This window comes from Streptomyces sp. NPDC058697, from assembly GCF_042715345.1.
In the GTDB taxonomy this organism is placed as follows: Bacteria; Actinomycetota; Actinomycetes; order Streptomycetales; family Streptomycetaceae; genus Streptomyces; species Streptomyces liliifuscus.
Map to the genome: position 1 here is coordinate 1 of NZ_JBHXSU010000038.1, position 56,405 is coordinate 56,405.

The following is a 56,405-nucleotide window of genomic DNA, read 5'->3' on the forward strand; positions in this document are numbered from 1 at the left end:
CGACCGCGTCCTGGAGCGTATCGGGCTCGCACTGGCCGGACGGGCCGGCGCGAGGATGGCGGCCCAACTGGGCCTTGGTGCCGGGCGGATGACGCCCGGGCACACCCGTTGCCGACGGCACCTGGCGTGGGGCCCGTCAGGTGCGGTCAGGGCGCCGTCGGGCGAGAGCCCCCATGACCGGGTTGTAGCTGATCTGACCGCACCATAGGACGGAGGGGTGGGGTTCGCTGTGGCGCCGGACCGCCTCCGCCAGGGTGCGCCATCCGACCTGGGGCAGGGGGATGCGGTAGCGGACTCGGGGCAGTTGTGGTGCCACAGGTTCGTCATCGCGGATCAGGGCACGCAGGACGGGGTCGCGGTCATCGGCCGGGCCGCGGGGGACCACTTCCAGTGATACGGCCTGTGCGGTGTAGTACACGCCGATGCCGGCCACTGATTCCCACGGGATGACCTGCATGGCACGGCCGTTGTGCACCCACAGTCCCATGTGGTCCGCGGCGATCTTCTGATGCCGCTGCCGCCACGCCACCACCAGCATCAGCACGCCGAGCGCGCCAACCCCCACCATGACCACTACCGCTGCGGAGACCCGGCCCGTCACCAGTCCGGCCACCCCCGCGACCCCCAGGAGAAGCGGGATGGCAGCCGCAATCAAGAGGCCCAGCACGGTTCGGCGGCCGGCATTGAGCACAGTGGCATGAGGGGATGGAGAAGGCATGACACGAAAGTTTAGAAGGCGTCGCACCGCGTACGAACGCCAGTCGTGCCGGTCCTGGTGCGCACGGCAGGCGGACAGGAGCCGAAGGAAGCGACCTCTAGCCGAGGAGAGCCGCGATCCTGCGCGCACCGTCCGACGAATTCGTCGTCAGCCGGGCCCACGACCCATCCCGGAAGGAGATCTTGAAGTCGGACTCGGCCATGCTGAACCGCTTGGTCTCCACGCCGACGATTTCCTTCCGGGGCAGCGTCCAGAGGACGGCCTCGGATCCCGGAACCTTCTCGCCACCGCGCCGTGGCGGTCGCGATAGATAGCGCCATTTGGGCATCGTTGTTGACACTCGCTCGCGTTGGCCGGCCCATCTGTCACCGGGACCAATGTGCCCTGCTGGTCAACGGCCCCGCGCCTCCTGACGGCCGAGCCGCCGAGGCACCAGTGTCATCCACCTCGACCGGTGCCATCTATCGCAACCCCAGCACCTCAAGCAGCCAGCCCTGCGTTGTCAGTGGGGCCGATACGGTTGATCCTTCACACTGGTGGGGGGATCACGATGACGACCGCGCTCGACCCGCAGACTGCAAAGCGGCTGGCTTTCCTGCGAATGGTCTACGAGCAGGGCGTGCAACAGTCGCGGCTGCCTGCTCCGCTGAACGCGCCCGCGCTGCTGTTCTTCCACGACTCGGTGGAGCTGTTCCTTGTCCTCGTCGGCGACCACCTGCGCGCCCAGCTCGACAAGAAGACCAACTTCCTCGACTACTGGGATCGGCTGAAGAAAGCGCCCAACGGCGTCCACTTGAGCGGTCTCGCTGGAATGCGGCGCTTGAACGACCACCGGAACGGACTGAAGCACGCCGGGAACATGCCCACGCCCGATGTTCTGGATCAGGCCCGGGCCGACGTCGCTGCGTTCTTCGACGACAACGTGCCGCGCGTCTTCGACGGCCTGCCCTTCGACTCCATCGACATGTCCGATGTAATCCCGCAGGACGAGGTACGCGCCGAGGCCAAGGAGGCGAGCAGGCGAGCCTCGGACGGGTCTCTGGCCCTCGCCATGATGTCGCTGTCATACGCCTACGCGGTGCTCATGCAGAGCCGAGCCGTGCGCGACTTCGGACCGCCGCTGAGCAAAGAATCGTTCTTCTCCAGGAGCCTGGAGAGTGCCTTTCGCAGGTTCGGTGACCACCGAACGGCACGACTTGGTGCTCGCCTCGGACAGGTGAGCGAAGCCGTCGTTGAGATGCAGGACGCGATGCGGATCATGGCTCTGGGCCTGGACGTGAACCAGTACAGGCGCTTCTGGGACCTACTGCCCAGCATCCGGTACCACGACAAGGACAAGGACGCCGAGGCGGCGCTGCGTGACGAGGAACGAGGGCAGGTCGCGGATCGCGAAGAGTTCGAGTTCTGCCGACAGTTCCTCGTCACTGCGGCTCTGCGCGTCGCTGACGTCGAGGCCCATCGGCAGATGCCGTCTTGGCAACGCCGGAGGACGCAGGCCAGTGAGCGATAAGCTCAGATCTCTGCCGGGAGGCGGGGACGGGGGTGGCCGTGTACGCGAGTCCCGACGACGAAGCTACCGCGCGCCTGCTCGTCGTTGCTGCCTTCCACGGCACCGCTGCCAAGGCTGACGAGCACGACGACGTCTCCATCGGTGAGTTCTCCCGCGCCGTCCTGCGCCGTTTCGACGAGTACGGGGAGCTCCAGGGCCGCCTCTACGACGTCGTCCGCGGCTACGCCCGCAGGCACGCCTCGACCGATGAACAGGCAGCGCTGGAGCGCTGGATCGCGGAGAAGACTGACTCCTGACGCGTCGGCGCCCAAGTCAACATACGCAACCGCCCCGCCTGGCCTGTGAGAATTCCGTCGGCTCTGCGCAGAAGCCGCTGCTCCAGGTGCTGCTGGCCGAAACACCCCGCAGGGACGGCGTCCGCGGCCGGGGGAACGCTCTGAGACTGCGCGCGTGGGGCATCGGCACGCTGCGGGACGGCAGTACGGGTGGGGGCTCATCACCCACTCGTTCTACACGGACGTGGCAGGGAGGCCACGGATTGCGTCAACGCGGTACTGAGGGAGGGCAGTTGGACCGGGCATGGTGCCGTGTGGTGAGCGGGCGTGTCGTGGGCCGTGGAAGTGGAATTTGCTGTGCGTTTGCCATGCTGATGATCTAAGGTCTCGCTGTTCTCTGGGGAGGGATTGCGCATGGTGTGTAGGGGGCGGTGGGCTGTGCTGTGCGCGGCCGCGGTGCTGATGGTGGCGGGGTGCGGGCAGCGGGCGGCGGAGGCCAAGCCCAGGTTCGAGAGCGCGGAGAAGCTGCCGGAGACGCTCCACAGGGACGGCACCACCATTCTGGTGGGTGACCCGGACGCGAAGATGACCGTGCGCCTGTATGAGGATCCGCGCTGCCCGTACTGCGAGGAGTTCGAGACCACCGGCGGCTCTCCGAAGCTGCGGGAAGCGATGCTCGACCGCAGGGTGAGAACCGAGTACACCCTGGCCTCCTTCCTGGACGACCGGGTCGGCGGCAGCGGGTCGAAGAAGGCGGTCAATGCTTTGCGCGCCGCGCTGGAGGAGGGCAAGTTCGTTGAGTACCACGAGGTGCTCTACGCCAACCAGCCCGAGGAGAGCGTCGACGGCTACACCGACGCCTATCTGCTGGAACTGGCCGGCGAGGTGGAGGGTTTGCGCGGCCCGGAGTTCAACGCGGCCGTGAAGAGCATGAAGTACCGCTCCTTCGTGGCCGCCTCCGAAAAAGCGTACGAACGGGCCGGGGGCGCCGAGGATCCAGAAGGCCCCGGGACGCCCACCGCTGTGATCAACGGCAAGCGGATCCCGCTGGAGTACAACGGCCTGCTCTTCGACGGCGATGCCTTCGCCGGACTGCTGCAGAAGATTCACGCCAAGCCCTGGGAGTGGGAACAGACCTCCTTGTGACCCAGAGCGCCACCCCACAGCCGTCCGAAGGACGCCGTTGGGTTCGTCATCCTGCCCCGCCGCTGGGTTGTCGAACGCTCGCTCGCCTGGATCATGCACGCCCGCCGTCATGCCCGGGACTATGAACGGCTCATCCAGCACTCGGAATCATTGATCACCTGGGCCGCGATCACGCTGATGACCAGGCGCATCACCCGCCGGTCCTCCCGCAGGAGCGGACAGCCCGCCTCCGGCGAGGCCAACCGGGACTGATCATTCTCAAGTTCACGGTCGGCAACTCCACCCAGACCTGCCCGGGGCCCCGGGCAGGGTCCGGGAGCCCACTTTCCCACGAACTCCCGTGATCCCGTGGTCAGTTCATCAGTCGGCATGCTTGGCCAGGCGCTGGTGCGCTGCCTGACGGGAGACTCCGAGGGCACGGCCGACAGCATCCCAACTCACACCAGCACTGCGGGCGAACCGCGCTGCGGGAGGCATCTGGTCGGCGACCTGCCGTTCTAGGGTCGCGAGCGCGGCCAGCGCGGCCAGTGGGTTATCCAGACCGACGGCCGCGACCTGCTGCCGGACGGCAGCCAGTGCCTCACTCAACTCGATCGGCATTGCCGGTGGTCCGGTCTCCGGCGACGCCACACCGTCGCTGTCCGGCTGTCCCTGCATAAGGTCCGTCACCCCTCCCATGTCAAGACTCCTTGACAAGCCTCAGCTTGACGGCTCACCCAAGCCGCTGTCAAGGATCCTTGACAGCGGGCAGGTGGCGGGGTCGTCTGTCATGGCGGCTTCAGGAACAGGTACTCATGTTTCTTCGATGAGGTCGTGCTGCCGCGCCCAGACCGTGAGGGCGCCTCGGTTGCGATCGGTGAAGCCGTCGGTGTGGAGTTCTCCGTCAGGGGTGATCAGCCCCGTCTCTGGGATGCCGTAGGCGTGAAGGAGTTCGTCGGCCAGGACAGCGGTGGCCTGGAGCAGGCCCCTGCCGTGATCTGCCACATCATCGATCAGCACGGTGGCTTCGGAGTAGGCGTACTCGCATGGTTGCGTGCTGGTCGGCAGGCGTCGCCCAGTGTCGCGATGCAGGCGATCGACGGTCATGGGCACCGGATCGCGGTACTCCGCGAGCGTATGCATGGTGGCGTCGGGATGGGAACCGATGTCGTTCACCAGTACGGCCTTGACCGCGGCTGTCCCGCTGGCCGCAGTCCGGTCGCGGGCATGGCCGGCCAGGAACGGCAGCGCGCACAGCAGCTGGTAGACGACTTCTCCCGGTTCGACGAACTGCAGATCGACTTCATCGCCCCTGATTGCCGACTGGTGTCTGTGGAGCGGAAGAACGGTGGCTGCGCTGCCGTCACGATGCAGTTCCGCCCGTGCTCCCTGGTTGCCCCTGTCCTCCTGGGCAATCAGCCGGCGCGCTCCAACGGTGACGTGGTTGAACAGCGGGTGGTCCTGCCCGAGGTGGAACTCCGTGCCCAGAAGCTCGACCCGGTTCCGTTCGAAGGTGCCGGCGTTGATGACCATGTCGCCCGGGACCTCCGGGACCAGGGCCACGATGAGCTGCGGAGTGTCACGCTCCACGACGGACAGGACGATGTCGCTCTCCACATCGGTCAGCCGCTCGTCGCGGGCGGCTGCTGCTGTGTACCGGGCGCGGTAGGCAGTGGCCACCACCGTTTCGGTGAGCCAGTCGGTCTGGCTCCCACCGCGCCTGGGGTAGCGAAGGACGTCCTTCGACGCTTTCGTCGGAGGGGCGGTCACGGCGTGAGGAGCCTGCGGGCTGCGAGGAACGGCCAGGAGCAGGAAGCCAGTGCCAGGAGCGTCGGGGTTCGGGACGGGGATCGTCTCGTAGGGGACCGGCGGGGCCGTGTTGTTCGCGATCACCTGACGCATACGCCTCAGATGGTGGTCATCGAGGTCGACGTCGAAGACCTGGCTCGGCACGCCCCTGGCCTCCGCCACGCCGAGAACGAGGACACCGCCTTGGTGGTTGGCAAGAGCGGCAACGTCCTTGGCCAGCTCCTCTTTGCCCTTGTCGTCGGATCCGTAGTGGGACTTCTTGTAGTCGAGATCCTCCGCTTCGGCTGCCTCAGGGTTTCCCACCAGGCCCTTGACGTCTTGGTAGCTCAAGTCATCCAGCCGCGCTCCGAACAGATCTTCCAAGCGCCGTGATCGCATCAACATGCATGAGAACTATCCCCAGGGCCCGACCCGCCGCAACGTCTTTGACGATGCGGGCCTCCCGCGCCTGACAAGCTGGTGCGCGGACGGGCCGCCATGCTTCCTCGGACGGTTCCGCAGCCGCCTGGCCAGGCCTACGCTGCTTCCATGCCGAAGGAATCTCGCGAGGCCAGGCGGGCACGGAAGGCTGCGGCCAAAGCAGCTGCGAAGGCTCGTGCCGCTCGTATCCGGGCCGGTGAAGTCCCCGACTACCTACTTCAGCCGGACCGGGCTGTCCGACGGCCCCAGCCGCCCCAGCACAAGGTGGTCAAGGCTCCGATCGAACGGCCCGCCAGGGCGATCATTCCCGCGAGGGACACCCCGCTTCAACCACGGGACCGGGAGCAGTACGCGGACAACGCCCCGCCGGTATGGGTGAGAGGTGACCCCCGTGCCAAAGATGACTAGCGGGCCGGCCCGGTCATGGCATCCAGGGATGACCACGGCCTCGAAAGAAGACATCCAGCACATGCGGCCGAAGCAGCGGAACAAGTACCGCCGTCTCGGGTTCACCTGGGCAGAGATCAAGAAGATCGACCGCGCGATCGGCCGCGGGCAGAGCACCCTCACCCTCAAGACCACGGCCGGCGAGATCACACTCGTCCTCCCGCCCAAGTGGCGGTGACCACAACACAAAGGGGCCGCGCCGACTACTCTCGGCATGGCTCCTTGCGGTGTCTGCGACGCCGTTACGCGGCTGCCCACTCCAGCCCGAGGTCCGCCAGCTGCCGGAGCCTGTCCGCGGTGAGCTTCCCGCGCCTGCTCCTGCTGTTGCTCAGGAACACCCCGAGCTTGACCTCCGTGCCGTCCTCCAGCCGCTCTACGTGCGCCCTGGGGACGATCACGGAGCCCTCCCGGGCCTTGTACTGTGCCAGGGCCGCAACACCCCGCTCGAAAGCCCCCACGGATGTCGTGGACGGCTTCGGGGGCTCTTCCGGTCCCGGGGCCAGCGGCGTGATGCCGAGTTGCTCCAGGCGCTCGCGCTGCCCGTCCATCAGCTCCTGCCACACCGTGTGCCGGCGCTGCTTGTGGAGCCAGCGGCCGACGTCCAATCCGTGCACCGTGACGCCCGGCTCCACGTACGCGAGCGCGCTCTCCTCCACGAGCATCTCGCGCACCGCTGCGAAATGCCGCTGCCAGACCGTCGGCCAGTCCGGGTTCCAGTCCGGGTCGATCGCCTTCAACGCGGCATCCCACTCGGGGTGTTCGTCCAGCACACCGGGTCGTCGGAGGTTGGACAGCCACTGGCCCACCTGGCGGTCCAGCGTCGTCGCGTCCCGGGGCGCGCACAGCGTCCAGTGGTCCTCGAAGTAGGCGCGGGCCGCCGCCAGGTTCTCCTGGAAGCGTTCGTCGGCGACGGACCACACCATGCCCAGCTTCTCCAGCCGTCGGGCGCGCAGGCCGTTCATCTGCCCGGCCCCGTACGCCCGCCGCTGCTCGGCGATCCACTGCCCGAGCGGGTAGGCGCCTTCCTTGTGGCCGTAGGGCACCCTGGCGTGGGCCTCGCGGTCGGTGAACCTTTTGAGCGCTGCCCAGCCGCGGGCCCAGTCCTGGCGTTCGGTGTCGATGACGTTGAAGGACACCCAGTCGGCGATCATGTTCGGGTCACGCGGGGCGGCAAAGCGCAGCAGCAGACGGGATTCGTCCTCGTCTTCCTCCGGTGGCGTGCCGATGTAGGTGGACGGCTGCACGTCGGCCTTCTGCGGCTCCTGCGGGATGGCGAGCAGTTCCACGGCCTCTTCGTCGTGCGCCCGCAGTCCCTGAAGAACTTGCACCAGGGGCCGGTAGGAGGCGGAGGTGAACATGTCCTCCGGCTCCTCTCCCGGCTGGAGGAACACGGGCACGATCAGCGAGGCCAGCTTCCTCTGTCCGGGCTTTTGCCGCAGAGCGCGGCCGATGGCCTGGACGATGTCGTGGGGTGCCCCTTTGGGGTCCAGCAGAGCGACACTGTCCACGGCCCGGATGTCGACGCCCTCACCCAGGACCCGGCAGTTGGAGAGCACCGCCCGCAGGGCGGTGATGCCGAACTCGCCCAGCACCGAGCGCCGGTGCTCCGCTTCGTGCTCGCCGCACAGCCAGTCGGCCCAGATCCTCGCCGGATACCTCTCCGGCTGGTCGGCGTGCAGTTTCGCCGCGACGCGCTCAAGGCCCTCCGCGTAGGCCTGTGCCTCGATCGTCCGGTGGTGGAAGGTGATGCACGTGCTGAGGCTGTGTTCGGCCATGGTCCGCAGCAGCGCGGCGTGGAGCGCTCCGAGCCGCTGTCCGCGCACCTCTTCGCTGCGCCGTTCCTCGCCCATCAGCCGCTCCGGCGTGACGACCGGGTCCCTCAGTTCCATGACGATGATCTGGTACCGGGCGAGCAGCCCGCGGGACACCGCCGATGCCAGGGAGAGCTTGTAGAGCACGGGCCCGAAGACGTCTTCGTCGTCCATGGAGGCCGCCATCTCCTGCGGCAGCGCGTCACGGACGCCTTCGGCGACCTCCCAGTGCGGGGGGCGCTCCTGCCAGATCCTGGGGGTCGCCGTCAGATACAGCCGCCGCGCCGCCGGGATGATCTCCTGGTCGTGGACGGCGGCCCATGCTTTCCCCATCGAGCCGCTGGTCCGGTGCGCTTCATCCACACACACCAGGTCCATCGGGTCCAGTTGCTGGCCGTAGGCGCCTGCGAAGGCTTCCGCCAGGACGCCGAGCGAGGCGTACGTCGCGTAGATGGTGACGGGCCCGTCGCCGTGCCACAGCGACAGCTGGATCGGGTTGGTGGTGCACCGGACCTTCAGTGTCCACAGTTCGGGGTCGTCGTGGAGCGAACACACCGCCACGGCCGTGCCCTTGTGGCCGGCCGCGCGCCACGCCCGCACGGTCTGGGTCAGCAGGTCCAGCGTCGGCACCAGAACTAGGACCCGTCCCTTGGGCGCGATCCGCTTGGCCGCCGCGGCGGAGATGATGGTCTTTCCCGTCCCGCATGCGGCGTTCACCTGCCCCCGCAGGCCGTTCGGGGGGATCCCGCCGGGCGAGATGTCGAGCCCTCGCACGATCGCGGCCACGGCCTCGACCTGGTGGTCACGCAGCTTAATCCCGGTCACCGGCCGTCCCCTTCTCGGTCTCGTGTGTCGTACAACCAGGCGTCGTGGAGCCGCTCCAGCGTGGTCTCCTCATGGCCCTCTTGATCCCACATGCCGTCCAGCCACATCGGAGCGCTGTCGATCCTCTCGCACAGTGCGAAGCACGCGGGCAGGTTGATGAGAACGAGCTCTTGCGCGAACGTGCCGCTGGGCCCGTATCGGTGCCACAGCCGCTGGAGTCGCTCGCGGTTCTCCCGCAGGTACTTCTCCAGCGCCTGCGGATAGTCGGCCCGCTCCGCCAGGCGCACGGTCCGCAGCGCGATCCCCACGAGCTCTCGAGACAGCTCTGTGTCCCATTGCTGGGAGCTGGTGGCGGTCACCGCCGCGTAGTGCTGCTCGCAGGCGGCGAGCGCCTGTTCGACCAGTTCCGGGGGAGTCTCGCCTTCCTCACCTGTCCGTGTGCTGGCGGGGGTTGGCTGTGCGGCTGCCTGCCGTCGCAACTGGTGTGTGAGGAACTGCCGGGTGGAGGCTGCGATCCCGTGCTGCTGGCAGAGGAAGTCGGCGGCGTCCACCAAGTCGTCGCACTCGCGCCGCTCGGAGGGAGCCGACCCGGCCCGCTCGACTAACTGGCGCTGGGCCCCGGCTACCGCGCCGGCCTCGATGGCACACATGAGTTCGTCGGCTGCCTCGGCGCTCAGGCCCGCGGCTGCCAGGACCGCGTGGACCTGGGCCCGGGCGTTCACACCGGCCATCTGGTACTCGGAGATCCGGTGGAAAGGATCGCTGTTGAACTGGCGCGCGCCCATCGTCACCCCATCCCGCCGTCCGCGCCGGGGCCGTCACTGCCCGGCGGTAGTGACGCGGTGCTGTGGGCGGTGGCCGCCGAACGGATCGGCTCGTCCTGAGTCGGCATGTCGCTACCTCCATCCTGGACACTAGCAGAAGTTATCCCAATATTTAACCGACACATTAACCCTTACGAGTGACCATTCCGGGAGGGGTCGCCTCGTAGTGCCTGGTGGAGGGGCATCTCCTTGCCGTCTGGACGTCGTCAGGTTCCTGCCGCACCCATCACCTGAACGAGTAAAGGAAGAGGTTAAACGGGAGGCTAAATTCTGCTAGTGTTCGAGGTGGAGGTAGAGACAAATGGCATCTGAGGAAGAGCTGTTCGCGTCGGTGGACGCACTGCTGGAGGAAGAGCCACAGCTCCCGCCACCAGCGGAGCGTGCCCGGCTGCGTGAGGCGGCCGGCGTCACCCAGGCTCGCCTCGCGGCCGCATTGAAGACGTCGACGCAGTCCGTGAAGAACTACGAGAACGGCCGCTCCGAGCCGAAGTCGCCGCGGCTGGAGGCGTACCAGCGGCTGCTGAGCGGCTGGGCAGCAAAGTACCCCGCGTCCGGCGCCACCCCGGCTCCCGCCCCGGCCGTCCCACAGCCGGTGCCGGAGACGTTCACCGGCCCCGCCGTGCCCGAACCGGAAGCGGAGACTGCCCCGGTACTCGCCGCCGAGACTGCGCCGGAGCCACAGCGCCCCGCTGTCCGCCCGGCGACGTCACGCCGCCCGGGGCGGAAGCGCGCCGCGCAGGTGGCTACCGACGCGCGTTTCCCGCACGGCCCGCTCGCGGTCCTGGACAGTGACGGCTGCGCATACGGCGTCAACGGCCTCGTGCTCGACTGCCCCGCGACCACCATCCCGCAGCTGGTGGAGTGGACACTCACGGAGTCCCGACTCGGTGCGCCGCGCCTGAACCGCAACGGCAAGGACTCCGACCCGCTCATCGTCCTCACCGCGGCCGCCGCGGTGAAGTTCGGCCTGCCGGAGCGTCTGGAGGACCGCCGCGGCCTGCGCCTGGAGGAGGACCACCCGGTCGTCAAGCAGATCGTCAAAGCGAAGTGGCAGCTCACCCGGCGCGGGTTCGGCCCGTGGGCCCGGATCTACCGCAAGGCCCAGGGGAGCCAGCGGCAGTGCGTGCAGCTCGCGATCCTGCCGTGGGACGCACTCGACGGGCGGTCCTGGCCCGGCGTCGCGGACATGGAGCCGGCCGACATTGCACGCGTCCTAAGTGTGTACGCCCAGCGCGTCATCACACCCCGCGGCGGCACGGCGGTCAACGGGCTGGAGCTGATGACCGCGCTGCGCCCGCCGACCCGCGCCGTGCAGGACAAGGACACCGGCAACTGGACCTCCGGCCACAACCCGGGCTCGCTCGGGACGGAGCCGGTGGACCCGGCGCCGCCGGAGGCCCGGCCCGAACACCCTGTCGCGCAGGGCTGGACGGGCGGGTTCCTGAAGGAGGAGGCGTACGAGTGGGTGCGGGAGGTGGACCTGCTCACCCATGAGGAGTGCGCGCGGCCGTATGCGGTCGGCCTGGACCTGAACACGGCGTTCCTCGCCGCCGCGGCCCGGCTCACCGTGGGCCTGTCCGCCCCGGACCACTTCCATGCTCCGGCGTTCAACCCGAAGATCCCCGGCTCCTGGCTGGTCGACCTGTCCCACATCGAGCTGGACCCTCGCCTGCCCAGCCCGTTCACGCCGACCGGGCAGCGCCCGGAGGAACCGGCCTGGTACCAGACACACACCGTCGCCTACGCCCAGGAGCTCGGCTACAACGTCCAGCCCATCGAGGCGTATTTGCGCCGGGAGACCGGCGCGTACCTGGATCCGTGGCACGACCGGCTCAAGGCCGCCTACCTCGACACCCTCGCCGACCTCGGTGTCACCAAGGACTTGTCCGACACCGAGTTCCTCGCGGCGATGGAGCGGCACAAGCAGATCGACCCCGCCCTGACGGCGGTCCTGGCCGCGATCAAGGGGACGGTGAAGGGCGGGATCGGCAAGCTGTTCGAGGGGCCGCAGGGCAAGGGCCACCGCGACGGTGAGCCGTGGCCGGCCATGCAGCGCCCCACGTGGGCGCCGTGGATCCGCGCCGCCGTCATCTCCAAGGCGCGGGTCAACATGCACCGCAAGTTGCTGAACATGGCCAAGATGACCGGGTTCTATCCGCTCGCCGTACTGTCCGACTGCGTCGTCTACCCGAGCCCCGGCAGCAGCCCGCTGGACTTCCTGCCGTACGCGGCCTCCGGCAAGCCGCAGCCGGGCGCCTTCCGCCTCGGGCCGACACCCGGCCTGGCCAAGCTGGAGGGCGTGCAGGAGATGGCGTGGGCAGTCGACTTGATGGAGCAGGGCTACAATCCGGCCCGGCACATCAAGGGCGATGGTCACGACGCCGTTCTAGACGGGGGCGAATAGAGCCGTGGCCGACGTCGGCACCGGCACCTCGCGCCTCGAAGCCGAGGCCGAACGGGAGCGGACGCTGGACCGGCTGGAGGCCCGCATGGAGGCCCTGCAGTACTCCATGCGCACCCGCCGCAACTCCCCGCGGTTCGCGCTGTGGCGGCACGACCTGCACGAGACGCGTGAGACCTGGTTCCAGCTCGTCGACCCCGACGGCCAGGACCCGACCCCCGAAGGGAGCTGAACTGTGGGAGACATCGACGACGCCATCGCGCGTGCCGAACAAGAGACCTTCACCCAGGCAACGCCCAAGACGCTCAAGGGCCAGATCAACTTTCTGGTACGGCAGTTGGGCAGCGCGAAGGCCGTAGCGGAGGAGATCGGCGTCACCGCCGACTCGGTCAACCGCTACCGGCGCGGCGCCCGCAAGCACCCGCCGAAGGACATCACGGCGAAGATCGACGGCGCGGTGCGCGCCCGCTGGCAGCCCGGAGTGCGCAAGCGCCGCCGCCAGCATGCCGCCGCCACCGGCGGCGTCACGGTGGAGACCCGGGCCCGATTCGGGTACACCGCGCCGGTGGGCACCACCGACGACGGCCGCTTCCGACGCCTCACCGTCCACCTCCCCCCGGCGTACGCGCAGCGCCTCTTCGAGGCTCGCGACACGGGCGCCAGCGACCAGCAGATGCGTGAAATCATCGCCGAAGGCTTTAAGGACGTCTATTTCCAGGACGGCGGAAGCCGCGCTATGGGACTCTCAGATGTCTCCCTCAACGACATTGATTACATCGACATCGACCTCAAATAAGCAAAAAACATGCACCCCACCGAATTAGCGAAAATCGACCGGGCCAAGAGCCCGCTGCTCGCCGCCGACCACGGCCCCGAACTCATCGCCGAAGCGCTGCGCCGCAGCCCGCACATCCTGAAAGTCGACGACGTCGAGCCCGGCGACAAGGCCGTCTGGTTCAGGGACGCGGGCGGTGTCGGCCACACGCTGTCCCTGACCAGCGTGGAGCCGGTCCCCGACGACGGCCCCCAGGGCGAGGCCTACGCCTGGGACGCTGTCGCCGCAGCGATCGGCAACCACCCGGACTTCGTCGACGCAAAGCTCGCCCGGGAGGGCTTCGGCCCGGACAGCCTCGAGACCATCACCGCGATCACCCGCACCGACGACGAGTACACCCTGAAGCTGACCGTGACCCCCCGCCCTCTCGCCGACAGCGTCGAGGAACCTACTGGCCCGGTCGCCGACATCCTCCGGGCTGTCGGCCAGCTCCGCTCCCGCAACGCCAACGATCCGGACCGTGTGGTGTTCGACACGTCGGCCGACCTCCTTGAGCACCTCGCCGGGACCTGGGACCAGCAGGATGACCAGACCCGTCTGCGCGCGGTGGGCCTCGCCCTGGCCCTGATCCTGTAGGAAGGAGACGAGATGCTCGCAACGGTCCCCGCGCCCGCCGGTTTCGGAGTCGCAGAGCTACAGCTCGACATCGATGACGCGGAGCACGAACGGCGTCGCGCCGCCGGCCTGGGGGTCGCCACCGGTCACGGTTTCGGCGGCCTGGATGTACTGATGGCGCTCCCGCACGGCCTTCCTGTCCCGCTCCCGGCGCTCACCGATCACCAGCGCGCCTACGTCTTGCGGGTTCCGGCCGGAATCTGCACGGTCACCGGCGGCCAGGTCGTCCGGCACGTCACACGGCCCTGCCGGGTACGGCTGGCCACGGTGCGGGCGGCGAGCGCCTCTCAACTGGCCCTGGACGCGGTGGACAAGTTCACGACCATCTGCGCACGCCGGGTGATCGTCACCAGGGCCCCCAGCGTGCACTTCCCCGAGAAACTGCTGGAGTTCGGCTCCTACGGCATCGGCGTCTGCCTCCAGCACCCCGACGGGGCTCTGGAGACGTTGGCGGAGCCGCGGCCGTGGAGGGTGAAGCGGCATTCAGCCGAAGCCTGGTGGTTCGCCGAAACCGCGTACGGCCACTTCCTCGCTCAGCAGTCGCCCCCGGCCCCCGCACTGTCGCCAATGCCCTGATCCGGTAGCAAGGAGTTGCACGAGCACGCCCGCGACCGCGAGGACGTCCGCTCCGCCGCTGTCGGAAGGCTCGCCGCGGTTTCTGGATCAACCGCCCGGCCGGACGCCTGTGCGTCGTGGGCATCGTCTGGTTGGGGTGACCCGCGTACGACGCCCCCGCCACGGAGGGGAGCGGAATGAGTCCCTGGGGGCCGGTGCCAGGGGAGCGCGACTTGGACCAGTAAATGCAGCGGCGGCGGCCGCGTCTGTGACGGAGCCGCCGCCGGCAAGAGCAGGCTGACGGTGTCGATGACCCCTGCTTCCACTGGACGACCTGGTCAGCTCTGCTGCTACAGAGCCGGGCACACCTCTGAGCCAAGGGGTCCACCGGAAGTGGAGTCAAACTTCCGCCATCCCGACGGAGTTGGAAACCAACTCTGACCTTGTTATCCCCAGTTGGAACCGATTTAAAAACAACTTCCAAACAACTCCCCATAGATGGATCGAATTTGTAGCGTTTGACTTGGCGCCTCTGCAGGTCACAGCCATGCGAGCTGTCCAGATCAGGCTTGGATTCAGCTGATCCAATGAGGCTGACGCTGCTGATCGGCCCTCTGTGGGCTCGCATGCAAGCAATTGCAAGCAGTTGCTTGCAGAAGGACCCACAGAGGCGCTTATCACCCTGAGATTCGCCAGACGGCGCTCCCGCTGTACAAACTGATCGGCTGGAGTTGCGCTCTGATGCCGGGTGGGACTTCTGAGTCGTCGACCAAGGCCGCGATACGCGAACTGGCAGCCAACCCCACAGCGAATTGACCATGTTTGCAGAGTTGGCGACCAACTTCACTTCAATTGTCTCCGCCGGAGAGCGGCTCATAACCACCTCCTCAGGAACTGCCCAAAGATGGCGCGAAGTTGTAGTGATTGGCCGTGGGCCGTGACTCCATTGATCACTCCACCCTTATTCTTGCGCTTTCTTCACTTCGATCACGAATCCGATCTTCCGGTTTCGGAACTGGTGAGGCAGCAGGAATATCCAGCCTGGAAAAGTGGCCGGATGTGTCGCGAGTTACACACCAACTTCCCTAGTAGGTCCCTTACTTCGAGCGAAGTGCGCGCGTTGGCCAGGATGGTTTCCAACTGGCCTGGCGAGGGGAGAAAGCAGAAACCAGAAAAGACGATCCGAGCGGCTGCTACCGCTCAGTCTTTGCTCGACAGCGAATTCGTGCACACCTCTGAGCCAAGGGAAAAGACATGCATGATCTCCACTCTGATACAGAAAGCGTCGGTCGCGGAAACTCTCACTGGATCCCGGTGATCATCGCTCTCGGGATCGCAGTTACTGCTCTCACCGCAGCCGTCGTCCTGACCGTGCTCCTTCCGAAGGAGCCGGCCGTCGTCACCACTGCCTCAGCAATAGGCGTATCCGGGCTCACAGCAGCAGCGAGTGTTGCTCTGCACCGGCGCTGAAGGGCCGATGGCCTGACTGGCAAGGCATAGCGAGCAGCTCCGTCCCCGGCATGTCAGCTGCCGGGAACGGAGCCGTTCCGCATCGTATCGACGACGCGGGGCACTGCCCCGCGCGCGGCCCGGGCCCGGGAATCCAGGGATCACGGCGTTGGTGGCTGCCACCTCACGGCGCAGGGGTGACCTGCATGTTGCTCCTGCCGAGCTGCCATCGGCCGGGTGCCATCTGGTGGAAGGCGGGGAAACGGTGCAGCAGCCGACCGAGGCCGTCCATCTGCCGACGGTGTGGTTCCTGCACCGCGGCGGGGAGCGCGGCGAGGATGTCGGTGCGCTTCATCGGCTCGGGCGCGCCAGCGAGCAACCGGGCGACCTGGGACAGCACGTCGTCTCCGGCGGTGCCGCGCTGTGCCTGGGTCCAGTCGCGCCCGTGCACCTCGTGCTGGACGAACGGCTCGCCCAGGATCTTGAAGGCCTCCGTGCCGAACCGGGCGAGTTTCGCACGGGTGTCGCTGGAGAACCGGCTGCGGTTGCGGTACGCGTAGGCGCCGGCGGCGGCAACCGCCACTGTGGCGGCCACCGGGTGGGCGCGTGCCAGCCGCGCGGCTCCGGCCAGGCCATAGCCGGCTCCAAAGATCGTGGTGGTGCTGCCCTGCATGCCCGCCTCCGCCCTGCCGATCCGCCCCAGCACAGCCCGTACCGCCTCCCAGTCCGCCACGGCGACGCCCTGGCGGATCAGGTCACGGTCGGCGGCCAGGAGGACGACAGGGGCGAGTACGCCGGCGAGCTGGAGGATGCCGACGTCGCTGAGGTCCTCGTGGGCAAGCTTGTCGGCAGCCGCCGTCATGGGCAGTCCGTTCACGTCTACGACGTGCAGCAGCGGCACGTACTGCTGCCACCACAGCCGCTCCGCCGCCGCGAGATCGAAGGACCGGCCCTCGTTTTTTAGGTCGGCGAGAACGCGCGGGACCTCTGCCCAGACGTAGTGCGGGATGAAGCCGCGCAGCGTACCGTGCCGCATTCCGGCGAGGATCGAGGACGGCTGGCCCCGCTTCAGCGCCGCGGTGACGTCCTGGGTGAGCGCGGAGGTGTCGAAGACTCCGAGCCGAATGCCGCCGCCGGCCGACCGTTGGGGGTAGGTGCTGCTGTGCATGACGGGAGCGTAGGCCCCCAACAGGGCCCTGGTGCACGGGTTTTCCCCAGTGGCGGAACCCTGGCGGGCCAGGGATGTCAGTGAGGTGGACCATCTTCGGTGCATGCCGCCGAAGAAGCCTCTCCCGCCTGCTAGGGCCGGGACGTCGTCGCATCGTAGATCGGGCAAAGGCCCGGGTACGGTGGCGCCCCGCGCTGGATACTCGGGCTATGAGCATGAGCGTGGGGCTGGATCTCAAGACGCAGAAGGCCGCGCTGGAGGGCGTGATGCCGTGGCTGAAACCAGAAGGCCTTGCGGTGGAGGCGCTGACGAAGCTGGACCGGCCACTGCTGGCGTGGATGCAGGACCCCGAGTTCCACATGTTCGACTCGGCAGCTCACTACGCCGAGTACGAAGACGAGCCGGACGGGCTGTCCCGGCTGGAGCGGAAGATCGCGAAGTTGCCGCCGCGCCCGGTATGGGCGATGGAACGGGTCTGGATGCCGGATGAGGAGACCGACGAGGCGTATGACGCCGCGTCTGAGAAGGGCTGCGTGACGATCGGGAGCCGCCGGCTGCACCCGCGCGATCTGGACGCGTACACCACCGTCGCCTACGAACTCGCCGATCTCGCCGACCAGGACGACGAGTTCGACCCCAACGACGCGGAGAGCGACGCGGACCTGGTCCGCGGGGACCTGGACGCCGGCCTGTCCTGGGCCGCCGCGGGTGCGTGTGTCCTGCAGCAGTCGCTGCCCTACCCTTTCCGCGACGTCCTGCCCTACGGGGAGATCGACAACCGGCCCGCTCACCGACTGGTGTACGCCTACGCCAACTTGCTGCGGCTCAAACACCCGCGCAAGGCCGCTGCCTGGTTCACAGCGATGGTCTACTTCAGCCCCATGGACAACATGGGCGCTCGCTTCCTTGCCCCGGGAGGGCCCTCAGACGGCCTGCCGTTCTCAGGCTGACCGTCCATCGGCTCGGTGCGGGTCCAGCCCGGTCACTCAAGACGGCGGGCATGGACCATGAGGGCCTTCGGCAGGACGATGGTCCGCGTGAACGAAGCATGGGCGGCCGTCGTCGCCGCCGTCGCAGCAGGCGTGTTCGCCCTCGCAGGCGGCTACTACGGCAGCCGCCGCCAGACCACCGACCAGGCCGACGTGGAACACGGGCAATGGCAGCGCGGGCAGAGGCAGGAGGCCTACCTCGCGCTCCTCGACGCCTGGGACGCCGCCGTGCGGAGACTCACCGACCTCGCCGGAGACTGGGAACACCAGCTGTACGGCGAAGCGGAACAGCGCGCAGGCGCCGAATTCAGCGACGTCATCGCCGCCCGGACCGGCCGCATCACAGCCGATCTGAAGCGCCCGATGGAACGCGTCCACCTCCTGGGACCCCCGACGGTCGAGGACGCCGTGGCGGGCCTGCGGACCGCGATCGAGCCGGTGGCCGAACATCTGGTCAGGATGGCGGTCAAAGAGGACCGGGCGGCCCCGGAAGACTGGGAACCCTGGGATTCCCTGCTGGAGCAGGCGGAATCGGCACGCGCGGTCCTGGCGGCCGAGGCGAAGGCGGCCCAGAGAGTCAGCCCGCGCCCCGGCAAGTGACCGCACGGGACACGTCCAGAGCCCTGCCGTACAAGGCTGAGCCGACACACGTAAAGGCCCAGGACCGGGTCAGGTTCGGTCGGATCGTGCCTGGGGCTGCCGCTGGCGATCGGGCGGTTCAGATGTCCGGTGTCAGCGCGTCGAACAGGACGCGCAGCTGGCGTACGACGTCCTCGTCGGCGTCGGCCTGGTCCAGGACCTCGCAAGCCGGGGCGAGTACGTCGATGAGCCGGCCGGACTGCACGGTCGGCGGGATGTCGCGCAGTGAGGCGCGGACGAACGGTCCGCTCCACTGGCCGAGGGCGAGGTCCTCGGCGAGCTCCCGTTCGGCCTGCTCCGGCACCCACTGCCCGGCCTCGTACGCCTGAAGGAGCCTGGCCGCGTCCCGGAGAACCGCGTCGGCGAGCGCGATCGTCGTCACGGGCTGCCCAACGAGGCCACGCCGCATCTGGCACGGGGCCCGTGATAGGGCGAGGCGGATTCCGTCCAGCACCACGTATCCGCCCGCCACGTCCGTCATCGCTGCCCACCGGTCGTCACACGCACGGGTGAACTCCAGGCCCGCCGGTCCGGGTGGCTACTCCTTGCGGGTGACAGATTGTCAGTCCTGATGCCTACCGTCCTGGTTCATGACGATTCCCGCGCGCCATGACGGCGCTCGTTGCCCCTCGGCGGTGAGCTCATGAGCCTGACCTCCGGAATCCACTGTCCGCGCACTCCGCTGCGCCGGTTCCTCGACCGCGAGCTGTCAGCCGGCGCACACCCTCTCCGCAAGAACTTCCGCGCCCGGTACCAGGGCGAGCACATGGTCCTGCCCGGCCTCGGCGTCGGCGCCGAGGCCGGCACCGTGGGCACGGCGGTCGACTACCGGCTGCGCTTGGCGTTCACTGCGGCCGAGCCGGTCGACCCGGTCGCGAGCGCGGGCATCCTGCTCACCGGCACCCACACATCCAAGGCATTCAAGCGCATGCACGAGGTCGGTCAGGATCTCGCCGCGCGGCTGCACGAGACGGTCCTGGCGCTCCAGCTCGACAACCGCGGGCTGCCGATGGACCGCGCCCACGACGAAGAGGAGGACCTGGCCCGGCTGTTGCTCGCCACTGCCTGGTACCAGGTCAACTACCGCACCTCGATGGGCTTCGGGTACACACCGCTGGCCATCACCGCGCGCGAGGACTTCGCCGCTTTCACGCTTGAGCGGCTCCTTGAGCTGCCGCACCGCGACATGGTGGCCGACGTCGTCGCCCAGCTCTACAACGCCGCCAGCGGCCCCCTGGACTCCCTGCGGACCCGTACCCGGCCCGAGGACTGCACGCCCGGCCCGACGTTCCCGACCGACCGGATCACCGCGGACGCCGACCTCTGCGTCGACGGACTGCTGCTCGACTTCAAAAGCACCCGGCACACCCGCACGATCCGCCAGGCCGAGGCGTGGCAGCTGACCGGCTATGTGCTGCTCGACACCGACGACCGGTACCGCATCGACACCCTCGGCCTGTACCTCACGCGCTCCGGCACGCTCGCCACCTGGCCGGTGGAGGAGTACCTCGAACTGCTCGGGTCCTGCCGCCGCGAGCTGCCTGTTTTCCGGACCGCCTTCGCCGAGCTCCTCGAAGGCTGCACCGCGGACGCCGTGCCGCACGGCCCAGACGAGGAAGACCAGGTGCGCCGTCTCCTTGAGCGCCTGGCACCCGTCGCCGCTCCCGGCCACTGCCCGGTCTGTACCCACCGCTGTCCGGAATCCGGCGGCCGACGCCGGGAGTTCTGCTCCTCCTGGTGCCGCAGCCGCGCCCAGACCCTGCGCAACAGGGGGCTGCTCGCCAGCGGGCCGGGCCCGCTGCTCCCTCGACCGCGCAAGCAGCACCTTCAGGTGCCTGAGGAGTGCGATGTCACGAGCCTGACGGCACGTCTTTCCAGGTAGGCGCGACGGCTTCAGCGCCGTCGCAGGTCAGAGTCGCGCTCAACCGCGGGATCCCGGGCACGGGTTGTTCTGGTCCTCCAGAACAACCCGGTTTACCTAGTGCTACCGGCTTGCGCTGTTCGTCGCACGGGTGCGGCAGCATTCAATGCCTCGGGTTGTTCTGGTCCTCCAGAACGAGCCGGTTTACCTAGTGCTACCGGTGCGGGTGACGGCACTGGCTTGGTGATGACAGCCTGCAGGTTCAGCGGGACGCTCGACAGAAAGCCAGTGGAGCCCCAGCCGTGTGAGCGCGGCCGGGCTCGCCCCGTCAATCGAGCACTGCGCAGGCTGCCCCCGCGTCTCGCCTCGCCCGCGGGGCAGCCCTTTCAGCCGCCCACCCGCGTTGTTCCGGCCACGGGTTCTCTCGTGCATACGTCTTGACGCTGATCAACGGGCGGGCGGATCGTGGCCATTCGCGCAGTCCACCCCGAAAGAACAGGGCTTGTATGGAGTTCTCCTGGCGCTACCTGGCGTACGCCGACGGGTCGTTCTACCGCATGAGCAACATCGACGGCAGCCTCGACGACTACAGCGACGTCGACCTCGCCCACATGGACGCCATGCGCAGCAGGGACGCCGAAGACGAACGAGAGAAGCCGGCCCGGCCGCCGTGTTCCCGCTGCGGAGGCGGCCTCATGCTGGACTGGCACGGTCCATGGGGGACCGGCGTGTGGATGGAGCTGTGCCCGGCCTGCGACGCCGACAGCCCCGCCGCCCGCGCGTTCATCAGCTGGCATCGCGACCCCGACCGCGATCCCAAGATCCTCCAGAAGCTGTTCGAGGACTGGGAAACCGAGACCATGCACGCCCAAGGCTGGTCCCGCGCTGCCGAACCCGAAGCGCCGTCCGCCCCGCCGGTTCACCCCAGTCTCGTACCACGCGGACAAGGCTGACGGAGAGCACGACGAAGTCCCGGGGGCTCACCGGCGAACTCAAGTGGGGCGTGCGCGTGCTTCACAGTCCGTGAGGGCTCTGGTGGGTTGTTCACCCGGTAGCGGCGAGGTTGGCCATCTGTGCGGCGAACCGGGCACGTCGCTGCTCCGTGAAGCGCTCGGGTTCGGCGGCCTTGATCTCGGGGACAGGCATGACAGGGGAGGAGACCTTCCCGCCGGTCAGCAGGGGGTGGAGTTGGTAGAGGCCGTCCTGCAGGCTCCAGGCGAGTCCGCACTCGCGGAGCTCCTTGAAGCCTCGGTTCACAGTCGGCTTGCTGGCGCCCAGCTCGGTGCACATCTCGTTCTGGCTGATCTCGGCGGTGCCGGTGTCCGGATCGCTCAGGTACAGCAGCTCGTCGAGGACGCGGCGGCCGGCGGTGGAGATGTCGACCAGGGCCAGGAGGCGCAGGACGCTCCGGGGGATCGCAACGGGTGCCTCGGACGGAGGGCCAGGGACGTAAGAGCTGCTCACGGAGCCTCACCACTTCCGATCAGGTCGACGCTGTACTGAGGATATGCCGTGCGAGGTCATGCGCTCGCCTGCTTGCGTACGGGCCGCCGCTGCCGAAGCGTGACGACCTTCTCCTTGCGGCGGGCGGCCTCGATGGCCTTCTTCTCCGCTGCCCGAGCCTCGCGCCACTCGGTGGGGTAGTTGGGGTGCGGAATGATGCAGGCTGGGGCCTTGGCGTCGTTCCAGAGCTTCTGCCACTTCTCCTGCTCGCCAGAGGTGCCGGCCACCGTGAGCCACGGGTTCAGCTGCAGGATGCCGCGCTTCGGACTGCGCATCCAGCCGACGTGGGTGAAGAACTGGCTGGCCTCGTTGACGGAGGCCGCCGACAGGTTGCACCGGGCTTGGAGATCACGCTGGTTGGTCTTCACGAAGCCGCGGGCTGCGGGCCGGATCTGGTCGTCCGCGCGGTTGGCGTTCTGCAGCGCCACGCTCTTGCACCAGACCTGGAACCAGGAGCCGGGCATCTTCAGACTGCCGAGCACGTCCATCAGCAACTGGCTGCGTAGCCCTCAACGGGCTCTGGTCCACTTGTTGTGGTTGCGTACGCTGAGTGACTGTTGATCTTCTCGTGATGATGGCTGAGGTCGCCTGAAAAATCGCCCGACCGGTGGACAACGTGGCCGACAGTTCTGTGCCGTGGACGAAGTACGGCCGCAGCTCGAAGAGTTGCTGTTCTCCTCGCTGGAGAACGTAGAAATGGAGTCGGTCGAGGTGACCGACACGGTCGTCCGGATCGAGGCCCAGAGCACGGTCCGGCAGGCGGCTTGCCCGGAGTGCGGGTGCCGGTCAGGGCGAATACACGGTTCCTACCTGCGGTTTCCTCGTGATCTGCCAACGGCAGGCAAGTTCGTTGTGGTGGCGTTGAGAGTGCGGCGGTTCGTCTGCTCGGAGGAGTCCTGCCCGCGCAGGACTTTCGTCGAGCAGATACCGGGGCTCACCCGCCGGTTCGGCCGACGAACGGAACGGTTGCGATCGGCCCTCGTCTCGGTCGGCCTCGCGCTCGCGGGCCGGGCCGGGGCCCGGATGGCGGACACCTTCGGAGCCCCGGTCAGCCGGAACACCCTGCTGAGACTGATCACTTCGCTCCCGGAACCGCCCACCGTCACACCCCGCGTGGTCGGCGTTGACGAGTACGCCCAGCGCAAGGGCCGAATCTACGGAACCGTACTGGTCGACGTCGAAACACGTCGCCCCATCGCCCTCCTGCCGGACCGGGAGGCGGACACCCTCGCGGTCTGGCTCGCCAAGCGGCCCGGCATCGAGATCATTTGCCGCGACCGTGCACCTTCTTTCGCTGACGGCGCGACCCGTGGCGCCCCGCAAGCCCTCCAGGTTGCCGACCGGTGGCACCTCTGGCGCAACCTGGGCGAAGCCGCAGAGAAGTGCGTCTACCGGCACCGCGGCTGCCTGCGCCCCATGTCGGCACCGCCGGACGAACCACAGCAGGAGGAGGCGGAGCCAGCGATGTCGTCGCCCTGGCCGACGGGCCACCGGTTCGCCGAACGAACCCGTGCCAAGCACGCGACCGTTCACGCACTCCTGGCCGCCGGACACAGCAAACGGTCCGTGGCCCGACAACTCGGCATGGGCCTCAACACCATCATGCGCTTCTCCCGCGCCACCACCCCGGAGCAACTGTTCACCGGCCAGTGGCAGAACCGTGCGACCAGGCTCGATGCCTTCAAGCCCTACCTCGACCAACGCTGGCAGGACGGCTGCACCAACGCCTGGAAGTTATGGGAGGAGATCCGCGAACAGGGCTACTCCGACGGTTACAGCAGCGTCCGCGACTACATCAGGAAGACTCTGCGGGGCAAGCCCCAGCCCATCGGGCCCCGGCCGCCGTCAGCCCGCGCCGTCGCCCGCTGGATACTCACTCACCCCGACGCCCTCACCGAACGCGACCGGCTCCAGCTCAAGGCGGTCCTGGCCAACTGCCCTGAGCTGACAGCACTCACCGAGCACGTCCGCTCCTTCGCCCACATGGTCACCGAGCTGGAGGGCGAGCAACTGCCGGAGTGGATCGAGTCCGCTCGCGCAGCCACCGACCTGCCCAGCCTCAGCCGGTTTGCCCAGCACCTCGAACGCGACCTCGACGCCGTCATCGCCGGCCTCACGCTGCCCTGGAACTCCGGCGTCGTGGAGGGCCATGTCAACCGAATCAGGATGCTCAAGCGCCAGATGTTCGGCCGCGCAGGATTCGAACTCCTCCGCAAGCGAGTCCTGTTGGCGTGACCGAGCGTCACGGCTCCACAACAAGTGGACCAGAGCCTGAGAGTGAAGAACAGATCGGTGATACGGAGGTCGGTGTACGTACCGCCGCGGTCCGTGCCGGCCCACACCAGATGGACCACCGCTTTGTCCGGGCTGCCGTCGCGGCGGGCGATCGCCGCCTGGATCCGGAAGCCAACGGTGGCGAATGCCGGGGCCACCGCCTGGTCCGTGTCGGGGAAGACGTCCGGCCACTTCGTCCGGCCGACTCCTGTGGCGTCCGCGCGCAGCAGCGCCCGGCCGGCGGTGAGCAACTGCCGCTCGTCGGCGTCGGGAAGGTCCGATGGCCATGCTGCCTCCAGCGACTGCTGGACAGCCATGTCCCCGCGCACGCCTTCGCCGTGCGGCGGCAGAGCGGACTCGAGGACCGACGGTGTCGGTACGGCGGGCGAGGCGGAGACAGACGCAGCGGCGGCTGACTTGTCCTCAGAAGGCAATGAGGCCGCAGCGGACTGATCTGCGGTCACGGTGGACGACGTCTCAGGAGCCGGTGACTCCTGGCCGTGCGGTACGACCAGCAAGACGATGCCCGCGACGGCGAGGAGGACGGCGCTCCCGATCAGCAGCCGCGACGATCGCGCCGGAGAAGCGGTCACAGGAGCCTCGCTCCCCCCGCGAAGCCGGACATGGTGTTCACACCGTCCAGGCGCACCACCGTCCCCGGTTTGGGGGCGTTGACCATCTGCCCGCTGCCCAGGTAGATGCCCACGTGGTAGATCGCCGCGTCGCGTCCAGGAGCTGTGGCAAAGAAAACGAGGTCACCGGGCTTGAGCGCGAGCGTGCCGACGCTGGCCGGGATCCGCTGGCCGACTCCGGCCTGGGCGGACGCGACGCGCGGCAGTCTGACGCCAGCCCTCGCGTATGCGTACTGGGTCAGCCCCGAGCAGTCGAAGCCCTTGACCCCCGTGCCGCTCTTCCCGCTCGGCGAGCAGCAGGACCCGGTCGACTTGCCGTTCGAGTTGCCACCACCCCACGAGTAGGGCACGCCTCGCTGGGAGAGCGCCGCCTCGATGACGGTGCGGACTTTCCCGGACACGTTCTTCAAGTTCGGGCCTTTGGCGGCCGCCGTGTACTGGTCGATCCACCCGAGCACGTTGGCGACGTACTCACCTGAATGGTTGTACTGAAGGATCGCGGCCTTGAGCTGGGCGCGCTTGGTCAGGTTCCGGCCGTTGCCGCACAGGTATTTCGCGGCGCCGAGCGCGGCGTCGTCGGCGTTGTGGGGGTCGGCAACCTCGGCACCGCCTGCGCCTTTCCAGACGCCTTCCCAGGTGGAGGGCAGGAACTGGAAGGGGCCGACAGCGCGTTCGCCTTGAGAATTGCCGTCCCACTTTCCGCCGTCGGTGTCCGGGAAGGACGTGGTGTTGCCACCGAGGCCGGAACCGTTGAGGAGCACTCCGTAGATCTTCGGGCGGATGTCTCCGTTGTCGGCGATGTTGCGGCCCACCGCGTGGTTGGACTCGACCTTGGCGATTCCAGCGAGGACTGGCCAGCGCATGCCGCGGCACTTCGGCTCATGCTTGCCGACCTGCTGGACGGCCTTCTTGTAGGCGGCCAGCATCCGTGCCGGGATGTCCGCCGCACTGCCGCCCTCGGCGATCCCGCCGTCCTCCTGAGCGGCTGTCTTCAGCGCGACGTACGCACTGATCGCGTTCCCCACCGGTGCGGCACAGCACACGGCGGCGAACAGCAGCATCACCACCACGCAGCCCCACTTGGCCATCCGGCCACGACGGTGCCTCACTCGCCATCACCACCGTCACGGGGTCCGTCCGTGCCGTCCGTCGGACGCGGCCGCGAACCGTCGTCGTGCCCCTGGCCGAGTGCGTCCAGGATCCGGCGGCGCGACTCGGAGGGAGTGTTCGTCTGCCGCTGCGGCGGAGCGGGCGATGTCGGCGCGGAGCGCTGCGTACCGGTCGTGCCCGGCCGTGTCGTCGTGCTACCGGTGGGCAGGCGGCGGCTGCGGAAGGCTATTTCGCCGCGGTCGTCGTTGTGGTCTCGCATCACCTGGGCGGTGTGCCGCCCCACGTCTCCCCAGGCCCGGCGGTCCTCGCGCATGGTGTTGCGCCACACCTGAACCTGCTGGCGGGCGTCCTGGGTGTAGCGCGAGCCGTTCTGCCCGGCCCGGCGCACGTTGGCCGGCAGACCAGCCGTCGCTCCGTAGGCGGTCCGGCCGCTCCGGTTGAGGATGCGGTAGCCGCGGAAGCGGACCAGCCGGTTGTGGGCTCGTGTGGACAGCAGGGTGCGGTCGGTGTTCTGGTCATGCAGTACCTCACCGGTATTGCGGTCGACGACCTGGCCTTCCTCATCGCGGTAGCGGTCCCGCGGGCCACCGCGCCGGAGACGACCGCCCTCACCCTCGCCGTCACCGCCGCCCACGGCGCCACCCTCACCGTCGACCCCGGTCGGCTTCTGCCACTTGGCCAGTTGCTCCTTGTCCGGCCGACGGCCGATCAGCAGCCAGTGCGCGCCCTTCGCGCCGACCCGTGCTCCCAGCCCGCCTACGGCCGCGGCCGCGGTGAGCGGAGCCAATCCGCGCCCGGCTTCGGCGCCGGCGTCGGCGAGAACCCCGCCGGTGTCGATTGGCATGCCGGCGCCGTCGACGAGGGAGCTGAGGGCGCCCATGAGGCGCTGGCGGGTACCAAGCAGTCCGTACCGGCCGCCACCGCCGCCGGTGAAGGCGCGCAGTGAGCCGCCGTAACCGCCCATCGAGGCAGGGGAGTTCATGGCGAGCGCGGCGCCGAGCTCGCTGGTGTCGCCGGGCATGTGGGTCCCGCCGACCTTGGCGTAGCGCATCCGCATGGCCATGCGTCGGCCGAAGGAGGTGATACCGGTCAGCAGTCTGCGGTGCCCGGCCGCGCCGGCGACGGCCAGCACGTCGATCAGCAGGATCCGCTCCACCATCAGGTCCGGGCCATCGGTGATCGTGGCGTCGACGGCAATGCCGAAGAACGGCACGAACGCGCAGACACCGACCATGGCGAGGATCGCGATACCCCAGATCGACAGCCACCTCCACACCGACTGACGTGGGGGCCCGGGCAGCATCGCGGCGACGAACGTAACGCCGCCGACAGCCGCGGCCGCGGCGCAGATGCCCTGGGTGCCGAGCAGGACGATTGCCGAGGACAGCAGCATGCCGCAGATGAACAGTGCGCCGATCAGCAGCAGGACGGCGCCGCCGACCCGCCACCAGGTGGGCTGTGCGGCGTACTCAGCGCAGGCCTTGCCGACCGGGCCGGCCTTCTTCAAGTCGGCGAGGAACGCGGCGAATTCCTGGTCCTCTTCGGTGACGACCGGAGCGACGGCGTCCAGCAGTTCGCCGCCAGGAGTCAACGACGGCAGACCGCCGTCGTCCTCGCGCTCACACTGCCTCTTCGCCTCGCCCTTGAGCAGCCTGCAGGTGTCGTCGTTGTCGTTGCCGCGCTCGCAGTACGCCTTCCCGGGGCCGGCGATCTTCTCGCAGGGGTCGTTCTTGTCCTGGTTCTCGGTGTCGGCCTTGTAGCCGCCGACGACCCACTTCAGGTGGATGGCATAGGCCTGGCGGTCGGCAGTCTTGGCCGGGTCGAGGATGCGCCCGTACTGCAGCAGCATGTAAGGCTTCACGATCAGTGCGTTGGTGATCGAGTCCTGGAGCGCGCGGGCCACGTCCGTGGAGGAGACCGGGGCTTCGTTCTCCCGTTCCTGGCACTTGATCTCCTGCATGCCGGCCATGCCGTCGCAGGGGCCGCGGCTGGCAAGTTTGCCGCCCCAGTCGTAGGCGTTGACGCTCTCCTTGGCGACCTCGGCAGCCACCTGCTGGGACTGCCCCACAGGTCCGTCCTGGGTAAGCAGATAGTCGGGGCGGACAAATGCGGACGCGGCGAATGCCGCGATCAGCAGGGTCAGGAAGATCTCGCCGAGACCGCGGCCGACGCGGCCGCGCACGATCATGAATCCGGCGAAAACGAAACCCCAGGCCAGCAGGAGCCCCTTCAGCCCGAGGGCGTCGACGACCACGTTGTTGTAGGCGTCGGCGACCTTCTGGGCCGGAGCGGTGAGGAGCTTCAGCAGCGGGAACCGGAAGGCCACCTCGATGGCCCACCCGGCCAGGCCGACCAGGAGCCGGATGAGGGTGAACAAGCCTCCAAGAGCGAAGGCGAGGGCCTGCGTCTTGAAGGCGACGATGGAACCGCCTTCGGAGTTGAGCTCGTAGCCGTTGATCGCCACCCCCTCGGAGGAGGTGATGTTCAGCGGTGCGAGGAGGTCACCGGTCTCACTGCCGTTGCTCGCCGCGTACACGACCTGGCTGTTGACCAGGACGAAGACGCCGGCGAGCAGGACGACGACACCGGCCGAGCGGAGCGTCGTGCGGTCCGGGCGCCACATTCAGTGCCGCCCGTGTCCGGCAGCGCCCCGGCGCCGCCACACGACGAGGGCAGCCAGTCCTGCAACGGCCGGAACGGCCATCCATGCCGCGTTGGCGCCGTCGCGGTGGGCCTGGTGCGCCGAGGAAGTAGTGGAGCTGGTGCCGCGTTCGCAGTACTTCTTGGCCGGGCCCGCGATCAGTTCGCATGGATCCGGGGGCGTGGAACCGGAGTGAGTGTCGGCGGCGAAGGCTTGTCCGGTGCGCGGCCACCACGACTCCGGCATGCTTGCCCCCACCACCAGGGCGAGCAGGGTGGTCGGCACGGCTATCAACATCAGGGCGCTCGCCACGGCGGCGATGCGCCGGCAGCGGGACGAGGAGAAAGGAGACGTGGTCATGAGACGTGCTCCTTCGGTCGCCCCGCGTCGGGATCGCCGGAGGCACGCGCGACCGTACGGCGGCCCGGTGTGGTGGTGATGGAGGTGGTGATGCGCTCGATGCGGGGGATGACGGCTTTGACCCGGCCGGTGTTCTGCCGTGGGCAGGCCAGCAGGAATTCGCCCTCGCGACCCTTCTGCCCGACGGGGGACAGGCCGGTGGTCACCAGCCGCAGCAGCTCTGGATCGTTCGGGTCGAGCCCGACGAACTCCAGGCCGCGGCGGGCGCGTTCGCGGTCGGCGGTGCGGGCGAGTGCCCGGTAGGCCATCAGTCCGCGGTCGGGGCCGAGCTCCTCGGCGTCATGACTGGCGGCGAGCAGGCCCGCACCGTGTTTACGGCCGTCGTGGAGGATCTCGTGGACCAGGGCGGTGCCCTCGGCCGACGAGGTGAGCCAGTACAGCTCGTCCGCGACCACCGCGGTGAACCGTGCGGGGTCCTCGAACGCGGTCTGCCGGGCGATCGCAGCGATCAGATACAGCACGGCGCGCCCGATCAGTGCTTCCAGCGGCTGCTGGTGCAGGATCTCCGGATTGTCGAACGCGGCCTTGGGCGGCAGCTTCAGACCGGCCGTCGTGATGACGATCATGTCGGAGGTGCTGGAGGCGTCCAGCCGCACCGGCGGCAGAGTGGAGTCGAACACCATCGCCGCCAGTGAGTTGGTGGCCACCACGCGGATGAGGCCAGCGAGGGTGGCGGCCGCGTCCTGCCGCTTGCCCACCTCGCTCGTGGCCATCTCCTCCAGGACCTGAAGTACACGTCGCATGGACGGCTGCTCGCTGGCGGCGGCCTGTTCGACGGCATGGTGCAGGACCTCGCCGTTGGTGCTCATGGGGCCGATACCGAGCTGGAGGGTGAGGTAGGACAGGGCGTAGTGGCGGCCTTCGGGTCCGTTGAACATACGCAGCGGGTCGATCGAGACCTCGGCCCGGGCGGCGTCGATGATCTGGACGCGGCCTTTGGCGGCGGTGCGGGCGAAGGCGGCCCATTCGCGTACGGGCGTGCGGTCGATACAGATCGCGCAGCCGCCGCGTGCCCACACGGCCTCGGATATCAGTTTCTGCAGGACGCTCTTCCCGGCTCCCAGGTCACCGACGATGCCCAAAGAGGCGCTGGCGTCGTGCTTCGGCGCGTCCGCGACGTTGATCATGACGGGGCGGGTGGTGCCGCAGTCCAGGTCGAGGCCGAGGAACATGCCGTTGGGGTCGCCGACCTCCCCGGTACTGAAGGCGCCGCCCAGGGCCCAGTCCTCAGAGACCTGATGCTGGGTGAACTCCCGCACCACACCCGGCCGTGCGGTCCCCGGCAGCCCGAGCAGGAACAGCGCCTCCTGAAGGCCTGCCGGGCGTACGGCGCGGTAGTCGGCGCCGCCGAGCAGGGCTGCCAGGGCCCGGGCGCGGGCGTCGCAGACCGCGGCGGTCGGCCCCCACACCGTCAGTACGGTCACCGACTGCACCTCGACCTCGACCGACGTGCGCGACAGACGGGCGTCCAGCTCGCCCAGGTCGCGGGCCGCCTCCGTCAGCGAGGCCGGCATGCCGGTGGGGCGGGCGTCGTACTGGTCGGCCTGGTCGACGAGTTCGTTCCGCTTGCGTCGCACCTGATCCCGCGCCTTCTCGGCAGGCACCAGCGCAAGGTCGACGGTGTAGTCGACGGGGAAGTCCAGCCTCTCCAGCTGCGCGAACAGGTCGGCGGCATCCGCGCTGACCGAGGGAGGGCACTCGGCGAGCGCCAACTGTGCCTGGTAGCCGGTGCCGGCGTCGGACTCGATCTGCAGCCACCGCCGGCGCAGCGGAGAGGCAGTTTTGATCCGCCACCAGGCCTTGCGTCCCGACCGCGTGAGCTGGTCGGCGCTCTTGAGGTCGTCGACGTCGTCGAGTTCCGGGTCGATGCCGCCCTCCTGGAGGCGGGCCTGCCCGAGATCGGCGTAGCTGGGAGAGTGCAGCACCCCCTCGCGCACCCGCCCGCCGTACAGCTCGCTGCTTTCGGCCTCGGCCAGCAGCGGCTCATCCAGACCGCGGTGCAGGGCGTGCTGGATCATCCATACGATCTCCGCCGGACGTGCAGGGCGGAACGCGATGCCGCCGGCGAGTGCGGCCTCCACCCGGGAGGCTTGCTCCTGATATGCGGTCACCTCCCGGCGCGCTACCGGCGCCGGCCGCATGCCCAGCGACGGAGCGATCTCCGCCCACACCGCGCCGAACTGAGCAGTCATCTGCGAGCCGGCGCCCTCGGTCGACAGCGGGATGGCCAGCCACAGGGTGCGGCGGTGCATCTCCTGCCCGTCCAGCAGATCCAGCGTGGCCTCGACGTTCTCCACCCACGGATGAGCCTGGCCCGGCGGCGCATCGGCGGGCTCGATGCCCTCGATCATGCGCAGCGCGACCTCCCCCGGATCGACCCGGGCGCACCAGCCGAACAGCCTCGGCGCCCCGGACAGCGACCGCACCAGATGCGTGATCTTGGCGAGCTGCTCCTCCCGTACAGCGGCCGGCACATAGGTGCCCTGCACGGTCTCCTCCGTGCGGCCTTGCACGTCGGGGCCCGGGTGGAGGCGGTAGAGGGCCCACACGCTGCCGGACGTCGACCACACCAGATGCCCGGCGATATGACGGATCGGCACCCTCACCGCGCACCCCCAGCCTGTTCGGCGAGCGCGAGCAGCTGCTGAACACCCGACACCGGCCGCGCCGACTCCGACCCGGGCGCGGCCGGGCGAGGGCCCGGCCGTGACCGTGCCGGTTGCCGGTGTGGCGGACGCGCGGCGGACGCCTTCGACCGCGGAGCCGTGGTAACCCGCGTTGTCGGGGCAGGCCCCTCGATGACGAAGCCGCCGACCAGAGGGCGGGCGGCGTGGTCGCGGGCCGCCCGGCCGCCGATCCGGCCCCCGCGCGGCTGCCAGCACAGCAGCAACCAGCCCAGGGCCGCCGGGAGCGGGGCACGGCCTCCGATCTTCTGACGGCGCACCGCCCAAATAGCCAGCAGCCAGGCGGCGATCGGGACCGGCCCCATCCACGACCACCACGGAATCGTCTTGACCAGCAGGAAACCGCCGACGACAGCAAGGAGGATCTGCGCGGGGGTGTACGGGCCGAGCGGGATGCGCCAGTCGGCCACCTTGCCCAGCACCCACGGGTGACGGCGCGCCGCGGTGTAAAAGCGGCCTGTCCGCATTGATGCGGCGGCGCTCACAGCCGGCCTCCGACACCTGCGGAGTGCTCACGGCCGGCCGCTGGCCCACCCTGGACGATGCCGGGAGCGGCGGGCGCGCCTTTGGACGGGTTCTTGACCTCGTCCTCGAACATGCTGGCCAGGTCGTTGCGGGAGTTGTACAGGCCGAGCGCGATCACCATCAGGATCAGTGCGCCGATCCCGGCCTTCAACGAGAACTTCTGGATCATGATGACGACCACGAGCACGAGCAGCCCGGCTTGCAAGCCCTTGGTCGCCCACCCCATGAGCATGTCGATCCAGCTGTCGCCGAGTTCGTCCAACTCCCCGGCGAGCACCAGGCTGTTCACGGTGTTCACCGGTCGCCTCCCGCCTGGGCAGTGGTGCCGGTCTGGAGTGCGGTGATTTCCCAGCGTCCCGAGCGGGCCTTGAGTGTCAGTTCGTACGCCAGCGGCCATCGCCCGTCCCGGTCGCGGGCTTCCACCTGGGCTATCACCCGCGCCAAGGTCCCGTCCGCGGGGACGGACTCGGCGGCCGCTTCCTGGTCGGCGGCGAGGACCTGCTGGACGGTGAGCGTCTCGTACGGGGCGGGGGAGACAGGCGACAGCTGAACCCCGGGAGTGAGGTAGCGGTCGACTTCGCCGGCCCCGGTCAGATAGGCGGCGAGGAACTCCCCAGCCGTGGCCGACAGATCGCCGTCGGTCGGGACGGTCACTGTGTATGGCGACTGCCCTGCCTCGGCGCGTGCCGGGCCGGCCACCGCCCCAGGGGCACCGGACACGGTGAACGAGGCGCCACCCGAGTCGGCGACGACGGGCACCGCGAAGTAGCGCACCGAGCCGTCGGCGTACTGCGCAGCCACCGTCACCGACCACGCCGTGCCGGTCCGCTGCGCACTGCGCACCGCCACGACCGACTCCGGCCCGGGCTGCGCATCCGACAGATCGGGAAGATCAACGTCCGGGCCCATCGACTGCGCAAGCCGGGCCTGCGCACTGGTCTCCCGGCCTGCGCGGCTGCGCAGCCACACGTCGAGGAACACCGTGGCGTACCCGGACGGGTTGGCCGACACGGTCGTCTTCACGGTGGTCGGCTTCGTCGCGGGGGCGGCACGGACCACGGTCGCCGGGGTGGCGACGGCGACGGTCAGTGCGATGGGCCCGGCCGCCACCGCGGTCCACACGCCCAGGCGGCCCAGGTGGACCCGGCGCCGCATCTGCTGCAGCCGGGCGTCCGCAGCTGTCGGAGGAGGCGCCTGCTCCTCCCGTGACTGCTTGGCACGAGGCATTCCGAACTCCCAGGTCAGAGCAAGTTGTTGCTTCTGACCCGAGGCAACCGGCCGCCCCCGACCCGACCACCGACCACGAAGGCCCGACCACGATCACGAAGAGGACACAAAGGCCGTGGTCGGGTCTGTGGTTGGCCCGACCACAGACCCGACCACGACATTTCGCACCACGCGGAGTCCGTTTCGAAACGCGGACCCCATGGTGATCGGGGCGGCCGGCACAGCGGTGCGTACGCGCGGGAAGGCCTCCGGGCGAGCGGCACCTCGCCGGACGAACCGGGCAACTGCGCCACCAGAACTGCGGCTGCGCGGCCGGAAACCGAGGGCGCCCCGCACGGTGCGTACTCACACGCACACGCCGATTGCGCACGACGCTCGGCCCGGTGCGCAGCACCCCGCGCACGGCTGCGCAGGGTGCTGCGCACCGATTGCGCAACGCGGACCAGACACCCCCGTTCAAGGCCGGCCGCGCGGTGGGGCCGACGCGCCACGAGGGCCTCAATCCATCCCGGAATCTCCAAAGAGGGCGTCGCGGATCGAACCCGCCACGACGCGAAACGTGCCGGAGAACGCGCCGCCGATCGCAGCCAGTCCAGCCTTCTTCCCGCACCGTCCGCGAAGCAACTGCCCGACCCGTGGTCGGCCCGACCACAGACCCGACCATGGCAGTCCAGCCAGCATGTTGCCGGATCGTGATCGGTGGTCGGGGGTTGTGGACGCCGTCCTGGTCGGCGTCGGCGGGTGAGCTGCATCCATGGATCCCACGCGCGTCTCCTCAACCGTCGGCACCCCCCGTCTCGCTTCGGCGAACGGTGTGGGCTGCTGCGCGCACAGAGCAGTCACGGACGCGCGATGACCGGAGGCCGGATCCGCCGCGGTTCGATGGCCGGCGACCAGTTCACCCAGATCGCCAACGGCCTTTTCCGTGACCGTCGTCTCTCCTACAAGGCGAAAGGAATCTTCGGACTCATCAGCACGCACGAGGACGGCTGGGAGGTGACGGTCGCCGGGCTGGTCCGCTCCGGGCCCGACGGACGGGATGCGGTGCGTACCGGGCTGCAAGAACTGGAGACCCACGGCTATCTGATCCGCGAACGTCTCCGCCGTACGACTGGCACCCTCGGCGAGATCGTCTACTCCATCACCGATCACCCCACCTTCGTCGACGCCTTGATGGCGGACGCCGCCACGGCACTCGCAGCAGCGCCGACGGCGCCCGCGGAAGGCCGGGGCGAATACAGCGTGGGGATCCGCCGAGGCGTGATGGCTGCCGACCAGTTCACTCAGATCGCCAACAGCCTGTTCCGCGACAGCCGCATGTCCTTCAAGGCGAAGGGGCTGTTCGGACTGATCAGTACCCACCGCGAAGGCTGGCACATGACCGTCGCGGACCTGGCCCGCCGCGGACGCGAAGGCGTCGACGCCGTGACGAGCGGGCTGGAGGACCTTGAGCGCTACGGATTCCTGCAGCGGGACCGCGACCGAAACCCGGACGGCACCCTCGGCTCGGCCACGTACTTCATCACCGACCTGCCCAGCCTGCAAAACGCCAGGTCACAACCAGAGTCGGGAAATCCAGGACTGGATAACCCTACGTTGGCTGACCGCCCCACAAAGAACACCATCGTTAAGAAGACCAACAAGCAGAACACCAGATCCTTCCCTCCGTGCGCCCGCAGCGAAGCCGCGCGGACACCCGCCCCGAGGGGCCGAAGGGACCAGGCAGGCGCGCCCCCGGCGGATGACATGCATCCGGGTATCCGGCTGCTGCTGGAGATCGGGGCGGGCTGTCCTGAACTGCTGCTGACCGGGAAGCCGCTGACCGATCAGGGCCGCGTCGTGACGGTGATGATGGACGCCGGCTGGAGCCCCGAACAGCTGCGCCACGTCATCACCGACCGGCCCCTGCCACACCCCGTGCGCACCACGGTCGGCGCGATCATTGCCGCCCGCCTGAGGGCTGCCCAGGCCTACCCGCCGCCCACCACGGTGGCAGATCACCGGGCACGTTCGCCGGACGACGAGCGCTTCGCCTTGTCGACAACCGAGTCGTCCTCGGCGACGGCTTCCGCCGCCCGCACGGTGAGCGTGGCCCTGGCCTACCGGGCGCTCGTCGAATGCGCGGGTTGCGGCAGGCCCGGCACCGCCCCCGGTGAAGACCTCTGCCCGGCCTGCCTCGACTGGCCGCTGTGCCGCACCTGCCCCGGGCCGACGCCCCGCCGCGCTCACCCCGACGGTGACGGCCGCTGCGCCACCTGCACCTCCGCCCTGGCCGCCATGACCGACCTTCTGGAAGGGAGCACTTCGTGATGGACCCGCTCCACACACCACCCCGGACGGCACCTCAGCAGCCTCTGCGTCCCTTCGCCTGCGATCCGAAACGGTGGGAGGACGAACGATCCCGCGCGCTGCAGGCCGGCCACATCTGCCGTGACACCACGTGCACCAGCATGTGTGAGCCCGTGCTTGTGTACGAGCGCACCGGGTGGGGGTGGCTGGCCTGGACCGTGCCCGGGGACGGCACTCTGCCCGAACTCCCTCGGCAGATCGGGGTGCTCACCCCGGGCGCGACGCTGATGCAGCGGCTGGCCGCGCGCTGGCTGACCCGGCGTCCCGCCAGACGCATCGCGCTGGCCCCCGCGAGCTCCGCATCCCTGCGGCTCTCCGCGGTCGCCGTGGGGGTCATCAGCCTCGTCGCCGCCCTGTTCGTCCTCGGCCGCGGCATCCCCGGCGACCTTGTGCTGCCCGGGATGCTGCTCGCCCCGTTGCTCGCCGAGCACCTGCCCGACCGGCTCGACGACCGGGCCGGCGAACACGTCCGCAGCGTCGGAGGCGACGCCGCCTGCCAGTACCTGCAACGCCTCGCGGCCCTGCACGCCTCCCTCGTCCAGGCCGCCGCCGACGGCGACCGCTACGAACTGCGCCGCTCGGCCGAGATAGGCCAGCACCTGCTGTGGGACGCCGCTGGCCTCCTCCAGAGCCAGGACACCCGCTCGGCCTCGGCTCAACTGATCGACCGTGAGCGGCTGATGGTCCAGCTCGCCGACCAAGTCGCCCAGAGCCTGGAGCGCAGTCGCACCGAGGCCCGCTTCGGCGCAGCGGACCAGCCCCGCGGCCCTGAAGGCCCCTTGGGCCCGTACCCGCCCGGCTTCGCACCGGCCACGCGGCCAGCACCGCGACGCGAGCCCGGCACTTCACCGCTGAAGGGATACCGCCCCGTGACCCAGGACCAGCCCGACAACGTCCACACCACGGACGTCTATCTGCTCTTCGCGCACGAGCCGTACTACCTCGGCGATGGCTCCCAAGAGATCAACACCGTCGTGGTAGCCGCCGCGTCCCTGCTCCACCCCCAGGTGCGGCAGCCCGACGGGGCTCAGATCCACAACCGCCTGACCCAGGGACGCAAGCCGGGCGAGATCATCCCGCTCTCTACCCTCACTCACGAACTTGGCGGAGGCGCCGACTGGCCGATGGTCGGCGACTGGGAGACCGTCATCACCGGCCTTGTGCAGCTCGTCCGCGCAGGGGAGTGCGACGCCCTCAGCCTCGGCCTCCCTGAGATCGCGCGCGCCCTCGTCATCAGTGGTCCGTACAACCACGTGCGTGCCTTCGACGCCGCGGCCAATCAGTTCATCACCTACGGGCCCAAGGAGCGCGCCGCCGTTCTGGCCGAAGTCGACATGTTCCTCGCCCGCCTCGTAGCCGAGCAGGATCTCTGGCCGGGAGATGGCCTGGCGCCCCCGCTCTTCCAGCACCCGTAGGACCACCAATCCCATGGTGCGGCGACGGCCGTTGACCGTGAGGTCCGTTGCCAGGGCCAACTCATATGCCGACCGCCGCCGTCCCGTGCCACCGGCACCCTCAAGGAGACACTGACCATGTTGCCCACCACGGGACCTGAGGCATCCTTCACGGTCGTGCTCGTGGCCATGCCCGTGAACAGCGCCTTGCATCTGCTGAACCGAGGTGCTTCGGAACGCGGTCCGAACATGAGCTGCGGGACCGCCACATGCGCCCGCTCGCCATCGCCTGGCCGATCCTGCTGCTCGGTGCTCTGACGATGCCCGCGCTGTCCGGCAGGGTGCGGGCAAACTGGGTATGGGCAGCAGTTCCTCCCCGTGGTACCTATGGATCTGCGCCACCGTCGCGGCGCTCTTCATCACGGCCACAGCAGTGGAATCGGTCCGCGCGTCGTGTGCGGAGGCACAGCTTCGGCCGGTAGCCGAGGAACTTCCCCAGAGTGCACAACCGCTGCGCACCTGGCTCGGAGCTTCCGGGGCCGATGATGCGCAAAGCGCTCAGGTCTGGCTTGATGGCTTTGTCGAGCAGTAGCGGCTCTGGTCCACTTCCTGTGGTTGCGCACGCAGGGTGACTATTGATCTTCGCGTGATGTCGGTTGAGTTCGCCCGAAAATCGCCCGGCTGGGCGGTGGTGTGGTCGACAGTCCTTCGCCGTGAAGGAAGTGCTGCCGCAGCTGGATGAGCTGCTGTTCTCCTCAGTCGAGGGTGTGTTGGTGGAGTCGGTCGAGGTGAGTGACGCGGGCGTTCGGGTTGGGGCTCGTACGACTGTCAAGCGGGCGGCCTGCCCGGGGTGCGGATGTTGGTTGGGGCGAATACATGGCTCCTACCTGCGCTTTCCTCGTGATCTGCCGACAGCGGGCAAGCTCGTTGTGGTGTCGTTACGTGTGCGGCGGTTCGTCTGCGCGGAGGACTGCTGCTCGCGTAAGACCTTCGCCGAGCAAGTCCCAGGGCTCACTCGCCGGTTCGGGAGAAGGACTGAGCGGCTGCGATCGACGCTGGTATCGGTCGGTCTCGCACTCGCAGGCCGGGCAGGCGCCCGCATGACGGATGCTTTCAAGGTCCCGGTCAGTAGAAACACCCTGCTGAGACTGATCGCCTCGCTTCCGGACCCCGCCACCGCCACACCCCGCGTGGTCGGCGTCGACGAATACGCCCAGCGCAAGGGCCGGGTCTACGGAACCGTGCTCGTCGACGTCGAAACACGTCGTCCGATCGACCTCCTGCCCGACCGGGAGGCGGACACGCTCGCGGCCTGGCTCGCCGAGCGGCCCGGCATCGAGATCATCTGCCGTGACCGCGCTCCGTTCTTCGCCGAAGGAGCCACCCGCGGCGCCCCGCAAGCCCTCCAAATCGCTGATCGGTGGCATCTCTGGCACAACCTCGGCGAGGCCGCCGAGAAGTGCGTCTACCGGCACCGCGGCTGCCTGCGTCCCATGCCGGCGCAGCCGGAGGAACCTCGGGAGGAAGCGGAGCCAGCCGCGATATCGCCCTGGCCGACAGGGCACCGGTTCGCCGAACGCACCCGCGCCAAGCACGCGACCATCCACGCTCTCCTTGCCGCCGGCCACAGCAAGCGATCCGTCGCCCGGCAGCTCGGCATGACCCTCAACACCATCCTGCGCTTCTCCCGCGCCACGACTTGGGAGGAGATGTTCACCGGTCAGTGGCAAAGCCGTGCGACCAGGCTCGACGACTACAAGCCCTACCTCGATCAGCGCTGGCAGGAAGGCTGCACCAACGCCTGGAAGCTATGGGAGGAGATCAAGGAACAGGGCTATCCACGCGGCTACGCCAGCGTCCGGGACTACGTCAGCAGGACTCTTCGCGGCAAGCCCCAACCGGTCGGCCCCCGGCCGCCATCGGCCCGCGCCGTCACTCGCTGGATCCTCACCCACCCCGACGCGCTGTCCGAAGACGACCGACTGCAGCTCAAAGCCGCCTTGGCCAACTGCCCCGAACTGACGGCACTCGCCGAGCACGTGCGCTCGTTCGCTCACATGCTCACCCACCTGCAAGGTCACCGACTATCCGAATGGATCGAAGCGGCCAGCGCCACCACCGAACTGCCCAGCCTCCGCCACTTCGCTCAGCACCTCATCCGCGACCTCGACGCCGTCACTGCCGGTCTCACCCTCCCCTGGAACTCCGGCGTCGTGGAGGGCCATGTCAATCGGATCAAGATGCTCAAGCGGCAGATGTTCGGCCGCGGGATTCGAACTCCTCCGCAAGCGAGTTCTCCTCACTCCATGAATCGCCGTCCCAGCACTGCACCACGAACTCGCTCCGGAAGAACGCTTCATGAGGTCGGGTTGAACAACTTCCAGTGGCCCTCGGAGACCACTTCGATGGCGCCGTCGGCCACCTTGATGGCGGTCTGTTCGTCAGTCGCGTACGCCGGACCCGCGATCTGGGCCGCCCATCGTTCTGCCGCGGCCATGGTGTTTTCCGGACAAGCCGGATGATCCAGGTGCGGGAAGATCGAAAAATCAACCAGGCCCAGCGTGCTGTCGCCTCCGGTGGGCGGCTTCCAGCCCACGAAGTCCTGCCCGATGCGGGGGGTCATCACCATGCTCCCGGCGCTGAGTCCCACGTAGACCGTGTCGGGCAGCGACGGCAGGAGCCCAGCCAGCCCGGATTCCCGCATCCAGTGGCACAGGTACAGCGCGTCGCCGCCATTGACCAGCAGAACGTCTGCCTCCCGGACCCAGGAGACCCAGCGCGCTGTGTCGATGCTGGGCAGCGCGGTGAGTTCCAGCACGCCCACCGACTTCCACCCCAGCTCGGTCATGGGGCTGGGGGATCGTCCGCTGATGAATCGCCAGGGCCCGTCCGGATCGGCGTCGGGGGCCCCGTACCCCGCGGTGGGGATGCAGAGGGCGTTGGACTCGGCGATCGGCCTACCCAGGAGGTCGACCAACGCGTCCTGGATGCTCGCGTTCTTGATACCGGAGTCGGTGAGGAGAAGCTTCATCATGTCCTTCCCGAGGTCGCAAACGGCATGGGATCCAGGCCCAGCTTGCTCCGGCATGAGTCGACAGCCCGCGTGACCCATGCGGTCACGGCGTCGCGATCTGCCGCGATCGCGTGAAGCTCACGCGCCTTCTCCTGGGCTTCGACCATCCACGGGGCCAGCGCGTCCTCTCGAAGGACTCGTTCGAAGTGATCGCGGGCCGTGTCCGGGTCCCCAGCCAGGGTGGCTGCGATCCCAGAGTCGAAGCTGTCCCAGAGGAATCCCCGCCGCACCGGCCTGGACGTCAGGTATCGGGCGACGTCCGGCAGAGCTGGGAACTTATCCCTCAGCGCGGTCACGTTCGCAGCCGCCTGCCGACTGAGCTCGAGTGCCAGCGGCGTGAACTGGTCCTCGGCGCGGAACAGCTCGGAGCCGACCCGGACTGCGTCCACGTGGAAGGCCAGGTGGTCCACGTCGTGCCACAGCCACATCGCACCGACGTACAGACCGCTGCCGGCAATCCGCGGCGGGGTGAACTCCACAACCCCGAGCCACCACCCGTGATCATCAATCCACAGCCGCGACCGCCCGCGTTGGGCCAGGCCGAGCGGCTTCAGGCACTCCCGCGCCGCTGAGGTGATGATCCGGAGCACCGGACTGCGATCTGCCATGACCGGCATTATCGACTGTCCCACCGACACACCGTCGGTCGTGGTGGCACATCACCATCGCAGAGCTGTTCAACAACACTGAGCGTCACCGCTCCACAAAAGTTGGACCAGAACCCGAGTTTGGGAGGCACTGGGGTTCTTGCCAGGGCAGCACCCGAGCCCGAATCGAACAACCCGCAGCGGGCTGACCCACTGAAACCGCTGGACTGCTGGTCAGGGCACCTGTCAGTCTCCGCCTCGTGGAGATTCTCGATGTCCTGACCAACACGGCGAAGACAGGCCGACTGGGCCCGGTGTTCAGCGGAGCCGACTGGAACGATGTGACCGCAGCACTCGGCGAGCCGTGGGACATCGGAACAATGAGCCGGAACAGAAAGTGGCCGCGGCTCTTCGCCTATGGAGACCTTGAACTGAGTGTCTGCCGCTGCCGCAAGGTCTCCCTCATCTGCGTCCAGACCTGGCGTGACATCGTCGAACTCCCCCCGTCTGTTGTCGGGGGGACGGGCACCTTCCCGGCAGGGCTCAAGCACGTGGACATCGTTTCCGCCTTGGACAGGGCCGGCTGTTCATGGGAGCCGCATGCGGCGCTGACCTTCGGCAACCAGTGCTCGCTCACGGCGATCGCGTCAGGAGCGAACTTCACCTTCGAGATCCCCGAGGGCGAGGAACCCGTGCTGAACGTCATGGGCCTGCCCGGCGACGGACACGACTGCTCCGCACGGGCCGAAGGCCAAGATCACTGACGTGAAGCGCCGTCAAAACTCGTGAAGATTTATCGCCCCAGAGATCGCAAACCGCCGCTCAAACTGGTCGACAAACGCTGTCACGGAAGGTGAACGAAGCCAGGCTTGACGAAGCTCAGGAGGCCCTCAACGCCGGTCGCGGTCGGACGTCTGTGCGGTACCTCCGCCACGCCCTTCGCCGCGCCGAGGACACGGCTCGCCATGATGCTGCGCGAGGCGTGGACGCGGCCGTCATCCCGTTGGACAGCCTCCGCCAGCGCGTGGACCAAGTCGACGAGTCGGCCGGACCGTTCAGCGGCCCGCCGCTCAAGGCCTAGCGGATCGGCCCCACAGCACGGCGCCCCAGACCACCGTACGGGGTGCCGATTGCCTGTCCCCGGCTGCCCGCCGTTCTGGGCGGGGCCTGCCGAGCCAGGCGGGCAGCTCCTGTCAACCACTCCAAGCTGTCGAGAGCTGCCTGGTGTTCGTTGGACTTCCGTGCGGTCAGGGTGCCGAGGAACGGTGGACGGCCAACTCCTCGATGCGGGAGCGTCTCCAACGCTGCTGTCGCGGGCGCCCGGCACTGCCGCGGCGGTGCTCGACCCCGTCCGGTTCCTCAAGGCCGGGGAGATACCCGTGCCCCAGCGCACTGAGGAAACTGTCGGCGTCCTTGTAGCCGAGGATGCGCGCCGCGTCCGATGCTCCGACCAGGTCCTCGTGTTCCTCGCCAGCGGCTGCCAGGACCCCGCGGCGGCGGGCGACGGCGACGACAGTGGCGCGGCGCCACTTCCTGCTGGGCCGTCCGCGGGCACCCTCCTTCTTCTCCATGGAGTCCGGCTCGGGCAACTCCGGGACGCGGCCCTGGGACAGGGCGCTGGAGAAGGAGGCCGCGCTGCCGTAGCCGAGCAGGAAGGCGACCTCGGCCGTACCGAGCAGTTCGTCGGGGTCCCCGTCCGCCGACACCTCGGGCAGCGGGGAGGACGTGGCTGATCGGCGCCGGCCCTTGCCTGGCCGGCTGGTAGCCCAAGCGACGATCGTGCCGCGCCGCCAGTGCGGGCCGTCCACGCCGTCGTGGTCCGGCGGGGGGAAGTAGTCGGGCCGATCCCGGAAGTAGGCGTCGATGGTGGCCGTGCTGGCGTACCCGAGCAGCTTGGCCACCTCCCGCTTACTCAGCAGCTCGTCCTGGTCGGCCTCCAACACCGCGGCCGGCAGGGTGCGCTGCTTCGGGGCGCGCTGAGCGAAGAACGCGGCAACCTGGTCATACCGCCAGAACCGCTTGCGGCCCTCTACGGGGACCACCTGAGGGAACCCGCTGTCCGGGTCGTTGCTCAACTCGCTGACCCGGGACTTGCTCGTGCCGAACTCCGCCACGATCTGCGCGGTGTCCACGAGCCGGGTGGCCTGTGACATCACAACCCCTTGAGACGGATCGGCAAGGCGATGCCGACACCCGGGCCGAGCGCGACAGGTTCGATAATGCCAAATCGGCGTGCACGGAGTCCAGCCCGCAATTCAGGCGGCTGATGACCAACGTGCGGGCCGCGTCATCACAAGGCGGTCCACGGCCGGGGCTCGCCCCCGACGAGCGGAACCCACACTGGCCCGGTGGGACCGAGCTGTTCGATGTCTTCCAGGACCGCGGCTCCCAGCTGAACCTCGCGGGCGAGGGCCGCAACGAGCGGGTGCTGGGCGACCATCGCCTGCAGATCACCGATCCTGTCTCCCAGTCTGGCCCGGGAGGCGCCGGTGAGGACGAACAGTAGGCGGGGAAAGATCGGATACCACTTGAGCCAGGCGGGGCCGGTGGAGGCTGGCTTGCGGCGGCCGACGGGCTGGGCTTCGTGCTGGAGTAATCTGGCGTACTCGATCAGTTTCACGGCCAGGCGCTCGCTGCTCATGGTGGTGCGATCGACCTCAACGAACGCGCGCAGCTTCCGCCGGTGTTCGCCGTCGACGACGGTGTAGTGCATGAGAGCGTCGGCGACGAGCCGTTCCCCCTCACCCAGGGGATGAGATACCTCAGGGGTCCAGTCCCACGGGCCGTGCTCGTGTCCGAGTCGTCGGGCGTCTGCCGCGAAGGCCAGGTGGGCGCGTACGACGGTGAGTGTGTGCGGTGTCTTCAGTGAGGCTGCTGTTGCGGAGTTGATCGGGTACGGAGGGCGGCCCCGTAGTGCGGGGAAGTCCCGTGTCAGGCGGGCACCCTCGCTCGTGAGGTACCAGGCGCGGGTGCGGTTGGACTGGGGCAGCACCGTGTAGTCGACGAGCCCCTTCTGCCGCAGCTTGTTCAGCGGGGTGGAGATGGTCTGGCGGGCGACGTTCGGCCGAAGCAGATCGTGGAGCTGGCTGGTGGTGGCCATCCGGTGCTGGGCGAGCGCGGACAGGAGCTGATGGGGCAGTGGCTCGGCGGGCCCGGGAGTGTACGACGCAGCGGTCTCAGTAGTGGTCACTGGCATCCCTTCTTGGAGGGAGACATAGTCAAACTCCCCGGTCAGAGCGCGCTGTTGCTGACCTTGAGGAAACCTGCCGCCCCCGACCCGACCACCGACCACGACGCCCCAACCATGGTCACGATGGGGACACAAAGGCCGTGGTCGGGCCGACCACAGGCCCAGACGCCGCCGTGCGGTGCGCCCTTGGCGCCGGTCAGCTGACCCGTCCGGGACGGGAGGGACTGCCCGATCCTGGAGGTCCGCGGGCCGGCTGTGCTGAGCCAGGGCTGATGGTCGAAGAGAGCGATGGCCGGCCCGGGATCCGGGGATCCCGGTGGGAGGTTGACAGCCTCCCCCGGCCATCGGCCGACACACCCGGCCCGCCGGGGTCACATGAAGGAAACCCACAGCCAGGTGCCGTACATCGTCAGAATAGCGGCCGAGTGGCGCTGCCTGCGTTCTCTTGTGTGTCAGCCCGCCTGCAGCGTGCGGCGGGCCTCCTCGATCGTCTTCTTCCATGCGATGGCGCTGCCGTGGCCGGGATGGGACTCGGCCAGGACCTCGATGGTGACCGCGCCCGGGTCCGCGGCCGCACGCAGGGCATGCACGGCTGCCTCCATACGGCGCTCACGGAGTTCGGAACTGGTGGGGACCTGCTGGCGGGCATGTGCGAGAGCGACGACCCGCCGGCGCTTGTATCGATTGCTGGTCAGTCCCCGGTCACTGCGGAGGACGTCGTCCGGCCTGGCGAGCTCGGGCAGGATGCCGCGGGCGATCGCCCGGTTGAGCTCCAGGTGACTGCTGTAGCCGAGCATCGGCGCGGCCTGCTTGGTGTCGAGCAACTCCTCCGGGTCTCCGTCCTCGGCCGGAGCGGCCGCCTGCGTGCGGGATTTGCTCTGGGTGTTGCCCGGGCCGGGGCGCTGGTCGATCCAGTCGGCGACGGTGCCCAGGTACCAGGAGCGGCGTAGACGGCCGCCTTCGGTGGTCTCCGCGACGTCGGGCTCGGGGAAATACCCGGGCCGGTCCGCGAGCCACCCGAGCAGGGTTACGGTCCGCTTGTGCCCGAGCACCTTGGCCACCTCTGACGTCGACATCAACCGGTCGCGGGGGCCGGTGAGCAGGCTGTGGGGGACGGAGGACCGTGACGCTTTTGCCGCGCGGTAGGCCGTCAGGAAGGGGCCGATGGTGCCGCGCTTCCACCGGCGGCGCCGGCCCGCGATCTCGTCCGGCTCCGGGCATCCGGTGTTGGAGCGGTCCCGGTACAGCTCGCTCAGGCGCGAGGGGCTGAGGCCGAACTCGTCGTGGATCTGCTTGGAGTCCAGGAGTTCGTTCTCGTCGGTGCCGGTCATCGTCTTCCTCCAGGAAGGCGTGGTGAGGGGCGAAGGGCCGCGCGAGCTGGATGCGCGGAGGGCGGGGAGGAGGTCGCCGTCGGCGGCGGTGTGTGTCTGGCGGGTGGTGTCGGCCTGCATGATGGTGACCTCCCTTCGGTCGGTGTGCGATCTCGGTGGGCCGCTGCGAACTGCGCCGGCGCCGATAGTTCGATACTAGATATAAGATGTTGTGGTTGGCAAGCCGCGGATCCGAGACTTTCTCCAATTGGGAGTGCGGAACGCGGGTGTGAGCGCTGCCCGCCCTGCCGGACACCTCTGCTCCGAGCAGATCGTACGAGGTCAGGACAGGTGTACCGGACGGGCGGTGGGTAGAACGAGCCAACACGGCTTCTCCGGAGGAAGTAGCACAGGGGCGGTGAGCCTGGGGCCCCGCCGACGGGCAAGGTTCCCTCGTGCAGGGGTGGTGAGACCCTCAGGTCGCCGTCGGTTCGGGGTCGGGATGTTTGGGATACGGCCTTCGAGTAGGAAGGCCGATCTTGATCTGCTCTCGCTCGCGGCGGGTGCGGCCGAGCCGGAACACATAGCGGTGAGCACCGCGGTGGCGTACGTTGCGAGCACCGGCGGCGACCAGGGCCTCCCGGAGCCAGTCGGCCCGGTTGCAGCCAGCCCGCGGCACCGGCGCCCCGAGGGCAATGAGCTGGGCTTCTGCATACTCGTGGCCCTGCTCCTGGCGGCGGACCTTCTGTGCCGCCCGGTCGTGGAAGACGGTGCCGTCGGGCAGTAGTTTGATGGTTCGCGCGGTCGCCCTGCCGGCGTAGACACCGTTCGTCGCCTGGTAGATCCAGCCGCAGTGCCCGCTCATGATCAGGACACCGGAAGCGGTGCGCCGGGGGACGGGATCGGCGAAGGACACCACACCGCGCACGCCTGTGGTCAGCAGGTCGGCGTGGCAGCGCGCGAGGAACCAACTCTCAGAATTTGCCGGGCACTCCTCCAGGAGCACAAAACGCGAGCACTCCAACGACTCCGCGTACGGCTTCAGCTCCGGCAGCGGTTTGGTGAGCACGGCCTTGCTAACGGGCACGCCGAACACCGCCACGCCGCACAGCCGCCGCTCGCCGGTTGAGATGTCGTACATGCCGAACCTCTGGACGGCTGCCGGGTATGAGGCGGCGTAGTGGTGCTCGAGGACGAACGCCTCGGCGTCCGGCTCGCTGAGCCGGTCCACCTCGTAGTGGCGCGCGTCGAAGCCGCCCTCACTCACATGCCGCCACGAGTGCTTCCGCGCCCGCCACCGCTGGCACCAGGGCGACGCCGTCGGCATCTCCTCCAAATCCTCGAACGGCAGCATCTCCTGGAGCGGGAGCATCACCGTGCCTCCCCGTCCGCATGGTCCTTCGGCAGGCCGACGCTGGCGAAGAGGGAGAGCTGACCAGCCGGGGTGGACGAGGGCCTGGACGTTGGCGGTGCGCTCTGGGGGTCCGGTGGTGCTTCGGCAGCGTCGACGGCGGCGGTCGGTTCGACGTTCGCGGGGTGCGTGCAGTGGCAGATCCACCGGCAGGGCCGCTGGCCTGGCCCGTACCGGATCACGGCGACGACGAAGCCTCCGCGGTCCGTCATGGTGCCGGCGTTCTCGTCGACGCGGGGGCCATCGGCACTGACGCACTGGTCGTGGTGGCCGGAGGCGCAGGGGTGGCAGGTGCCGGCCTCGCACGAGCACCAGCAGTGGAAGCCGTAGGGGTAGGCGTCCTCGATCCGGAGCAGTCCCTTCGTCCAGGCGTTCGCGCGGACCCAGGCACCTTCCTCCTTGCTCATGAGGGAGGGCACGGTGGAGGGGACCGGATCAAGGATGCCCATAATCGAGGCACCCACGAAGCGCAGCCAGGTCGTCATGTGTCGTCTCCGAACAGGGTTGGAATGGCGCGGAGTTCGTTCATCCACGCCAGGAGGCGGGGAAGGTTGGTGTCCGGCCCGTAGGCGAGGTAGGTGCCGTCGCAGCTGGTGCAGCCGAAGGCCTGTGCGAGGCGCAGCCGCCGACGGGAGTTGACACGGCCCATGTGGACGGCCAGTCCGTGCTCGCGGGCGCGCAGGGCCAGGCGGTGGGCGGCCGGACCGGTCTTCCAGGCCGTGCTGCCAGCGAGGAACAGCACGTCGAAGGAGCCCCAGGGAATGAGGCCGTGCTCGCTGCCATCCTGGGCGGCGAAGGCGACGGGGATGCCCAGGGCGCGGATGCGCTCCAGCCACGGCAGCGATTCGGCGAGGGTGGCCGCGGCGTCCATGGGGACGTCGGGGGCCACTGCCCACAGGCAGCGGTCCGGGCCGTAGCGGTCAACAGTCGCCTTCAGCCAGGAGAACCAGAGCTCGGTGCCGGGCCAGCCCTTGCCGAACTTGCCGTTGTCGCAGGCGTACCGGACGCCGGGCGGGATCACGTTGCCCTGGGCCGGGGTCGTCATACAGGCCAGCAGTCCGGACTGCATGGCAGCCCGTACGTCAGCGCCGGACGGCGTAGCCAGGTACAGCACTGCGAGGGAGAAGGGCCGGATGATCAGGGGGCGGGTACACGGTGGGTCGCTCCGAGCGAGGGGCTTCGGTTCAGACGAGCGGGAGTTGGGCTGCTGAGCGCGAGGTCAGGGCGTCCCACTCCTGCTCGAAGTTCTTGTCCTGCTTGTTGATCACGCGGGCGGGTGCGGTGGCGAAGAGTTCCTCCGCCATCGGCCAGCCCTTTCCGCGGGGGCGGGCCCAGGCCCGGGCGCGTCCGTACACCGGGTCGTGCTCGACTTCGACGCGGTGCCGCCCGGAGATGGAGACCAGCCGCCGGGCGAGCTGCTGCGGGCGACCGAGGTCGACGCGCTCGGTGGAGCGCTTCACCGGGCGACGCCTGCCGTCCCCGGACAGCAGGAACAGGCGGCGCACGTGGTAGAGCGCCCACGGCACGTCGAGCTCGCGGTGGAACGCCTCCAGGCACGCCCGGTCCCGCGGCTGGGTCGGGTCGAAGAGCTCCAGGAGGGTCTTGCGGCCGTAGAGCTTCGCGTTCGGGTTGAGGCTCATCGCCGTGTACTCCAGGCGCAGCACCTCGCCGGCGATGTCCGGGTGGGAGCGCATGCGCTCCAGGTGGGCGGGCAACGCGCCCATGGAGGCGGGGAAGCAACAGAACGTGCAGTACGACTTCGGCCAGTGCACACCGAACCGCTCCAGCAGGTAGGCCTCGCACTGCTGCCGGCCCCAGCCCCAGTCGATGAGAGGGAACTCCCCGGTACGTCCGGGCATCTTCGAGGCCACCTGGTCGCCGAAACGGCGGCCCTCCTCGTCGGCGTTGAACCCCATGATCTGCCGGAACGACCGACCGCCGAAGACCTGCGTGAGCCACCAGTCGCCGACGTCGCCCTTCGCCCACAGGCTGCATTTGCGGGTGCCGGCCACCTGGGGCACCGTGCCGACGGACTCCTGGTCGTCCCACAGCGTCCACGGCCCACGCGCGAAGAGCTGCTCGGGGTGGCGGGAGTCGTCCAGGACCGTGAAGCCGTCGGCCTGGAGGTGCCCGTTGCGGGCCAGCTGGACGAAGCGCACGCCAAGCTCGCGCAGCAGCGGGATCATGAACTCGTCGGCCAGGAAACGGGTTTCGGGCCACTCGCTGCCGGTGGCCATGTAGAGGACGACGGTGCGGTCCAGGTCGATCCTGTGGGCGGCAGGGTCGGTGAGCATCCGCGCGAGGTAGGCGGTGGAGTCTGCTCCCAGGCCCCAGTTGATGACGGTGTCCAGGTTGTCGTCCGCGGTGGAGCCGAGCAGTGACGGCGTGTACGCGGCAGCAGTGGGCACGGCGAGGCCTCACTTCTCGCCCGGACGGACCGCGGCCGCGGCAAGCACCCTGCCGGGAACGGGGGGCGGGGCCCAGGGCCCGGTGCGGGCAGCGGACAGGTCGGCGACATCGGCGTGGCGAGGGCTGACGCGGAGGACCGACGCGAGGAAGTCGGCAGGGTGTTTCATGGGGATCCTCTCCAAGAGCTGTGGCCGGGTGCGGTCACGGGAACGGCGGAGTGAAGGGGTGGGACCTGTGGCAGGGGATGGAAGCGCGGCCATAGGGAACTGAGGGCAGCGGCTGCGGCTCAGATGGAGATGAGGCGCACGGCGTGGGCCACGAGGGCGGTCGCGGTGGTCTCGTCGAACGGCACGTCCCACCTGAGCTGGACGGTGGACGAGCCGTAGTCGCGGGAGCGGTCGCGGTGGATCAGGCTGCGGCCGCCGTCGTGCGCGAGTCTGGTGAGGGGAACACCGGGCAGCTGCTCGGGGATCTCGTCATCCGGTCCGGGCGCGCTGGCGCGGTCAGGGCGGTCGGCGAGGTCGGCGGCCAGGTGCTGCAGGTGGTACGCCTCGTGGGCGCAGGACCCGTGGCAGGTCAGCACGGCCAGACGCGGCGCGCTCGGCCCGCCGTACAGCTCGTGCCGCATGCCGGCGCCGAGCTTCCTGCTGAGCACCACCGCGGCGTCCGCGGCGGGGTGATCGCGCACAAGCCAGAACGCTTCGCTCTGCCCGTCCTGCCAGCACCAGCTGATCGTGCGGCCCGGGGTGTTCAGGATCTCCTCCCATCCGGCCTCGAGCACCGGCTGCCCACCCCGCCAGGGGGACAACTCCAGCGAGCTGCGCCCGGATGCAGGATCGGCAAAGAGGGATTCGGGAGTCGGAGGCCACGGCCGCACGTGGGCCAGGAGCAGCGGCATCCTGTCGGGCCAGTCGATTCCGCCCTCGCGCGCGAGGCGGCGGAGCTGCACAGGGCATGTCCCGCAGGAGCCGGGACCGATGCAGCAGCGCCCGAACCCGCCCCACTGCTGACGGCCGGTCAACGCCTCGAACAGCGCTGCAAAATGCCTCGGCTGCCACCCGCACTGGTGACGCTGGTCGAAGTGGGCATTGAGGCTGAGCCGGTTCCAGCCCTGTCCGTCCGGGCCTCTCAGGCCATAGGTGGGCTGTTCAAGATAGGTGGGCATGTGACGGCTCCGAAGGAACGTGCAGAAGGAACAGGCCAGCGGGCGCACCATCCGGCGGCGGTGAGAGGCCAGGTGGTGATGCGCGCCTGCGCTCAGGCCGGCGGGGACTGCTGGCGCGAGAACCCGGCGGCCTCGGCGGCCAGGTCGTCGGGGAGGTAGACGAAGGACAAGCGGCCGGACAGCAAAGTCATCGCACGCTGGACGCAGTCCTGTTCGGCGTCGGAGGACGTACCGGCTGGCACCCGGTGCATTCCGAGGTCCTCGTCGTAGACGAACCCGGCCCGTTCCAGCAGGAGGGCGGTGATGTCGTCGACGCGGCCGTCGGCCAGGACGCCGTGGACGGGATGCCTGCCGATGATCAGGTCTGGGCAGAACACGGTGCCGCCATCGAGAGGGCTTCCGGCGCGTCAGCCCGGGCGCTGGGACGATTGATCATGATGTGCTCCGTGAGGCGTGGCAGCGAGAAGCGACCACGCAGAGTCGATCCGAGATAAAGATCCTGTGGTGGGGAACCGGTGATGTCCGGTGCAGTGACAGGTCAGCGGCTGTCCCATGCCGCCGGTTCGCCGAAGGCCAACTGCTCGACTGGTCGGGCGTCTTCTGGCCGGGGTCGGCGGGCGTCCTGCTCGGGATGGACACCGAGGCGCTGGCGAACGCGCCCGTAGCTCTCGTCGAGGACATCCCAGGCCAGCGCCAGCGGGGGGCGATTGAACGTGAGCACTTCGGTGCCGTCACCAGAGTCCGCCACGCCCACCTGCGGGTGCCGCGTCGCGACGGCCTGCAGCGCGCGCCGAAGGTCGCGCGGCTGCAGCCGCAGCACGCGCCCCGGCCCGGCATCGTCGTGCAGGAGACGGCCGAAGGAGATGCTGCCCGGGCCGGGCGTGGACCGTGAGGCGTACTCCAGGCAGGCATACGCCACCACCGCGGCCGGTGCCCTCACACCGGCCGAAGGGCTCAGGCGGGCCACCCCATCGGGGGAGACGCTCATCATGCCCAGGGCACTGAACGGGCGGTCGACCAGGTCCTCCAGCGTGGTGCGCGGCTGCTCATGGGCGCTGCCCGCGGTGTACATGCGGATCAGGCAACCGATGTCGCGGTGGAGCGTGGCGGCCGCGGGAAGCCGCCTCCAGTTGGCCGCGGCGGCCGCGCGCAGCATCCCCTCCCGCAGGGAGCCCGGCTCCAGACGGGCGAACGGCGACAGGCAGAAGGTGTAGAACCAGGCGGGCACCAGGCAGGGAGGAGCCAGCAGCCACCAGTGCAGCAGGAACAGGCTGCCGTCCTGCTCCAGGTAGGGGTCGGCCCCGTCTTCGTCGAGCAGCCACCGGCCCCTTGCGGTAGGGATCACGTCGCTGGCTGTGCCTGGCCCATGGCGGATCTCGTCGGTGAGTTTGAACGCTGACGACCAGAACCGCATGGAGGCCACCGCGCTCTTGCCGGCACCGAGTTCGACGATCGCACGGGCCGTCGCGAACACGTGTGGGTTGTCCAGCACGGCCAGGTGCGTCTTGAGGAGCCAGCCGTGGCGGGGGGAGTAGGAGCCGTGTCGGGCATGGACCGGCGCGACGTAGGAGGGGAAGGCGGGCGTAGGCATCGAAGTCTCCTGAGGGACGGGGGAAGTGGCAGTCAGGGTGCGTGGCGCGGTTTCGGTGGACGGCGGCGGCCGCTCCTGGGGGCCTTGCCGGCGAGGGCGCGTTCGAGGCGGCGCCGGTTGTCGGCGCGGCGCTGGGGGGTGAGCGGTTCACGCCACGGCTCGTAAGGCTGCGGCCGGGTGGGGATGAGTTCCAGCTCCAGGCGGGCGAGTATCTGTTCCCGGATCGTGGGGGGGGGGGGGGGCACGGCAGGTGTCGCCTGCTGCTGCTCACGTCGGCGGTCCTGATCGGCCACGACCCCGACCCAGTCGTCACCGAGGCGCTGCACGAGGTGGTTGCGCAGCGTGCCGCGCTTGCCGGGGGTGGTTGCCGCCCACACACCTCTGGGAGTCAGCGACGGGTTGGCCAGCGCCCATTTCAGACAGCCCTGGACGACGGGACAGCCCGAGCAGGCGAGCTTGGCCCTGGCGATGGTCTTCGTCCGCTGAAGTCGGTCGGCGACCTCTTCGAAGGCGAACAGCGCCGGGTCGTCCTGGCAGGGCGTGGGGCGCTCGGTGTGGGGGAAGGGAATGCGCTCGTCCGCGAGTGCGGCGACGGTATTGCGTGTACGGACACGGCTTCTCATGAGATGCCCTCCAACAGGGCCGTGAAGGTGGTTCGTTGTGGGGCGGCGACCAGGTCCGGGACGCCGGGGGAGTGCGGGGAACGGTGCACGAGGGGTCAGCTCCACCACTCGTCTCGGGCGAGGCGCCTCATCAGGTCGGCGTAGGTGTCGCCCTCGTAGCCCAGAGGCAGGCCGCGCTTGCGCCGCTCGACGTTCGCCGCCCTGACACAGAAGTGGCAGGCCGGTTCCCGGACCGCGTGATGGCGTCGGCCGGGCTCGGGGTACCAGCCGGTCTCGGCTTCGAGCAGGACCGACACCACACGCTCCGGGTCGTACATGAACGGCCGCCCGCAGCCGATGCAGGGGCTCATCGCGACGGGGTGTTCGTGGGCCACGGCGTCAGGACTCTTCGAGGCCGGGGTGCCAGCGGAAGGCGTCGGCCGAGAGCGCCCCGGGGTCGTTCGGGTCCCGGTAGTGGCGGTCCTGGGGCTCGTTGTCGGCTGCGGAGTGGGCGTCGATCCATTCGTCGGCGGCCTGTTCGGCACCGAGCGAGCGCAGCAGGCTGGCGAGTACGTCGACTTCCTCGCAGTTCAGGAGGTGGGCGATGTCGGCGGTGAGAGTGCCGCACCAGGTGTCGGCGAACTCGTGGCCGAGGCTGCTGGGGATGGTGGTCTGCCGGTGGTCGGCGGTGAGGGTGTCGTTCATGTCGTTTTCCGGGGTGTTCAGGCGGAAGGGGCCGGTGGATCCGGCTGGGGTGAGGGGACGAATGCGCGCAGCTGCTTGCCGCGGTTGGAGACGAGCTCGGCGAGCGTGATGGGCTGGTCGTGGAGGTCGAGTGCGGCCATGCCCGCAGCGCGGGCGGTGACGATCTCCGACCAGAGCTGGCGCAGGCTGTCGACCGTGGCGTCCGGGTCGCGGGCGCGCTCGCTGAAGGACCGTTGGGGACAGTTGGGGACACCGTCGTCGGCCCAGGCGAGGATGGTGCGGCCGAGATCCTCGCCTGGGCTGTTCGATGACCTCTCCGGCCAGTGCGGGGATACGGCTCTTGCCGAAGTACACGGTGGCGACCGGGCCGAGGGTGCCCACCGTGTCGAAGTCGTACTCGATGTCGGCTCGTTGCTCGGGCCGGATGCTGATTCGGCGGGCGTACTGGCGGCCGCGGGTGTCGGTTTCGATGACGGTGTCGGTCCGGGCCTTGAGGGTGACGACGACGTGCCCGGGGTAGGCGGCCAGGGCCTCGGTGATGGCGCGGTCCTCCGGCCGGTACTTCGACCATCCCGCGTTGGTGCCGCCGTACCCGGCCCGGGCTTCGCCGTTGACCTTGTCGAGCATGCCGCCCTCGCCGCTCCAGAAGGCGCTGTAGGTGTCGACGATCAGCACCGGGTAGCCGTGCATGGCGGCACGGGCGAGGGCCGCGAACAGTGACCTGGGGTCGTAGCGGGTGAACTCCTGGGTGTGGAAGGGCACACGGTCGGCGTACTTGGCTGCCGTCCCGCGTTCGGTGTCGATGAGCGCGATCGGTGCGCCGAGCTCGGCGGCGACCAGGAGGGAGGTCAGGGTACGGCCAGCCCCGGAAGGGCCTTCGAAGGCCAGCCGGACCGGTCGGGATTCCTTGACCGCGGGCCGGAATTCCGGCATCGGGGTCAGAGGGCTGCCACTGGACACAGGGATCTCCAGGGACGTCAGCGGATGCGGGCCCAGCCGCCGTGTCGCTGGGGGCGGGACCGCCGCTCGTGTTCGGGCGCGCCCTGGGCTGCGGCAGGGGAGGCTTGGGGCGGTGCGGGGGCGGGAGGTCGTTCCAGCGCGGGCGGGAGGGTGCTGTCGGTGTAGGCGATGCGGTGACGCAGGCTCAGCCCGACGTCATCCGCGTCGAGATCGAACACGGTGCGCTTGATGCCTTCGTGGTCGGTGTAGGTGCGCTGTCGCAGGCGGCCCTGGACGATGACGTGCATGCCGCGCTGGAGGCACTCGCAGGCGTGCTCGGCCACGTGCCGCCATACCGTGCAGGTGATGAACAGTGATTCGCCGTCGGTCCACTGGCCGGTGCTGCGGTCGTAGACCCGTGGCGTTGATGCGACCCGGAAGCGGGCGACGGGCGTGCCCTTGTCGGTGAACCGGATTTCGGGGTCGGCGACCAGGTTTCCGGTGACGGTGACGATGGTCTCGCCGGTCATGGCGGCCCTCAGCCCCGGGAGCGGCGGCGGGCGCCGTCCTGCGTGGACCCGATGGCGGAGGGGACGGGGCCGGGTGTGGGCACGGTGCGCTCCTGTCTCGTGTGGTTCGGCGCAAGGAGGGTGTCAATTTCCCTGTAGATTCGATACTAGATATTAAATGGGCGAAATGCAAGCGGCTCGTGTCCCGCCCAGGTGAGGATTTCTGCAGGTCAGAGTAAGGAAAGCCTGTCGTGCTGGCCGGAGGCCGCTCGGCGCGCACCGGCGCTGGCTGTCCGCCCGCGCCGTCGGCCGGCGCGGTCCTGGAAGGACCGCGCATCCCGGACCGGCGGCGGACGGGTCTGTCCTCTCAGCAGTTGAGCCGCTGCTTCTCCGCGTTGAGGAGGTCGATCACCGGGCGGAGCCAAGAACCCTCCGCGTCGTAGGGCGTACGCCCCTGGGACATGGCCTCGATGGCGTCGGCCTGCGCTGCGTAGGGTCCGCCGAGGGCCCGCAGATCGGAAACGACCTTCGGCATGTGGGTGCTCAGGGGCTTCCTCCAGGGACGGTTGGCCGGACCGGTGCCCTGCCGGGCGTTGTAGCGGGGGCCTTCGACTGCGATGTGTCCGAGGTAGAGCACGGGTGCGTGGATGCCGAGGAGTTCGGCGAGTGCGCAGGCCCTGCGGTAGTCGGGGACACAGGCGAACCCGCCGTACCGGCGATAGCCGGTGGGGTGCGGGTTCGCGATCACCCGCCATTGCGTCATGGTCCAGGCGACCGTGGCCAAGGCCTTCTCGGCCGTGCGTATGCCGCGCTCCGCCATGACGGCGGCCATGCGCTGCTCGGAGAGTTCGGCCAGCAGGCGGCGTGGTTCAGGGGCTGCCTCCAGGCGCTTGGCCTTGCGGATCTGCGTGATGGTCGGCTGGGCCTGGCGAAGACCGTGCAGATCCGAACCGTCGGCCAGGTAGGCGCCGGACGGCAGCGAGATGTGCTGCCACGCCTCGGCGTCGAGGAGCGGGAGGCGGCGCGGCTCGGGAGCCATGAGCAGCCGCAGGAGGCTGCCGCCCATGGTGTCCATGGCCATCTCGAACCCCTCGCTGCGGTCGGATGAACTGAGGTTGCCCTCCCTGGCCGCCCGCCGGTGGCCGCCTTCGTGGAACACCACGCGCAGCGTCGTATCCAGGCCATCCAGGGTGCTCTCCTTGATGCCCAGAACGTCGGCGGCGGGCTGGTAGATGCCGCTTGAGCAGTAGCGCGCCGACGCCTCGTCCTCCCGGTAGACCCTGACCTTCCCGAGTGAGTCCAGGCCGAAGATGCTGCGGAAGACCGCACAGGCCAGGTCCAGCGTGCGGCGCCTCTCGGCGCAGACGTCGCGGTGCTTCACCCACTGCGTTCTGGGGTACTGGCGCTCGTGGTGCGCTACGGCCTCGCGTACGGGCTTGATGCCGAGCAGGCGCATCAGAGCGCCGTGCATGGGCCGGGTCAGCCTGCTGGTGACGCACGTGACGCCTCGGCCCTGCAGGTGGAGTTCGTCCTCGACCACGGTGCCCGCAGCGTTGTGGTAGACCTCGTCGTCGTTCCACAGGGTCTGGGCGTGGTCGCGGAAGGCGCGGCGGACGGCGAAGTCGGTGACGGAGCCGAAGTAGGTCTCGGCGGTCGACAGGCGCGGTCCGTTCAGCGCGCGGTCGACGAACCGTGCGATGACGGCGGGGTCGGTGCTGGCTGCGAGAGCACTGCGGATGTGGGTCTCCAGCGCGGCTCCGTCGACGATCGTGCGGTCACGGTTCTGCTCGCCCTTGGCCGTGGCCAGAGGGAGGTCGTAACTGGCGGCCAGCCGGTTGTCGGTGGAGACGAGGATGCCGCCGACGAAGATGCGTCCCGG

53 protein-coding genes and 1 pseudogene (1 of these 54 running past the window's edge) are annotated in these 56,405 nt (G+C 69.0%); 19 read left to right on the plus strand and 35 right to left on the minus strand.

Going from position 1 to position 56,405, the window contains the following annotated elements:
• Nucleotides 1-136: 136 nt before the first annotated feature.
• Both ACFWXQ_RS43765 and ACFWXQ_RS43770 read right to left on the minus strand, forming a co-directional pair.
• On the minus strand, nucleotides 137-718 hold the full coding sequence (locus tag ACFWXQ_RS43765; protein WP_383952611.1) for a hypothetical protein: 582 nt from the start codon (nucleotides 716-718) through the stop codon (nucleotides 137-139).
• A 97-nt stretch (nucleotides 719-815) separates the two neighbouring features.
• The gene (locus tag ACFWXQ_RS43770; RefSeq protein WP_383952609.1) at nucleotides 816-941 is read right to left on the minus strand and encodes a hypothetical protein; all 126 of its coding nucleotides are present in this window, start codon (nucleotides 939-941) and stop codon (nucleotides 816-818) included.
• Nucleotides 942-1,268: 327 nt separating this feature from the next.
• Here ACFWXQ_RS43770 and ACFWXQ_RS43775 point away from each other — a divergent pair, with 327 nt between their 5' ends.
• The 4 genes from ACFWXQ_RS43775 to ACFWXQ_RS43790 all read left to right on the plus strand — a co-directional run bounded on the left by ACFWXQ_RS43775 (nucleotide 1,269) and on the right by ACFWXQ_RS43790 (nucleotide 3,901).
• The gene (locus tag ACFWXQ_RS43775) at nucleotides 1,269-2,228 is read left to right on the plus strand and encodes a hypothetical protein (RefSeq protein ID WP_383952607.1); all 960 of its coding nucleotides are present in this window, start codon (nucleotides 1,269-1,271) and stop codon (nucleotides 2,226-2,228) included.
• Nucleotides 2,229-2,266: 38 nt separating this feature from the next.
• Nucleotides 2,267-2,524 (plus strand): hypothetical protein, encoded by a 258-nt coding sequence (locus tag ACFWXQ_RS43780; protein WP_383952606.1) that lies wholly within the window; start codon nucleotides 2,267-2,269, stop codon nucleotides 2,522-2,524.
• A 393-nt stretch (nucleotides 2,525-2,917) separates the two neighbouring features.
• Entirely contained in the window at nucleotides 2,918-3,649 is a 732-nt protein-coding gene (locus tag ACFWXQ_RS43785) for a DsbA family protein (RefSeq protein WP_383952604.1), read from the plus strand.
• A 93-nt stretch (nucleotides 3,650-3,742) separates the two neighbouring features.
• Nucleotides 3,743-3,901, plus strand: a complete 159-nt coding sequence (locus ACFWXQ_RS43790) for a hypothetical protein (protein WP_383952602.1) — start codon at nucleotides 3,743-3,745, stop codon at nucleotides 3,899-3,901.
• Nucleotides 3,902-4,009: 108 nt separating this feature from the next.
• Here the strand turns inward: ACFWXQ_RS43790 and ACFWXQ_RS43795 are convergent, their stop codons facing one another.
• Complete coding sequence (locus ACFWXQ_RS43795; protein ID WP_383952600.1) at nucleotides 4,010-4,327, minus strand: hypothetical protein; 318 nt, start codon at nucleotides 4,325-4,327, stop codon at nucleotides 4,010-4,012.
• A gap of 114 nt (nucleotides 4,328-4,441) precedes the next feature.
• Complete coding sequence (locus tag ACFWXQ_RS43800; RefSeq protein ID WP_383952598.1) at nucleotides 4,442-5,767, minus strand: helix-turn-helix domain-containing protein; 1,326 nt, start codon at nucleotides 5,765-5,767, stop codon at nucleotides 4,442-4,444.
• A gap of 526 nt (nucleotides 5,768-6,293) precedes the next feature.
• On the opposite strand from ACFWXQ_RS43800, the gene ACFWXQ_RS43805 reads away from it, so the two are divergent.
• Nucleotides 6,294-6,482 (plus strand): hypothetical protein, encoded by a 189-nt coding sequence (locus ACFWXQ_RS43805; protein WP_383952596.1) that lies wholly within the window; start codon nucleotides 6,294-6,296, stop codon nucleotides 6,480-6,482.
• A gap of 64 nt (nucleotides 6,483-6,546) precedes the next feature.
• Here the strand turns inward: ACFWXQ_RS43805 and ACFWXQ_RS43810 are convergent, their stop codons facing one another.
• Entirely contained in the window at nucleotides 6,547-8,940 is a 2,394-nt protein-coding gene (locus ACFWXQ_RS43810; RefSeq protein WP_383952594.1) for a Helicase associated domain protein, read from the minus strand.
• Nucleotides 8,937-9,725, minus strand: coding sequence for a hypothetical protein (locus ACFWXQ_RS43815; RefSeq protein WP_383952592.1), 789 nt, complete (start codon nucleotides 9,723-9,725; stop codon nucleotides 8,937-8,939). Before ACFWXQ_RS43815 ends, ACFWXQ_RS43810 begins: the two co-directional genes overlap by 4 nt.
• A 340-nt stretch (nucleotides 9,726-10,065) precedes the next feature.
• On the opposite strand from ACFWXQ_RS43815, the gene tap reads away from it, so the two are divergent.
• Genes tap through ACFWXQ_RS43840 form a run of 5 tightly spaced genes read left to right on the plus strand, consistent with a single transcriptional unit; the run spans nucleotide 10,066 to nucleotide 14,191 of the window.
• The gene (gene tap, locus ACFWXQ_RS43820) at nucleotides 10,066-12,168 is read left to right on the plus strand and encodes a telomere-associated protein Tap (protein ID WP_383952590.1); all 2,103 of its coding nucleotides are present in this window, start codon (nucleotides 10,066-10,068) and stop codon (nucleotides 12,166-12,168) included.
• Nucleotides 12,169-12,172: 4 nt separating this feature from the next.
• Entirely contained in the window at nucleotides 12,173-12,397 is a 225-nt protein-coding gene (locus ACFWXQ_RS43825) for a hypothetical protein (protein WP_383952588.1), read from the plus strand.
• Nucleotides 12,398-12,400: 3 nt separating this feature from the next.
• On the plus strand, nucleotides 12,401-12,961 hold the full coding sequence (gene tpg / locus ACFWXQ_RS43830; RefSeq protein ID WP_383952586.1) for a telomere-protecting terminal protein Tpg: 561 nt from the start codon (nucleotides 12,401-12,403) through the stop codon (nucleotides 12,959-12,961).
• Nucleotides 12,962-12,970: 9 nt separating this feature from the next.
• Nucleotides 12,971-13,576 carry a hypothetical protein gene (locus ACFWXQ_RS43835; RefSeq protein WP_383952584.1) on the plus strand — a complete coding sequence of 202 codons (606 nt, stop codon included), beginning with the start codon at nucleotides 12,971-12,973 and terminating at the stop codon, nucleotides 13,574-13,576.
• Between the two features lie 12 nt (nucleotides 13,577-13,588).
• Nucleotides 13,589-14,191, plus strand: a complete 603-nt coding sequence (locus ACFWXQ_RS43840; protein WP_383952582.1) for a hypothetical protein — start codon at nucleotides 13,589-13,591, stop codon at nucleotides 14,189-14,191.
• Nucleotides 14,192-15,803: 1,612 nt separating this feature from the next.
• Here ACFWXQ_RS43840 and ACFWXQ_RS43845 read toward each other — a convergent pair.
• Nucleotides 15,804-16,787, minus strand: a complete 984-nt coding sequence (locus ACFWXQ_RS43845; protein ID WP_383956938.1) for a PIN domain-containing protein — start codon at nucleotides 16,785-16,787, stop codon at nucleotides 15,804-15,806.
• A gap of 209 nt (nucleotides 16,788-16,996) precedes the next feature.
• Between ACFWXQ_RS43845 and ACFWXQ_RS43850 the strand changes: the two genes are divergently transcribed.
• Both ACFWXQ_RS43850 and ACFWXQ_RS43855 read left to right on the plus strand, forming a co-directional pair.
• Nucleotides 16,997-17,737: a hypothetical protein gene (locus ACFWXQ_RS43850; protein ID WP_383956941.1), complete on the plus strand. Its 741-nt coding sequence runs from the start codon at nucleotides 16,997-16,999 to the stop codon at nucleotides 17,735-17,737.
• Nucleotides 17,738-17,824: 87 nt separating this feature from the next.
• Nucleotides 17,825-18,376: a hypothetical protein gene (locus tag ACFWXQ_RS43855; RefSeq protein ID WP_383956944.1), complete on the plus strand. Its 552-nt coding sequence runs from the start codon at nucleotides 17,825-17,827 to the stop codon at nucleotides 18,374-18,376.
• A 118-nt stretch (nucleotides 18,377-18,494) separates the two neighbouring features.
• Here the strand turns inward: ACFWXQ_RS43855 and ACFWXQ_RS43860 are convergent, their stop codons facing one another.
• Complete coding sequence (locus tag ACFWXQ_RS43860) at nucleotides 18,495-18,896, minus strand: hypothetical protein (RefSeq protein ID WP_383956947.1); 402 nt, start codon at nucleotides 18,894-18,896, stop codon at nucleotides 18,495-18,497.
• Between the two features lie 162 nt (nucleotides 18,897-19,058).
• Here ACFWXQ_RS43860 and ACFWXQ_RS43865 point away from each other — a divergent pair, with 162 nt between their 5' ends.
• Complete coding sequence (locus ACFWXQ_RS43865) at nucleotides 19,059-20,297, plus strand: hypothetical protein (protein ID WP_386270326.1); 1,239 nt, start codon at nucleotides 19,059-19,061, stop codon at nucleotides 20,295-20,297.
• Between the two features lie 485 nt (nucleotides 20,298-20,782).
• Entirely contained in the window at nucleotides 20,783-21,229 is a 447-nt protein-coding gene (locus tag ACFWXQ_RS43870) for a DUF6300 family protein (protein WP_383956579.1), read from the plus strand.
• 91 nt (nucleotides 21,230-21,320) lie between these two features.
• On the opposite strand, the gene ACFWXQ_RS43875 is transcribed toward ACFWXQ_RS43870, so the two are convergent.
• Both ACFWXQ_RS43875 and ACFWXQ_RS43880 read right to left on the minus strand, forming a co-directional pair.
• The gene (locus tag ACFWXQ_RS43875; RefSeq protein WP_383956577.1) at nucleotides 21,321-21,740 is read right to left on the minus strand and encodes a hypothetical protein; all 420 of its coding nucleotides are present in this window, start codon (nucleotides 21,738-21,740) and stop codon (nucleotides 21,321-21,323) included.
• A gap of 56 nt (nucleotides 21,741-21,796) precedes the next feature.
• Nucleotides 21,797-22,267, minus strand: a complete 471-nt coding sequence (locus ACFWXQ_RS43880; protein ID WP_383956574.1) for a hypothetical protein — start codon at nucleotides 22,265-22,267, stop codon at nucleotides 21,797-21,799.
• 148 nt (nucleotides 22,268-22,415) lie between these two features.
• Between ACFWXQ_RS43880 and ACFWXQ_RS43885 the strand changes: the two genes are divergently transcribed.
• Nucleotides 22,416-24,014: an ISL3 family transposase gene (locus ACFWXQ_RS43885; RefSeq protein WP_383956571.1), complete on the plus strand. Its 1,599-nt coding sequence runs from the start codon at nucleotides 22,416-22,418 to the stop codon at nucleotides 24,012-24,014.
• 628 nt (nucleotides 24,015-24,642) lie between these two features.
• Here ACFWXQ_RS43885 and ACFWXQ_RS43890 read toward each other — a convergent pair.
• Genes ACFWXQ_RS43890 through ACFWXQ_RS43920 form a run of 7 tightly spaced genes read right to left on the minus strand, consistent with a single transcriptional unit; the run spans nucleotide 24,643 to nucleotide 33,292 of the window.
• Nucleotides 24,643-25,794, minus strand: coding sequence for a C40 family peptidase (locus ACFWXQ_RS43890; RefSeq protein ID WP_383940826.1), 1,152 nt, complete (start codon nucleotides 25,792-25,794; stop codon nucleotides 24,643-24,645).
• Nucleotides 25,791-28,418 (minus strand): hypothetical protein, encoded by a 2,628-nt coding sequence (locus tag ACFWXQ_RS43895; RefSeq protein ID WP_383940824.1) that lies wholly within the window; start codon nucleotides 28,416-28,418, stop codon nucleotides 25,791-25,793. Before ACFWXQ_RS43895 ends, ACFWXQ_RS43890 begins: the two co-directional genes overlap by 4 nt.
• The gene (locus tag ACFWXQ_RS43900; RefSeq protein ID WP_383940822.1) at nucleotides 28,419-28,796 is read right to left on the minus strand and encodes a hypothetical protein; all 378 of its coding nucleotides are present in this window, start codon (nucleotides 28,794-28,796) and stop codon (nucleotides 28,419-28,421) included.
• Nucleotides 28,793-31,462 carry an ATP-binding protein gene (locus tag ACFWXQ_RS43905; RefSeq protein ID WP_383940819.1) on the minus strand — a complete coding sequence of 890 codons (2,670 nt, stop codon included), beginning with the start codon at nucleotides 31,460-31,462 and terminating at the stop codon, nucleotides 28,793-28,795. The genes ACFWXQ_RS43900 and ACFWXQ_RS43905 overlap by 4 nt, the downstream gene beginning before the upstream one ends.
• A complete protein-coding gene (locus ACFWXQ_RS43910) occupies nucleotides 31,459-32,025 on the minus strand; it encodes a hypothetical protein (protein WP_383940816.1) in 567 nt (188 codons plus the stop codon). Before ACFWXQ_RS43910 ends, ACFWXQ_RS43905 begins: the two co-directional genes overlap by 4 nt.
• Nucleotides 32,022-32,363, minus strand: coding sequence for a hypothetical protein (locus ACFWXQ_RS43915; RefSeq protein WP_383940814.1), 342 nt, complete (start codon nucleotides 32,361-32,363; stop codon nucleotides 32,022-32,024). The genes ACFWXQ_RS43910 and ACFWXQ_RS43915 overlap by 4 nt, the downstream gene beginning before the upstream one ends.
• Nucleotides 32,360-33,292, minus strand: a complete 933-nt coding sequence (locus ACFWXQ_RS43920) for a conjugal transfer protein (protein ID WP_383940811.1) — start codon at nucleotides 33,290-33,292, stop codon at nucleotides 32,360-32,362. The genes ACFWXQ_RS43915 and ACFWXQ_RS43920 overlap by 4 nt, the downstream gene beginning before the upstream one ends.
• 882 nt (nucleotides 33,293-34,174) lie before the next feature.
• Between ACFWXQ_RS43920 and ACFWXQ_RS43925 the strand changes: the two genes are divergently transcribed.
• The 3 genes and pseudogenes from ACFWXQ_RS43925 to ACFWXQ_RS43935 all read left to right on the plus strand — a co-directional run.
• Complete coding sequence (locus ACFWXQ_RS43925) at nucleotides 34,175-35,602, plus strand: hypothetical protein (RefSeq protein ID WP_383940853.1); 1,428 nt, start codon at nucleotides 34,175-34,177, stop codon at nucleotides 35,600-35,602.
• A gap of 152 nt (nucleotides 35,603-35,754) precedes the next feature.
• Nucleotides 35,755-37,056 carry a hypothetical protein gene (locus ACFWXQ_RS43930; RefSeq protein WP_386270327.1) on the plus strand — a complete coding sequence of 434 codons (1,302 nt, stop codon included), beginning with the start codon at nucleotides 35,755-35,757 and terminating at the stop codon, nucleotides 37,054-37,056.
• Nucleotides 37,057-37,823: 767 nt separating this feature from the next.
• Nucleotides 37,824-39,242, plus strand: a pseudogene (locus ACFWXQ_RS43935) (ISL3 family transposase); the annotation flags it as partial.
• Nucleotides 39,243-39,391: 149 nt separating this feature from the next.
• Here the strand turns inward: ACFWXQ_RS43935 and ACFWXQ_RS43940 are convergent.
• Together ACFWXQ_RS43940 and ACFWXQ_RS43945 are read right to left on the minus strand one after the other, a co-directional pair.
• Nucleotides 39,392-40,066, minus strand: coding sequence for a Type 1 glutamine amidotransferase-like domain-containing protein (locus tag ACFWXQ_RS43940; RefSeq protein ID WP_383940850.1), 675 nt, complete (start codon nucleotides 40,064-40,066; stop codon nucleotides 39,392-39,394).
• Nucleotides 40,066-40,716, minus strand: coding sequence for a hypothetical protein (locus ACFWXQ_RS43945; RefSeq protein WP_383940805.1), 651 nt, complete (start codon nucleotides 40,714-40,716; stop codon nucleotides 40,066-40,068). Before ACFWXQ_RS43945 ends, ACFWXQ_RS43940 begins: the two co-directional genes overlap by 1 nt.
• A gap of 239 nt (nucleotides 40,717-40,955) precedes the next feature.
• On the opposite strand from ACFWXQ_RS43945, the gene ACFWXQ_RS43950 reads away from it, so the two are divergent.
• Entirely contained in the window at nucleotides 40,956-41,459 is a 504-nt protein-coding gene (locus ACFWXQ_RS43950) for a hypothetical protein (RefSeq protein ID WP_383940802.1), read from the plus strand.
• Nucleotides 41,460-41,942: 483 nt separating this feature from the next.
• On the opposite strand, the gene ACFWXQ_RS43955 is transcribed toward ACFWXQ_RS43950, so the two are convergent.
• The 16 genes from ACFWXQ_RS43955 to ACFWXQ_RS44030 form a co-directional block, all read right to left on the minus strand.
• Entirely contained in the window at nucleotides 41,943-42,848 is a 906-nt protein-coding gene (locus tag ACFWXQ_RS43955) for a hypothetical protein (protein WP_383940800.1), read from the minus strand.
• Nucleotides 42,849-42,985: 137 nt separating this feature from the next.
• Nucleotides 42,986-43,891, minus strand: a complete 906-nt coding sequence (locus tag ACFWXQ_RS43960; RefSeq protein WP_383940797.1) for a replication-relaxation family protein — start codon at nucleotides 43,889-43,891, stop codon at nucleotides 42,986-42,988.
• 446 nt (nucleotides 43,892-44,337) lie between these two features.
• Entirely contained in the window at nucleotides 44,338-45,336 is a 999-nt protein-coding gene (locus ACFWXQ_RS43965; RefSeq protein WP_383940794.1) for a hypothetical protein, read from the minus strand.
• Nucleotides 45,337-45,670: 334 nt separating this feature from the next.
• Entirely contained in the window at nucleotides 45,671-46,567 is an 897-nt protein-coding gene (locus ACFWXQ_RS43970) for a hypothetical protein (protein WP_383940847.1), read from the minus strand.
• Nucleotides 46,567-47,091 carry a DUF6248 family natural product biosynthesis protein gene (locus tag ACFWXQ_RS43975; protein ID WP_383940791.1) on the minus strand — a complete coding sequence of 175 codons (525 nt, stop codon included), beginning with the start codon at nucleotides 47,089-47,091 and terminating at the stop codon, nucleotides 46,567-46,569. Before ACFWXQ_RS43975 ends, ACFWXQ_RS43970 begins: the two co-directional genes overlap by 1 nt.
• Entirely contained in the window at nucleotides 47,088-47,720 is a 633-nt protein-coding gene (locus ACFWXQ_RS43980; RefSeq protein ID WP_383940789.1) for a hypothetical protein, read from the minus strand. Before ACFWXQ_RS43980 ends, ACFWXQ_RS43975 begins: the two co-directional genes overlap by 4 nt.
• 70 nt (nucleotides 47,721-47,790) lie before the next feature.
• Nucleotides 47,791-49,014, minus strand: coding sequence for a hypothetical protein (locus tag ACFWXQ_RS43985; protein ID WP_383940786.1), 1,224 nt, complete (start codon nucleotides 49,012-49,014; stop codon nucleotides 47,791-47,793).
• Between the two features lie 9 nt (nucleotides 49,015-49,023).
• A complete protein-coding gene (locus ACFWXQ_RS43990; protein WP_383940783.1) occupies nucleotides 49,024-49,182 on the minus strand; it encodes a hypothetical protein in 159 nt (52 codons plus the stop codon).
• A 119-nt stretch (nucleotides 49,183-49,301) separates the two neighbouring features.
• Complete coding sequence (locus tag ACFWXQ_RS43995) at nucleotides 49,302-50,180, minus strand: hypothetical protein (protein WP_383940780.1); 879 nt, start codon at nucleotides 50,178-50,180, stop codon at nucleotides 49,302-49,304.
• Nucleotides 50,181-50,272: 92 nt separating this feature from the next.
• Nucleotides 50,273-50,557, minus strand: coding sequence for a hypothetical protein (locus ACFWXQ_RS44000; RefSeq protein ID WP_383940778.1), 285 nt, complete (start codon nucleotides 50,555-50,557; stop codon nucleotides 50,273-50,275).
• A gap of 161 nt (nucleotides 50,558-50,718) precedes the next feature.
• Nucleotides 50,719-51,771, minus strand: coding sequence for a DUF4007 family protein (locus ACFWXQ_RS44005; protein ID WP_383940774.1), 1,053 nt, complete (start codon nucleotides 51,769-51,771; stop codon nucleotides 50,719-50,721).
• A 32-nt stretch (nucleotides 51,772-51,803) separates the two neighbouring features.
• Complete coding sequence (locus ACFWXQ_RS44010) at nucleotides 51,804-52,394, minus strand: WhiB family transcriptional regulator (RefSeq protein WP_386270328.1); 591 nt, start codon at nucleotides 52,392-52,394, stop codon at nucleotides 51,804-51,806.
• Between the two features lie 95 nt (nucleotides 52,395-52,489).
• Nucleotides 52,490-52,768, minus strand: a complete 279-nt coding sequence (locus tag ACFWXQ_RS44015) for a hypothetical protein (RefSeq protein WP_383940771.1) — start codon at nucleotides 52,766-52,768, stop codon at nucleotides 52,490-52,492.
• Between the two features lie 4 nt (nucleotides 52,769-52,772).
• Nucleotides 52,773-54,038, minus strand: a complete 1,266-nt coding sequence (locus ACFWXQ_RS44020; protein WP_383940768.1) for an ATP-binding protein — start codon at nucleotides 54,036-54,038, stop codon at nucleotides 52,773-52,775.
• Between the two features lie 17 nt (nucleotides 54,039-54,055).
• On the minus strand, nucleotides 54,056-54,547 hold the full coding sequence (gene ssb / locus ACFWXQ_RS44025; protein WP_383940765.1) for a single-stranded DNA-binding protein: 492 nt from the start codon (nucleotides 54,545-54,547) through the stop codon (nucleotides 54,056-54,058).
• Between the two features lie 346 nt (nucleotides 54,548-54,893).
• A protein-coding gene (locus ACFWXQ_RS44030; RefSeq protein ID WP_383940762.1) for a hypothetical protein crosses the window boundary here: on the minus strand, nucleotides 54,894-56,405 show its 3' portion. It continues 612 nt past the right edge of the window; the window shows 1,512 of its 2,124 coding nt (coding positions 613-2,124); the start codon falls outside the window, past its right edge; the stop codon is at nucleotides 54,894-54,896.

Bases quoted from the DNA above. Each gene is read 5' to 3' on its own strand.
- ACFWXQ_RS43765 (WP_383952611.1), bottom strand. From the start codon at position 718: ATGCCTTCTCCATCCCCTCATGCCACTGTGCTCAATGCCGGCCGCCGA.
- ACFWXQ_RS43775 (WP_383952607.1), top strand. From the start codon at position 1,269: ATGACGACCGCGCTCGACCCGCAGACTGCAAAGCGGCTGGCTTTCCTG.
- ACFWXQ_RS43785 (WP_383952604.1), top strand. From the start codon at position 2,918: ATGGTGTGTAGGGGGCGGTGGGCTGTGCTGTGCGCGGCCGCGGTGCTG.
- ACFWXQ_RS43790 (WP_383952602.1), top strand. From the start codon at position 3,743: ATGCACGCCCGCCGTCATGCCCGGGACTATGAACGGCTCATCCAGCAC.
- ACFWXQ_RS43795 (WP_383952600.1), bottom strand. From the start codon at position 4,327: ATGGGAGGGGTGACGGACCTTATGCAGGGACAGCCGGACAGCGACGGT.
- ACFWXQ_RS43805 (WP_383952596.1), top strand. From the start codon at position 6,294: ATGACCACGGCCTCGAAAGAAGACATCCAGCACATGCGGCCGAAGCAG.
- ACFWXQ_RS43815 (WP_383952592.1), bottom strand. From the start codon at position 9,725: ATGGGCGCGCGCCAGTTCAACAGCGATCCTTTCCACCGGATCTCCGAG.
- tap (WP_383952590.1), top strand. From the start codon at position 10,066: ATGGCATCTGAGGAAGAGCTGTTCGCGTCGGTGGACGCACTGCTGGAG.
- ACFWXQ_RS43835 (WP_383952584.1), top strand. From the start codon at position 12,971: ATGCACCCCACCGAATTAGCGAAAATCGACCGGGCCAAGAGCCCGCTG.
- ACFWXQ_RS43840 (WP_383952582.1), top strand. From the start codon at position 13,589: ATGCTCGCAACGGTCCCCGCGCCCGCCGGTTTCGGAGTCGCAGAGCTA.
- ACFWXQ_RS43845 (WP_383956938.1), bottom strand. From the start codon at position 16,787: ATGCACAGCAGCACCTACCCCCAACGGTCGGCCGGCGGCGGCATTCGG.
- ACFWXQ_RS43850 (WP_383956941.1), top strand. From the start codon at position 16,997: ATGAGCATGAGCGTGGGGCTGGATCTCAAGACGCAGAAGGCCGCGCTG.
- ACFWXQ_RS43860 (WP_383956947.1), bottom strand. From the start codon at position 18,896: ATGACGGACGTGGCGGGCGGATACGTGGTGCTGGACGGAATCCGCCTC.
- ACFWXQ_RS43865 (WP_386270326.1), top strand. From the start codon at position 19,059: ATGAGCCTGACCTCCGGAATCCACTGTCCGCGCACTCCGCTGCGCCGG.
- ACFWXQ_RS43870 (WP_383956579.1), top strand. From the start codon at position 20,783: ATGGAGTTCTCCTGGCGCTACCTGGCGTACGCCGACGGGTCGTTCTAC.
- ACFWXQ_RS43880 (WP_383956574.1), bottom strand. From the start codon at position 22,267: ATGGACGTGCTCGGCAGTCTGAAGATGCCCGGCTCCTGGTTCCAGGTC.
- ACFWXQ_RS43895 (WP_383940824.1), bottom strand. From the start codon at position 28,418: ATGTGGCGCCCGGACCGCACGACGCTCCGCTCGGCCGGTGTCGTCGTC.
- ACFWXQ_RS43900 (WP_383940822.1), bottom strand. From the start codon at position 28,796: ATGACCACGTCTCCTTTCTCCTCGTCCCGCTGCCGGCGCATCGCCGCC.
- ACFWXQ_RS43920 (WP_383940811.1), bottom strand. From the start codon at position 33,292: ATGCCTCGTGCCAAGCAGTCACGGGAGGAGCAGGCGCCTCCTCCGACA.
- ACFWXQ_RS43925 (WP_383940853.1), top strand. From the start codon at position 34,175: ATGGCCGGCGACCAGTTCACCCAGATCGCCAACGGCCTTTTCCGTGAC.
- ACFWXQ_RS43940 (WP_383940850.1), bottom strand. From the start codon at position 40,066: ATGAAGCTTCTCCTCACCGACTCCGGTATCAAGAACGCGAGCATCCAG.
- ACFWXQ_RS43945 (WP_383940805.1), bottom strand. From the start codon at position 40,716: ATGGCAGATCGCAGTCCGGTGCTCCGGATCATCACCTCAGCGGCGCGG.
- ACFWXQ_RS43955 (WP_383940800.1), bottom strand. From the start codon at position 42,848: ATGTCACAGGCCACCCGGCTCGTGGACACCGCGCAGATCGTGGCGGAG.
- ACFWXQ_RS43960 (WP_383940797.1), bottom strand. From the start codon at position 43,891: ATGCCAGTGACCACTACTGAGACCGCTGCGTCGTACACTCCCGGGCCC.
- ACFWXQ_RS43965 (WP_383940794.1), bottom strand. From the start codon at position 45,336: ATGCAGGCCGACACCACCCGCCAGACACACACCGCCGCCGACGGCGAC.
- ACFWXQ_RS43970 (WP_383940847.1), bottom strand. From the start codon at position 46,567: ATGCTCCCGCTCCAGGAGATGCTGCCGTTCGAGGATTTGGAGGAGATG.
- ACFWXQ_RS43975 (WP_383940791.1), bottom strand. From the start codon at position 47,091: ATGACGACCTGGCTGCGCTTCGTGGGTGCCTCGATTATGGGCATCCTT.
- ACFWXQ_RS43990 (WP_383940783.1), bottom strand. From the start codon at position 49,182: ATGAAACACCCTGCCGACTTCCTCGCGTCGGTCCTCCGCGTCAGCCCT.
- ACFWXQ_RS43995 (WP_383940780.1), bottom strand. From the start codon at position 50,180: ATGCCCACCTATCTTGAACAGCCCACCTATGGCCTGAGAGGCCCGGAC.
- ACFWXQ_RS44005 (WP_383940774.1), bottom strand. From the start codon at position 51,771: ATGCCTACGCCCGCCTTCCCCTCCTACGTCGCGCCGGTCCATGCCCGA.
- ACFWXQ_RS44010 (WP_386270328.1), bottom strand. From the start codon at position 52,394: ATGAGAAGCCGTGTCCGTACACGCAATACCGTCGCCGCACTCGCGGAC.
- ssb (WP_383940765.1), bottom strand. From the start codon at position 54,547: ATGACCGGCGAGACCATCGTCACCGTCACCGGAAACCTGGTCGCCGAC.